The organism is Streptomyces sp. NPDC006012 (assembly GCF_042871185.1).
Classification (GTDB): Bacteria; Actinomycetota; Actinomycetes; order Streptomycetales; family Streptomycetaceae; genus Streptomyces.
Genome location: NZ_JBIAIE010000016.1, coordinates 57672 through 115342, shown reverse-complemented (window position 1 = coordinate 115342; position 57671 = coordinate 57672). Strand labels below are relative to the sequence as shown.

30 protein-coding genes and 3 pseudogenes (2 of these 33 cut by a window edge) are annotated in these 57671 nt (G+C 70.7%); 19 read left to right on the top strand and 14 right to left on the bottom strand.

The window, feature by feature from the left end; translation table 11 throughout:
• On the bottom strand, positions 1–270 hold the 5' end (the start) of the coding sequence (locus tag ACFYPJ_RS25335) for a GMC family oxidoreductase (RefSeq protein ID WP_389021407.1). Its footprint begins 1317 nt before the window's first position; 270 of the gene's 1587 nt are visible here — the first part of the coding sequence; the start codon lies at positions 268–270; its stop codon lies beyond the left edge, outside the window.
• A 140-nt stretch (positions 271–410) separates the two neighbouring features.
• Here ACFYPJ_RS25335 and ACFYPJ_RS25330 point away from each other — a divergent pair, with 140 nt between their 5' ends.
• The 5 genes and pseudogenes from ACFYPJ_RS25330 to ACFYPJ_RS25310 all read left to right on the top strand — a co-directional run.
• Positions 411–1190, top strand: a complete 780-nt coding sequence (locus ACFYPJ_RS25330) for a TetR/AcrR family transcriptional regulator (protein ID WP_389021404.1) — start codon at positions 411–413, stop codon at positions 1188–1190.
• Between the two features lie 386 nt (positions 1191–1576).
• Complete coding sequence (locus tag ACFYPJ_RS25325) at positions 1577–1939, top strand: DUF2089 domain-containing protein (RefSeq protein ID WP_389021402.1); 363 nt, start codon at positions 1577–1579, stop codon at positions 1937–1939.
• The gene (locus ACFYPJ_RS25320) at positions 1936–2196 is read left to right on the top strand and encodes a hypothetical protein (RefSeq protein ID WP_389021399.1); all 261 of its coding nucleotides are present in this window, start codon (positions 1936–1938) and stop codon (positions 2194–2196) included. The genes ACFYPJ_RS25325 and ACFYPJ_RS25320 overlap by 4 nt, the downstream gene beginning before the upstream one ends.
• 32 nt (positions 2197–2228) lie before the next feature.
• A complete protein-coding gene (locus ACFYPJ_RS25315) occupies positions 2229–2660 on the top strand; it encodes a hypothetical protein (RefSeq protein WP_389021397.1) in 432 nt (143 codons plus the stop codon).
• A 27-nt stretch (positions 2661–2687) separates the two neighbouring features.
• Positions 2688–3115: pseudogene (locus ACFYPJ_RS25310) on the top strand (ABC transporter permease); the annotation flags it as partial.
• Positions 3116–3347: 232 nt separating this feature from the next.
• Here ACFYPJ_RS25310 and ACFYPJ_RS25305 read toward each other — a convergent pair.
• Complete coding sequence (locus tag ACFYPJ_RS25305; protein ID WP_389021395.1) at positions 3348–4586, bottom strand: erythromycin esterase family protein; 1239 nt, start codon at positions 4584–4586, stop codon at positions 3348–3350.
• A 69-nt stretch (positions 4587–4655) separates the two neighbouring features.
• Between ACFYPJ_RS25305 and ACFYPJ_RS25300 the strand changes: the two genes are divergently transcribed.
• Positions 4656–5483 (top strand): TioE family transcriptional regulator, encoded by an 828-nt coding sequence (locus ACFYPJ_RS25300; RefSeq protein ID WP_389021393.1) that lies wholly within the window; start codon positions 4656–4658, stop codon positions 5481–5483.
• A gap of 267 nt (positions 5484–5750) precedes the next feature.
• Here ACFYPJ_RS25300 and ACFYPJ_RS25295 read toward each other — a convergent pair.
• Positions 5751–5930, bottom strand: a pseudogene (locus ACFYPJ_RS25295) (DUF4158 domain-containing protein); the annotation flags it as partial.
• A gap of 357 nt (positions 5931–6287) precedes the next feature.
• Here ACFYPJ_RS25295 and ACFYPJ_RS25290 point away from each other — a divergent pair.
• Genes ACFYPJ_RS25290 through ACFYPJ_RS25280 form a run of 3 tightly spaced genes read left to right on the top strand, consistent with a single transcriptional unit; the run spans position 6288 to position 9282 of the window.
• Positions 6288–7412: a tyrosine-type recombinase/integrase gene (locus tag ACFYPJ_RS25290; protein ID WP_389021391.1), complete on the top strand. Its 1125-nt coding sequence runs from the start codon at positions 6288–6290 to the stop codon at positions 7410–7412.
• Positions 7409–7744: a helix-turn-helix domain-containing protein gene (locus ACFYPJ_RS25285; RefSeq protein WP_389021389.1), complete on the top strand. Its 336-nt coding sequence runs from the start codon at positions 7409–7411 to the stop codon at positions 7742–7744. Before ACFYPJ_RS25290 ends, ACFYPJ_RS25285 begins: the two co-directional genes overlap by 4 nt.
• Complete coding sequence (locus ACFYPJ_RS25280) at positions 7741–9282, top strand: hypothetical protein (protein ID WP_389021386.1); 1542 nt, start codon at positions 7741–7743, stop codon at positions 9280–9282. Before ACFYPJ_RS25285 ends, ACFYPJ_RS25280 begins: the two co-directional genes overlap by 4 nt.
• A 19-nt stretch (positions 9283–9301) precedes the next feature.
• Here ACFYPJ_RS25280 and ACFYPJ_RS25275 read toward each other — a convergent pair whose 3' ends face one another.
• Positions 9302–9772: an NUDIX hydrolase gene (locus ACFYPJ_RS25275; RefSeq protein ID WP_389021382.1), complete on the bottom strand. Its 471-nt coding sequence runs from the start codon at positions 9770–9772 to the stop codon at positions 9302–9304.
• Positions 9773–10373: 601 nt separating this feature from the next.
• A complete protein-coding gene (locus tag ACFYPJ_RS25270) occupies positions 10374–10649 on the bottom strand; it encodes a helix-turn-helix domain-containing protein (protein WP_389021379.1) in 276 nt (91 codons plus the stop codon).
• Positions 10650–10710: 61 nt separating this feature from the next.
• Between ACFYPJ_RS25270 and map the strand changes: the two genes are divergently transcribed.
• Both map and ACFYPJ_RS25260 read left to right on the top strand, forming a co-directional pair.
• Positions 10711–11478: a type I methionyl aminopeptidase gene (gene map / locus ACFYPJ_RS25265; RefSeq protein ID WP_389021376.1), complete on the top strand. Its 768-nt coding sequence runs from the start codon at positions 10711–10713 to the stop codon at positions 11476–11478.
• Between the two features lie 176 nt (positions 11479–11654).
• A pseudogene (locus tag ACFYPJ_RS25260) lies at positions 11655–12104 on the top strand (SDR family NAD(P)-dependent oxidoreductase); the annotation flags it as partial.
• A 185-nt stretch (positions 12105–12289) separates the two neighbouring features.
• Here ACFYPJ_RS25260 and ACFYPJ_RS25255 read toward each other — a convergent pair.
• The 3 genes from ACFYPJ_RS25255 to ACFYPJ_RS25245 are packed head-to-tail and all read right to left on the bottom strand — an operon-like array spanning position 12290 to position 36791.
• Positions 12290–13342 carry a ricin-type beta-trefoil lectin domain protein gene (locus ACFYPJ_RS25255; RefSeq protein WP_389021373.1) on the bottom strand — a complete coding sequence of 351 codons (1053 nt, stop codon included), beginning with the start codon at positions 13340–13342 and terminating at the stop codon, positions 12290–12292.
• 56 nt (positions 13343–13398) lie between these two features.
• Positions 13399–16095, bottom strand: a complete 2697-nt coding sequence (locus ACFYPJ_RS25250; RefSeq protein WP_389021370.1) for a right-handed parallel beta-helix repeat-containing protein — start codon at positions 16093–16095, stop codon at positions 13399–13401.
• Positions 16092–36791 (bottom strand): hypothetical protein, encoded by a 20700-nt coding sequence (locus ACFYPJ_RS25245; RefSeq protein WP_389021367.1) that lies wholly within the window; start codon positions 36789–36791, stop codon positions 16092–16094. The genes ACFYPJ_RS25250 and ACFYPJ_RS25245 overlap by 4 nt, the downstream gene beginning before the upstream one ends.
• Positions 36792–36975: 184 nt before the next feature.
• On the opposite strand from ACFYPJ_RS25245, the gene ACFYPJ_RS25240 reads away from it, so the two are divergent.
• Entirely contained in the window at positions 36976–37893 is a 918-nt protein-coding gene (locus ACFYPJ_RS25240) for a hypothetical protein (protein WP_389021365.1), read from the top strand.
• Between the two features lie 46 nt (positions 37894–37939).
• Positions 37940–38251: a WXG100 family type VII secretion target gene (locus tag ACFYPJ_RS25235; protein WP_389021362.1), complete on the top strand. Its 312-nt coding sequence runs from the start codon at positions 37940–37942 to the stop codon at positions 38249–38251.
• Positions 38252–38332: 81 nt separating this feature from the next.
• Here the strand turns inward: ACFYPJ_RS25235 and ACFYPJ_RS25230 are convergent, their stop codons facing one another.
• The 4 genes from ACFYPJ_RS25230 to ACFYPJ_RS25215 all read right to left on the bottom strand — a co-directional run bounded on the left by ACFYPJ_RS25230 (position 38333) and on the right by ACFYPJ_RS25215 (position 46627).
• Positions 38333–42955, bottom strand: coding sequence for an FtsK/SpoIIIE domain-containing protein (locus ACFYPJ_RS25230; RefSeq protein ID WP_389021359.1), 4623 nt, complete (start codon positions 42953–42955; stop codon positions 38333–38335).
• Positions 42952–44358, bottom strand: a complete 1407-nt coding sequence (locus tag ACFYPJ_RS25225) for a hypothetical protein (RefSeq protein ID WP_389021356.1) — start codon at positions 44356–44358, stop codon at positions 42952–42954. Before ACFYPJ_RS25225 ends, ACFYPJ_RS25230 begins: the two co-directional genes overlap by 4 nt.
• Before the next feature lie 347 nt (positions 44359–44705).
• A complete protein-coding gene (locus ACFYPJ_RS25220; protein WP_389021353.1) occupies positions 44706–45590 on the bottom strand; it encodes a hypothetical protein in 885 nt (294 codons plus the stop codon).
• Between the two features lie 458 nt (positions 45591–46048).
• The gene (locus tag ACFYPJ_RS25215) at positions 46049–46627 is read right to left on the bottom strand and encodes a TetR/AcrR family transcriptional regulator (RefSeq protein WP_389021350.1); all 579 of its coding nucleotides are present in this window, start codon (positions 46625–46627) and stop codon (positions 46049–46051) included.
• 215 nt (positions 46628–46842) lie between these two features.
• On the opposite strand from ACFYPJ_RS25215, the gene ACFYPJ_RS25210 reads away from it, so the two are divergent.
• From ACFYPJ_RS25210 to ACFYPJ_RS25185, 6 genes are all read left to right on the top strand, one after another.
• Positions 46843–48024, top strand: a complete 1182-nt coding sequence (locus ACFYPJ_RS25210) for an acyl-CoA dehydrogenase family protein (RefSeq protein WP_389021347.1) — start codon at positions 46843–46845, stop codon at positions 48022–48024.
• Positions 48025–48114: 90 nt separating this feature from the next.
• On the top strand, positions 48115–48705 hold the full coding sequence (locus ACFYPJ_RS25205) for a flavin reductase family protein (RefSeq protein ID WP_389021344.1): 591 nt from the start codon (positions 48115–48117) through the stop codon (positions 48703–48705).
• A 353-nt stretch (positions 48706–49058) separates the two neighbouring features.
• Positions 49059–51389 carry an FxSxx-COOH system tetratricopeptide repeat protein gene (fxsT, locus tag ACFYPJ_RS25200; protein ID WP_389021342.1) on the top strand — a complete coding sequence of 777 codons (2331 nt, stop codon included), beginning with the start codon at positions 49059–49061 and terminating at the stop codon, positions 51387–51389.
• A 371-nt stretch (positions 51390–51760) separates the two neighbouring features.
• Positions 51761–52342, top strand: a complete 582-nt coding sequence (locus ACFYPJ_RS25195) for an AAA family ATPase (protein ID WP_389021339.1) — start codon at positions 51761–51763, stop codon at positions 52340–52342.
• Between the two features lie 14 nt (positions 52343–52356).
• Complete coding sequence (locus tag ACFYPJ_RS25190; RefSeq protein WP_389021337.1) at positions 52357–53061, top strand: S8 family serine peptidase; 705 nt, start codon at positions 52357–52359, stop codon at positions 53059–53061.
• Positions 53062–53478: 417 nt separating this feature from the next.
• Complete coding sequence (locus ACFYPJ_RS25185) at positions 53479–56289, top strand: AAA family ATPase (RefSeq protein WP_389021334.1); 2811 nt, start codon at positions 53479–53481, stop codon at positions 56287–56289.
• Between the two features lie 163 nt (positions 56290–56452).
• Here the strand turns inward: ACFYPJ_RS25185 and ACFYPJ_RS25180 are convergent, their stop codons facing one another.
• The gene (locus ACFYPJ_RS25180; protein ID WP_389021332.1) at positions 56453–57196 is read right to left on the bottom strand and encodes a response regulator; all 744 of its coding nucleotides are present in this window, start codon (positions 57194–57196) and stop codon (positions 56453–56455) included.
• On the bottom strand, positions 57193–57671 hold the end of the coding sequence (locus ACFYPJ_RS25175; RefSeq protein WP_389021329.1) for a sensor histidine kinase. It continues 796 nt past the right edge of the window; only the last 479 of its 1275 coding nucleotides appear in the window; its start codon lies beyond the right edge, outside the window; its stop codon occupies positions 57193–57195. Before ACFYPJ_RS25175 ends, ACFYPJ_RS25180 begins: the two co-directional genes overlap by 4 nt.

Below are 57671 nucleotides of genomic sequence, written 5' to 3'. Positions count from 1 at the left end.
GGCGCCCTGGGCGACGGTCGTGTCACCCCAGTTGGCCGGGGTCTCGCTCAAGGTGGGCCAGGCCGGCGGGTTGGGCACGGCCTCCGGCAGGTCCGCCGTGGCAGTGCCCGCCTCCAGGAGCAGTACGCGGACGTCGGCATTCTCACTGAGCCGAGCGGCGAGGACGCAGCCGGCAGAGCCACCCCCGACGACGATGACGTCGTAGACCTGCTGCCCGGCGCCCGCCGGATCCGCGGCGGGCTTTGCACTCGCCGAGTACTGACGGTTCATGGCTGGAACTCCTTGCCTTGAATCAACTCAAGATCGCCTTGAATCACTTTGAATCACCATGGATCACCTTGGATCAGCGATCCGAGAATGAAGATATCACTGATCGTATCAGTGATTCGTAAATCTGATATCGTCGATTCATGACAAGGGAGACCACGCCGGAGCGGACACCACAGGCAGAGCAGGCAGAACAGGTGGAGCGGGCAGCACAGGCAGAGCCGACACTGCGGCAGAAGATCGTCCTGGCCGCCGCCGAACTGCTGGAGGACGGGGGCCTGGAGGCGGTGTCGACGCGCGCCGTCGCGGCTCGCGCGGGCGTCCCGACGCCGTCGATCTTCCGGATCTTCGGGGACAAGGACGGACTGCTGGAAGAGGTGGCGGAGCACGGCTTCCGCCGCTACCTCGCGGTGAAGGCCGAACTGCTCAGCGGCGACGACTCGGTCCAGGTGCTGCGGGACGCCTGGGACCTGCACATCCGCTTCGGGCTCGAACACCCGGCGTACTACGCGCTCGTCTACGGCCAGGTCCGCCCCGGCCACCTTCCGCAGGCCGGACGGCGGGCCGCGGCGGACCTGCACCACATGATCACCCAGGTCGCCGCCGCCGGGCGGCTTCGGATGAGCGTCGAGCGCGCGACCGAGGTCATGCACTCCGCCGGTGTGGGCACGATCCTCACCCTGGTCAGCCACCCCGAGGCCGAACGCGACCCGCGGACCTCCGACGCGGCTCGCGAGATGGTGATCAACGCCCTCACCCTCCCGCCCGCGGCCGACGGCGACGAGCCCCCCGGCGGCACCTTGGCGAGCAGCGCGATGGCACTGCTGGTCGCCCTCGGCCAGGACGACACCGCGCCCCTCAGCCCCGCCGAACGCGCCCTCCTCCTGGAATGGCTCAACAGGCTGGCCGACGCGACGGACTGACCCTCCCGACGACTCGGCCGCTTCCCCGGCGCCACATGGCCGTGACGTGACCGTCGCACTCCCCGCCGACTCGCACACGGGCACGGCCGGCTCCCGGACCCAACTGCTCGGCAAAGGCCACCTCGGCGAGACCCCCCACCACCGGTCAGCCGCCGTACCGACGCTGCCACGCCGGTCGCGTACCTCATGACACGGGCAGACCACGGACGACGGAGGGCGACGAAGGCCGTCAGCCCAGGCCCGCCACTCCAGGCCCGGCAGCCCAGGCCCGGCGACCCAGACCACCAAGGCGAGATTGAGAAAATTAAGCTCCTCGCGTTGCCATCTTAAAAAACTCAAGGTACAAATGAATGGCAGGCGGGTGGTCGACAGCAAGGGAGCCGAAGGTGGACTGGCAGGAACTGACGGACCTGACGCACGGACAGCCGTTCGTGGTCGAACGGGTCCGCCTCGTCGGCAACGGCGTCGCGATCGAGGGGCAGTTCGAGCCGCCGCCGCTGGCCCGGCTCGGCATCGACGACCAGGTCTTCGTCGCCGCCTTCGTACGGTCGCACGGTTCGATCAAGGAGATGGAGCGGACCTTCGGGGTGAGTTACCCGACGATCAAATCCCGGCTGAACCGCATCGCCGAGCAGCTCGACTTCGTCGACACCGACCCGGCACCCACCGGCGCCGACGTCGTCGACCGCCTGCGGCGGGGAGAGATCAGCGCCCAGGAGGCGCTGGCCGAGCTGGAGAGGTCCCGGTGATCCCGCAGCTGGTGACGGTACGCGTGCGCCGTTCCAACGGCCGCCGGCTTCGGCTGTACGTCCCTGTCCTGCTGGTCCTGCTGGTGCTGTCACCACTGCTGCTGCTCGCCGTACTGGCCGGGCTGGTCGCATGTTTCATCACCCGAGTGAGCCCGGTGGGTGCGCTGCGCGGAACCGGGCAGTTGCTGTGGGCGCTGCCCGGCACCCGGTTCGAGATCGAGCAAGGCCGAACGGCCGTACTGGTATGCGTCAGATGAGCAATGACGAGTAAGAGGAGCGAGGAGCAACAGTGAACGAGCAACGCCGCCAGATCCTTCAGCTGCTGGCCGAGGGCAAGATCACCGCGGACGAGGCCGAGCGGCTGATCAACGCCCTCGAACAGCAACAGCCCGAGCCACCACCCGGAGCCGCGCCCCGCTCGAAATCCCGCCCCAAGTACCTGCGTGTGGTGGTGAACGCCACGGACGACTCCGGCGGCGACGGGACGAGCCGGATCAACATCCGGGTCCCGCTGCAACTGCTGCGCGCCGGGGTCCGGCTCACGAGCCTGATCCCTCCGCAGGCGCTCACCAAGGTCAACGCGGAGCTGGACAAGTCAGGGGTGCCGATCGACCTCACCCAGCTCAAGCCGGAGCACCTGGAAGATCTGATCGACCAGCTCGACGAAGTCAACATCGACGTGGACGACCCCGACGCCAAGGTGCGGGTCTTCTGCGAATGACATCGCCCCGACCCCGGACGCCCGCCCGGACGACGGGGTCGGGGCCGCTCCCGGTACCTCGCCTACATCGTCCCCGGCATCCTCATGCTCACCATCGCCTTCGCCGGGATCGGCAGCGCCGTGTCCGTCGCGATGGACATGACCTCGCACTCACCTGGATCGCGGTCGGAATGGGCCTGTCCAGCCCCAACCCCGAGGCAGCCAGCAACAATGCCCTGCCCCTGATGATCCTGCCCCTCCTGTCCAGTGCGTTCGTGCCGGTCGACGCGATGCCGGGCTGGTTCGAGCCGATCGCCGAGTACCAGCCGTTCACCCCCGCCATCGAAACCCTCCGCGGACTGCTCCTCGGCACCCACATCGGCAACAACGGCTGGATTGCCATCGCCTGGTGCATCGGCCTGACCGCCCTCGGCTACACCTGGTCCACGTCGCTGTTCACCCGCGCCCCGAAATAGCCGTAACAGCCGTAACAGCCGTAACAGCAGCAATGGGTGGCCCCCTGCTGAGCGTCGGCGCCACCGGCCGCCGCGAAAACCCCGACCACCCCTTGAAAGCCAACGGCTGATCGGGACAGACACGGAGCCTTTGACGGCCGACGCTCGATGACCGGTCCAGCATCTCCCTGATCCAGGCAGCGACGGTGTCCGCGCGGGCCAGCAGCGGGCCCGCGGGCAAGGGCTCGGGCACTCACCGGGGCTCAGGGAACTCGCGGGATGTCGCGCGCCAGCCCTTCGCAACGTCCTTCACGAACACGATGCCGTCGCTGTCCGCCAGGTGGGCCGGGTCGAGCGGGGCGTAGCCGAACCAGGGGGATACACGGGGTGCGGGCCGGGTGTCGCCGAGGGCGGTGGTCAGCCGTTGGGCGTCGATGACGCAGCGGTCCTCCGGGAGTGCGTACAGGAGTCCTTCGAGTGTGTCCGGGGGCGGGGTGTCCACGCCCTGGTGCCGGAGGGTGCCGAGAGCCGTGGCCACGAAGGCGTACTCCGCGCCGAGTCGGGTGCTCACCAGCGCACCGGCGCTCCACCACGCCACCGGCCCCTCCCACGTCTGCATCGTGCTCCGCTCCCGCTGGAGATGGGCGTTGTGGGCGTGGACGACCGCCGGACCGCGGGCGGCGACGGCGAGGAGGTTGTGGGCCATCATCTGGTCCCGCAGCATGCACAGCCGCGTCATGCGGGCCGGCGAGGGGTCGGCCATCCCGTGGTGGTAGCGCAGCAGCCCGGTGGCGGTACGCCCGTACAGGTGCGCCCGGTCCACGTCGTCCCGTGAGGTCGCCGCGAGCAGGTGGGGCATCTGCCCGTCGAGCAGCGTCACCAGATCGTCGGCGAGCAGCCGCAGTTCCCTGGCCTCGGCCGACCGCCCCACGGACTGGGCCGGGTCCATCATCGCGGCGGGATCGGTCCACCGGTCGTCGGTGTCGAGCAGGCGGTCGAGTGTCTCCGCGGTGCAGGGGAGCAGGTCCGCGTCCACCTGGGCCGAGAGGTAGCCGTGGAGTGCGGTGAGGGACTGCCGGGGGCTCGCGGCGCCGGTGATCTCCAGCGGACCATCGAAACCGGCGAACCGGAGTTGCTCGGACGCGGGCCGGCCCGCGTTGTGGGCGCGCATCCAGCGCACGAGTTCGCGGTTGGCCGCGGAGGTGCCCCAGCCGTGGCTGAATCCGTGCTCCATGACGTCGTCGAGGGTGCCCGTGCCCGAGGTGACGTAGTCGTCCACGACCAGGCCCATCATGCAGTCGCTCTCGATCGCGATCGTGTGGTAGCCGGCTTGCTCGACGAGTTGCCGGAACAGCTCGTTGCGCAGGTCGAGCAGAGTGTCCTCGCCGTGGGCGGGCTCGCCCATGGCGAGCAGGCGTGGCCGGTCCGGGAACAACTCCATGACGGCGGCCGCCTCGACGGCATGGGTGAAGCCCTTGATGTCAGTAGCCATGCCTTAAACGGTATCGTTGAACCTTTGATGGAAACTTCTGCACGATGTCACCGCGATATCGTCGCGGTTATGGGGAAAAACCTTCAAAGCGGTGAGCGACTCAGGCCGGTCGACCTGGCGCGTGGGCACGGTCTGTCGACGCAGGCGATCAGGAACTACGAGGAGGCCGGCATCCTGCCTGCCGCCGCTCGCACGCCGCACGGCTACCGCACCTACACCCCACTGCACGCGGGGGCCCTGAGCGCGTTTCTCGCCCTGGTGCCCGGCCACAGTCACCGGACGGCGACAGCGATCATGCGGGCCGTGAACCAGGGCGCGGTCGACGAGGCGTTCCGCCTCATCGACGAGAGCCACGCCCAACTGCTCGACGACCGGCGGACCCTCCAGGCCGTGGAGAGCGCCCTTCGCGACCTGGAGTCAGCCGCGACACCCGAGCCCGGTGCGGAGTCCAGATCCGGTGCGGGATTCGGATCCGGTGCAGGGTCCAGGTCCGGTGCAGGGTCCGGGGCTGGTGCAGGGTTCGGGTCTGGTGCCGGGTCCGGGTCCGGGCTCGACGGCATGTTCATCGGTCCGCTGGCGGGGGTGCTCGGAATCCGGCCCGCGACACTGCGCAAATGGGAGCAGGCCGGGCTGGTGCGCCCACGCCGCGACCCGCGGACCGGATACCGCGTCTACGACGAGGCCGACGTACGGGACGCCCGGCTGACCCACCAACTCAGGCGGGGCGGCTACCTGCTGGAGCAGATCGCCCCGCTGATCGCCCAGGTGCGGGCGGCCGGTGGGCTGGAGCCGCTGGAGAGCGCGCTGTACGACTGGCGCGGCCGGCTGTCCGCCCGCGGACGAGCAATGCTGACCGGCGCTGCCGAACTGGAGGCTTACCTCCGCGAACGCGGATGAGGCTTCGGCCGTCGGCATCGGGTGTGGAGACTGGTGGGACTCGCGTATTCAGCTGTCGCCAGTTCCCCGCGAGGCTCAGTCACCTGGTGACCGGGGGAGATCTCGCGGGGGCGTGCCGGGCCCGGTCAGCACCGGGTTCGGGCCGCTCGCTTGGCGGTGGCGACGTGGCAGCGGCCGACGTCAGATCCTGACCGGCGCGTCGTAGGCGCAGCGTTCCACGCAACTCCTCGGTGCTGATGTCCTCGTCGAGGATCGTCAGTACCTGCTGCGGTGTGAAGCCGAGGCCAGGGCGAAGCCGAGCTGGTGGTACGTAGAGCGTCGCCGGGCGATCAGATCACGGTCGACGTCGTCCAGGAAGAAGAACCGCTCCAGCTCGGGGCGGGTCGGCTCCTCGGCGAACGTCCCGTACGCCTCGGCCTGCTCATCAGTCAGAAACTCCACCGGCACAAGCGGACCGTAGCCAGCCCCGGCACCCGCCCGGCGATCTTTCCACGAACCCCAGCGAAACCACCGGCCGGCGTGCTAGCCGACCATGATCAATCTCAGCGCCAACCGCTGTACCGATGTTCCGACCGCCGCCAATTGCGTCGGATGCGAACTCACGACAGTCCGCGAATCCTCCAGGGAGCCAAGGGTGATCACGCTGCGGACCTGCGGACTTCAGCGTGGTCTCTGGTGGTGACGATACCCGCGTCTCGGACCTCGTTGCGGTCTACTCAGGCGGCCGACCTGGGACTTCACCGGCGACTCGCATAGGATGCGGTTTTCTCGCATCTGATGCGAGTCACGGAGGGTGGTGGATCGGTGGGGTTCAACGGGTCGATACCGGGGGCGGCGAGGCTGCATCTGGTCGACGGGGTCGCGCTACTGCGGCCGGAAGAGCAGGTCTTCACGGCGATGCTGACCGGGTTCGCCAACCAGCAACTCGCCCGGAATCTGGCCCGGACGACCGTCGAAGGTCGGGAGAACACGGTCAAGGCGTTCGCGGCCTACGTGAACACCTACCCCTGGCTCTGGACGCCGGCGATGGTCGACGAGTGGCTCGGTGACCTGCGTTCACTGCGGGAGCTGAAGCGCTCCACGATCCGCTCGTACTCGGAGGCCATACGGGCGTTCTGCCACTTCATCACCGATCCTCTCTACGAGTGGACTGCCACCTGCGAAGAGCAGTTCGGGACCCACCCCGTGCAGGTGGTGCATGAGTGGAACACCGCGGTGCACGTCCAGGACAACGAGGCGGACGCCAAGAAGCGCGCGTTCACCAAGGCCGAGCTGCACGCCTTCTTCGCCCACTGCGACGACGAGGTCGCTCGCATCAGGGCCTTCGTCCGCAAGGGCTGGCTGCCCGCCTTCCGCGACGCGACGCTGTTCAAGACCGCCTACGCCTTCGGGACGCGCCGCAACGAGACACGGATGCTCGACGTCGCCGACTTCGGCCGCAACCCGCACGGCGGCGAGTACGGCGAGTACGGCCGCTGCCAGGTCCGGTTCGGCAAGGCCAAGAAGGGCTCGCCACCCAAGCGCCGCGGGGTGCTGACCGTGTTCGACTGGACCCCGGACGTCCTGGACGAGTGGTTCTCTGAGGTCCGCCCGCTGTTCGGCACCGACAACAACCCGGCGGCCTGGCCCTCCGAGCGGGGCCTGCGGATCGGTTGTCAGCGGCTCAATTCCCGCTTCGTCGCCTACCGCAAGGCCCTCGGCCTGGACGACGGGCTCGACTTCCACTCCTTCCGCAGGTCCTACGTCACCCACCTGATCGAGGACGGCTGGGACCCGCGCTTCGTCCAGGAGCAAGTCGGCCACGAACACGCCAGCACCACCTCGCTCTACACCTGCGTGTCCTCGGACTTCCGCACCCGCACCCTGCGGCGGCACCTGGACTCCACCATCACCGCCGCCCTCCAGACCCAAACCGGGAGGCAAGCATGAAACGCAAGGTCGGATACACCTGGCGGCTGCGCGAGATCATGGCCCAGCACCAGATCTTCACAGCCACCGAACTGGTGCCGCTGCTGCGCGAACGCGGCATCGACCTGTCCGCCTCCCAGGTCCACCGCCTCGTCTCCGGCACCCCCGAACGCCTGTCGTTGCAGGTCATGGCCGCGCTCTGCGACATCCTGTCCTGCACCCCGGCCGACCTGGTGGCCACCACCGCCGAGAACGCCGGCGTCCGCAAAACCGCCACCGAGGACCTCCCCACCCCGCCTTCGAACGTCGCGAAGCTCCGCCCTCGCGCGGCCCGCATCCTGCCCGACGCATGACCCGCTCCTACGCCACCGACGAACAGTACGAACGCTGGTTCATGGCCGAGTGCTGCCGCTGCGGTCTCCGCAGACACAAGGCCGGCACCTGGCCGGACGGATACGTCTGCCGGACCTGTTCGGACCGCGCCGTTCGGACACGGGGCACCTGCCCCGGATGCGGCGAGGACCGGGCCCTTCCCGGGCTCCGGCCCGGTGACGGGGCCAAGATCTGCACTACCTGTGCCGGCTTCTCCCAGACCTTCGACTGCTCACGCTGCGGTTTCGAGGGCAAGCTCCTGCGCGGTCGGCTCTGCGAACGCTGCACGCTCACCGACCGCCTCACCGTCCTCCTCGACGACGGCACGGGCCGCGTCCGTCCCGCACTGATCCCGCTGCTCGACTTGCTGGTGGCGATGGACAAGCCCGGCAGCGGACTGGCCTGGCTCGACATGCGCCGCGGGCAACTGGGAAACGCCTCGCAGCTGCTTCACCGGCTCGGCCTGGGCGAGATTCCGCTGACCCATGACGCATTCCACGAGCTCCAGCCCTGGCGGGCGGCCTCCCACCTGGAAGAACTCCTCATGGCATGCGGAGTCCTGCCCGCGGTCGACAAGCACCTCTGTTCCTTCCAGCGCTGGCTCCCCGGCCACCTGGCCGACATCGCCGAACCCGAGCACGCCAAGACGATCAGGCTCTTCGCGACCTGGCACGTCCTGCCTGGTCTGCGGACCCGAGCCGAGCGGAGCCACATCACACCCAGCATCCGCCGCTTCGCCGGCGAACAGATCAAGTACGCGACCGCCTTCCTGCAATGGCTCGACGGGCGGAACACCGCCCTCACATCATGCGGCCAGGTCGACATCGACGCCTGGTTCGCCGAGAACACCGAGCACGCCCGCACCCGCCTGAGAGGCTTCCTCAACTGGGCCATGCAGGGCCGTCACTGCCGACGTTCCCTGGCCATCCCCACGATAAAGATCTCCCGCCGGCCCGCACTGAGCGAAGACGAACGACTCGCCGCCCTGGGCAGGCTTCTGACCGACACAGAGATACCGATGCGACTCCGCGTCGCCGGAGTCATCGTTCTCCTCTACGCGCAACCGCTCAGCCGCGTCGTCCGGCTCACCCTCGACGACGTCATCCGCGACGGCGACACCCTGCTGCTACGACTCGGCGAGCCACCCTCGCCCGTTCCCTCGCCGGTCGCCGCCCTGCTGCTGGAACACATCACGAACCGCGACAATATGAACACCGCCACCAACCCGGCGTCCCGCTGGATCTTCCCAGGACGTCGCCCCGGCCAGCCCCTCGGCCCCAACCACCTGTCCTCGCTCCTGAACCAGGTCGGAATCTCGATCGCCGCTGCCCGCGGCGCGGCCATCCGGCAGCAACTCCTCGAACTACCCGCACCCGTCGTCGCCGACGCGCTCGGCTACCACGACAAGACCACCACCCGGCTCCGCAACGAGACCGGCGGAACATGGAGCCGATACGCCCCAGGGGATCACGCAAGGTCACCAGTGGGCTGGGTTCCTCGGAGAGCCGACGACAGTTGAAAAAGGAGGTGACCGCACCTCACACACGATCACACCACGGGCCGTCTGGCACGAGGGCGCCAAGCACGGTCAGCAACTGCGGCGGCTCAACCGGGTCCGGCAGCGAGTCCAGATCCGGCCATGCGATCCAGGCATGCGTCTCCAGGTTGGCCTGCTCGTCGGGGAGCAGACCGGTACGCACCAGGGCTGGTTGCTCGTCGGCAAACTGAGCCACGAAGAAATGCTCCGTCCCGATGTGCCGCTTACCGTTCCACTGCACATCACGGTCGACAAGCACCGACCGGTCAAGGACGGCAGCCGGGTCAAGTCCGGTTTCCTCGGCCAGTTCACGTCGTGCCGTCACCAGCGGCGTCTCGCCGGGCTCGATGCCGCCACCGGGAGGCTCCCAGAGCCATGTCCCGTCGAACGGATCCCGCCAGTGCAGAAGAAGCAGGCGGTGGGCAGCGTCCAGGCAGATGACCCGGGCGGCGGGCCGGTGCGTTGTTTCCACCTCCCTGACGCTATGCGGTGCTCGAAATGTCGATCAAGACCTGTGTTGATCGACATTTCAAACACAGCCTATTAGGGCTACAGAGGGTGATCAGCAGGACGGACCCCAGAGGAACTGGCGACAGTTGAATACGCGAGCCCACCAGTACCGAGGCCGGACTCCGCCAACAACACGGTCAACGACCTGATCACCGCGTTCACCCGGCACGAGCAGCCCCAGTAGGGCGTTCGCCCCGAGGTGTTCGCCGTCGTACGGGCCCCGGGCAGCGACGAACCGGCCAGGACGAGGCGCGGTCTCGGTTCGTCGATGTCCGAGGCCACAGGAACCTGGAGCCGATACGCCGCCGTCGACCACACACGGCCACCAGCAGGCCGTACTTCCCGGGAACTGGCGACAGCCAAAGGCGACAGCCAAGAGAATCAGACAGGAGAGTCCGCCAGCATCACACCTGGGCAGGCACCGGCGCCCCGGAGCACATCTGCGGGTGCACGAGCGGTCGGCGGAACGCGCTGGACAGGTCCCGTGGGCAGGTCGGTGTCCGGACACCGACCTGCCCGCGCCGGTCGGCATGCGCCCGGCGGCACGCGGCGGTGGCCCCTTCTCAGGCCGAGAGCGCGGGTTCCTGCCAGTCCGGGTCGTGCGCGCACGCGGCTGCCAACTCGTCCAAAGAAACGCCCAGCGCCGCGGCCAGGGCCGCGATGGTGAAGAACGACGGAGTCGGGGCCCTACCTGTTTCGATCTTGCGCAGGGTCTCGGCGGAAACCCCTGCCACGGCGGCCACCTCCGCCATGCTCCGACCGCCGCGTGCCTGACGTAGCAGTGAGCCGAATCGCTCGCCACGTTCCCGTTCCCATGGAGTCAAAGGAGTCCTCACCATGTCTGTGATACTAATACCGGTATAAGTATTGGATCCAATGTGAGGCGAGGAGCCACAGCACATGGTGGAGATCAAGACCGATGCCGAGATGGACGCGATGCGGGAAGCCGGGCGTGTGGTGGCCCGCTCCCTGGCCGCGGCCCAGGAAGCCGCCGGCGTAGGGGTGTCTCTGCAGGAACTCGACGAGGCGGCCCGTACGGTGCTGGCGGAGGCGGGGGCCGGCTCCCCCTTCCTCGGGTACCGGCCGTCCTTCGCCTCGGTCCCCTTCCCCGCCGTGATGTGCACCTCCGTCAACGACGCCGTGAGCCACGGGATCCCCACCGACTACCGGCTGCGCGACGGCGACCTGGTGAGCGTCGACTGCGGCGCCCTGCTTGACGGCTGGGCCGGTGACGCCGCCATCACCTTCACCGTCGGGACTCCGCGCCCCGCGGACCTCGACCTGATCGACGCCACCCGACAGGCCCTCGACGCCGGCATCGCCGCCGCCCAGGCCGGCAGCCGTCTTGGCGACATCTCCCACGCCATCGACACCGTCGCCCGCAAGGCGGGCTGCGGCATGCCCGCCGACTTCGGCGGCCACGGCATCGGCCGCCAGATGCACGAAGACCCCCACGTCCCCAACCGTGGACGCCCCGGCCGCGGTTTCCCCCTCCGCCACGGCCTGGTCCTCGCCATCGAACCCATGCTCATGGCCGGCGGGAAGAACACCTACTACACCGACACCGACGGCTGGACCCTGCGCACCGCCGACGGCAGTCAGGCCGCCCACTTCGAGCACACCGTCGCCATCACCGACCAGGGCCCCCGCATCCTGACCCTGCTCTGACCCCGTCCGGACCCCGTCCTGGCCCCGCGGCGAGTGATCACCACGGCTCGTCGGCTTCTTCGTCGTGATCGGGGCGCCGCTGTCGGCGTCGGTGGGTCTGTCCCGCGCAAGTTCGGCCTCACCGGACAATCTCACTGGCCCCGGCCGGTCGCACACCCCGTCCCTGCGCACACTTGATCGACACCAACCTGGTCGGCACCATCCGGGTCGTCGACGCCTTCACCCCACACCTGATCGGACGCGGCGCGGGCACCTTCATCACGGTCACCTCAGGCATCGCCTTCCTGCCGTTCCCGCCCATGCCCAGCTACGCCGCCTCGAAGGCCGCGGTGCACGCCTACTCCGAGGCACTGCGCGCGCAGCTCGACGGCACGGGTGTGGGCGTCGTCGAACTCGTCCCGCCCGCCGTCGCCACGGCAGGGCAGGAGAAGGTGAACCCGCACGCGCTGCCGCTCGACGGCTTTGCCACCGAGGTCACACAGTTGCTCGCGCAGGACCCCGCCCCCGACGAGATCCTGGTCCAGCAGGTCCTCATGCACCGCTGGGCCGAGCGCGACGGCACCTACGACGACCTCGTCGCCCGGCGCTCCAAGGCCCTGGCCATGCTCCCCGGCCGCCAAGGCTGACGTACCCGCCGACGGGACGGCCTGAGTGCGGGAGCGGTATCAGCCCGGGGCGAGGGCGGGAGCCGTACCGACTCGGGCGAGGGCGGGCACGCTGACCGCTCGACATCGGACTTCACGTGCGGACCAGACGGCTCCGCCCGCCGAAGCCGGTGTAGAACGCTTCGGCGGGCGGAGTGTGCGGTGCGTCAGGCGTTGCGCCACTTCTGGTTCGAGGTGCCGGTGCATTCCCACAGCTGCAGGTCGGTACCCGCGGCGGTGTTCTTGTCCTTGGCGTCCACGCACAGGTCAGGGGCCATGTCGACCAGGTCGTAGGAACCCTTCAGCGTGAACCTCTGGTTCTCGGCGCGCGACGAGGAGCACTTCGCGAGCTTCACCAGCGCGCCGTTGTACGGGTTGGACACGTCCAGGCACATGGTGCCGCCGAAGTTGCGGGCGGTCCCGTCGGACGGGAACGTCCAGCCCTGCGACGGGTCACCGCTGTTGCAGTCGGCGAGCACCAGCTGAGTACCGGCCGCCCGCGAACCGCCCTGGGTGGCCAGGCAGCGGTTGGCGGCGAAGTTCAGGACGAGTCCGCCGGTGAAACCGGGTGACGTGCCCGTCGACTTCGGCGGCGGCGCGGAGTGCTGGGTGCCGCCGCCCGTCGTACCGCTGCCGGTGCCGGTGCCGGTACCGGTGCCGGTACCCGGCACGGTGGACTTGCCGTCCGCGCCGGAGCCCCCGGACGCGGACTGCGGTGGCGGCGCGGACTGTCCGGGCAGTCCCGACAGGACGTCCTGTGCGGACGGCCCGCCCTTCTTCCCCGGGGCGTCGGGCTTGGGCGTGCCGGACGGCGCGTGCGAGGCGGGTCCGGAGGCCGTGGACGAGCCGTGCCCCGACGGGGTGGACGCCACGTCGGTGCTCCGGACCGTGGCCGCGGCCTTCGCGGTGTCGTCGCCGCCGAGCTGCGAGACGCCCGCTGCCACACCGACGCCCACGACCGCGAGGCCGGTCACACCGGCCACCGCGATCGCCACTCGGCGACCGGGCTTGAGCAGGCGGAAACCGGAGAAGTAGTGGTGGCGGGAGAAATCGGCCGCGAAGGACTTGCCGGCCTTCGCGGAGGGATCGGCGGAGAGCCGGGTCAGCGGTATGTCGTCCCCGGCCGGGTTCTCACCGGCGGAGGGCAGGGGCTCCTCGTCGGTCTCGGGCGACGGCGGCCGCGTGGGCTCGGACCCGCCGAGGGGGGAGGGTGTCGTCATGTATAAGTCACTCCGGTTGCCTGGAGTCGTGGGTGGACAGGGACAGGGCCTGCGTGTCAGGGCCATTCGGGAAGGTCCTGCGGGCGCAGAGTGATCAGGTCCGTCTCGTCGGGAGCCGTCATCTCCGCCACCCGGTACGCCTGGCGTTCGGTCATGGACTGGAAGGTCTGGCGGGCGGTACGGCCGTTGCCGAACCGCTCGCCGCGGGGTGTCGCCTCGAAGTACGCGGTGAGCGCCTCGCGGGCGGAGTCCGTCAGCCGGTACTGGTGGTTCTCGGCGTGGTGCTCGACGATGTTCACCAGTTCCGGGGTGTCGTAGTCCTCGAACAGCAGGGTGCGGCTGAAGCGGGAGGCCAGGCCCGGGTTGGAGTCGATGAAATGCTCCATCTCGTCGGGGTAGCCGGCCACGATCACCACGACCGAGTCACGGTGGTCCTCCATCAGCTTCACCAGGGTGGCGATGGCCTCGTGGCCGAAGTCGTTGGAGCCGGCGGCCGGGGTCAGCGAGTACGCCTCGTCGATGAACAGCACGCCGCCCATCGCCTCCTCGAAGATCCGCTGGGTCTTCGGCCCGGTGTGCCCGACGTACTCGCCGACCAGGGAGGACCGGTCCGCCTCAACGAGATGTCCGCGGTTGAGCAGACCGACCGCGGCGAGGATGCGGCCGTAGAGCCGGGCCACCGTCGTCTTGCCGGTGCCGGGGTTGCCCGCGAAGACCAGGTGCCGGCTGAGCGGCGGCGCGGCGAGGCCCGCCTCCTCGCGGCGCCGGACCATCTGCATGAGCTTCACCAGCGACGAGACGTCGTGTTTGACCCGCTCCAGGCCGACGAGCAGGCCCAGTTCCGCGAGCAGGTCCTCCAGGCTCTCCTCGGGCACCTCCGCCTCGCCGTCGTCGCCGGATGCGGTGTCGCCGCTCGACGCGGTGGCTTCCGTGCTCTGCAGGGTCGCCACCGCGGTCTTCGCGGTGGCCGGGGCGGCGGGTGGGGCCGCGGCCGTGCCCGGGGCCGGCCACACCGCGTTCTTGACGCCGCGTGCGGCGCAGCCCGCCACCTCGGGCTGGGCGCCCTCGTCCAGGCTGAGGTCCTCGCCGGTGTCGGTCACCAGCAGGTTGCGCAGCACGGGCCGGGCCTCGCCGCCGACGTGGACGGCCGGATATCCGGTGGCCGACAGGACGCAGTCCTCGTAGCGGCCCTTGCCGCCCTCGTCGACGAACAGGCCGTTCTTCCCGGTGTCGGTCACGGTGGTGCGCACCACCGTGGGGGCGCCGTCACGGGCCACCACCAGCCCGGAGCCCGCGGTGCCGGACACCGTGCAGTCGTGCAGGGCGGGCGTCGCTTTCTCGGCGACGACGACACCGGCCGTGCCCGCGCCGCTGACCCGGCAGCCGGTGAACTTCGCGGTGGTCTCGGGGCCGCAGGTGATTCCGGCGCGCTCGACGTCGATGACCCGGGTGTCCTGGACCTTGACCTCGCCCAGCGCATTGACGGTGACGCCGTTGCGGCTGTGCCGTACGGTCATGCCGTCGATCGTGGCCGCCGCGTACCCGTCCAGATGCAGACCTGACAGTCCGCAGCCGGTCAGCCGGCAGTCCTCCAGCGTCAGCCGGCCGCGTTCGGCGACACCGATGCCGTGCTCCGGGGTGTCCTCCACCCGCAGGGCGGTGAGTTCGGCCTTGGCCTCGCCGCCGACGTGGACGGCGCTGAAGGCCGATTCCCGCACGGTGCCGCCGGTGACGCGGACCTCGGCCCGCTCGCCGACCATGATGCCGTTGCCCTCCGCGCCGCGCACCGTGGTGTCGGCGACGACGGCCCGGGCGGAGCCGCGCACCACCACGCCGGAGGCGCGCGGGTCGTTGATCCGGCAGTCGACCAGTTCCAGCCGGGCGCTGCCGTCGGCGGAGATCCCGGCCGCGCCGCTGTCCCGCACGGAGCACATCGTCACCAGGACGTCCCCGGTGCCCGCGGCGAGGATTCCGGCCGCTCCGGCTCCGGTCACCTCGCCACCGGTGATGCGCACGCCGCCGGTCTCGTCGTCCTCGGCGCGCGGGGCGGAGCCCAGCACCCGTACAGCCTCGGCGGCGGCGTCCTTGAGCCGGCACTCGTCCAGCGTGACCGCCGCCTGCCCCTCGACGAGGAGTCCGTTGCGTCCCGGGCCGTCGACGGCGCAGCGGCGGATCTCCGCGGTGGCCTCGCCGCGGATCCGGACTCCGGAGCCGGTGACCGAGCGCACCGTCGAGTCCGTGAGGTGCGCGGTCCCGGTGCCGGAGACGACGATGCCGGTGCCCTCGATGTCCGTGACGAGCGTGTCGGTCAGCCACAGTGAACCGCTGGTGTCGGCGTGCACGCCGGCCAGCGCCGCTTGCCGGACCACGCTGCGGGTGACCCGCAGGGAGGCCGACCGCACCACCTCCACCCGGCCGCCCGCGATGTCGCACTCCTGCAGTTCGGTGGTGCCGGCGGTCACCAGCATCAGCGGCCGGGACGGGTCCGCGCCCAGCACGGCGAGGCCGTTCAGCGTCGCGGAGGCGGACAGTTCCAGCGCGGGCACCCCCGAGGTGGCCGGCGTCAGGCGTACGGTGCCGGGTCCCTCCTCGGCGACGAGCGTCACCGTCCGGTCGATCAGCAGGCGCTCGGGATAGTCGCCGGGGGCGATCCGGATCTCGTCGTGGTTGTCCGCCGTCCGCACCGCGTCGGCGATGGTGCGGAACGCGCCGCGGCGCGCGTTCGGCCGTACGTGATGGATGGCGGGACTCACCTGTCGCTTCCCTCCGTGGGTGTGCGGTGTGCCCTGGGCTCGATGAACCCGGGGTTGGTCAGGTACTGGCCGACCGGACGGCCCCCGTCCAGGCGCTGCGCGCCGCGGATGTACCGGCTGTCCACCCCGCCGGGGTAGAGCACCTCCGCACGCTCGGGGTGCGGACCGGCCAGGTCGAGGGTCGTGTCGACGTCGACACCGCCGGGCGCGGCGATGTCGTACCGCCAGCCGTACCGGCCCAGCAGGCCGTCGGCCGCGGACGCGTCGGCCGCGGCCTGCTCGCGCAGCCAGCCGATCTTCCGGGTGGCGGTGACCCAGGCGCTGTCGGGGGTGTCCCGTGTGCTCACATGTGTCGCCACGTGGACCAGTGTGTCGCCCGTGGGCCGCAGACCGTCGGCGAACACGGCTTCGGGGTGCTCCGCTCCCGCCGGGCCGAAGACGTACAGGTCCTCGCCGTCGTCGGCACGCCAGTGCAGCCCGTCGCTCCACGACGTGCTCTGGAGCGCGCTCTGGATGTGCTCCCCCGCCTCGACCGCGATGCGCGGGGCCGGCACGGCGCCGAGTGCCGGGGATGTCGCGGGCAGTGTCAGCGGGGTGACCGTCACCGGCTCGGTCTCACCCGGCAGATACCAGTGCCAGGAGCCCAGACCGCCGTCCGGGCCGGGCGGCACGAAGACGCCCCGGAGGCCGAGCGCGCCGTTCTCGATGACGTACGCGGAGGTGTGCGGGGTGTCCCCGTTGTGGCCCCACAGCGTCCACCGCTCGGTACGGGCGAGCGGCTCGGGGTGCTGGTGCCGGACGGTCTCGAACGCCTCGGCGGGGTTCGGGTGTGCCGGTCCGGACGGTGGCGCGGACACTCCGGCGACGCCGGGCGCTGCCGCCCCGGACGACTCCGGCGTCCTCCCCAACACGGTTCTCTCCTCGGCGGTGGCAGGTGTTTCGGTCGCGACCATACCTTGCGCAGGTGTCGGTTCTGTGCTTGAGGTGTGTGCCGAGACCGCTACGACCGGTTCCGGTTCACCGGTGTGTGCCACCAGCAGTGTGTCATCCCGTCCGGGCGCCGCCGGGGCCAGGGCGGTCCGGGAGTGCGGGGCGGGCACGACGGCAGGGGTCGGCCGGACCGCGCCGGGTTCGAGTATCTCGACGGTGAACTCAAGTCCCTTCGCCTTGGCCACCTGTTCGAGCTGGTGCTTCTGCTCGTACGCCGGCGTACCGCCTTCCCTGACCAGCACGACCCGGTCCACGTCCGCCCAGCGGACTCCGCCGTGGAGCTGGGCCTCGAAGAACCCGATGAGTTTGTGCTCCAGCTCCCCGGCGTCCCGCAGAAGCCGCAGCTCCTTGTCGTACTGGAAGTCGGTCGCCTCGGCGAAGGCAAGCCGGACCAGTTGATCGGGACCGTGGTTCAGCAGCGGCAGCATGTTGCCCGTCCCGGTGATGCTACGGGCGCCCTGGCGTCCCGGGGAGAAGCTGTCCCAGGGAGTGAACGTGGCCCGCTGCATCAGGTCGTGCTTGAGGTGGAAGACGGCCTTTCCGTACCCTGCCAGGCCGCGCGGCCGGAGCTGCGAGGTGAGCGCGGCGTAGTTCGGCAGGTCCGCGCGGTCCGCTGGGGTCGGTGCGAAGGACCGGTCCCAGGCGTCGAGACCGGGCTCGGGCCGGTAGATCCCGGAGGCGTGCGTGGTCCGCTTGACGCTCGCGGGGTAGCCCATGGTCTCCTCGGCGGCGCCGCGTCGCTCGAAGTAGTCCCGGTAGCCGGGGACGACCTCCCACACGTTGCGCAGCAGCCGCTCGTCCCTGGCCATCGAGTCGAGCAGGGTCCCGTCGCCCACCTGTGCGCCGAGGTCCACGTTGACCGTCAGGGAGAGGTCCTCCCGCAGGTGCCGCTGCACCCGCTGGATGTACTGGTCGACGTTGCGCTCGTCGAACGGATAGGTCCTGGCCCAGCGCCAGTCGCCCTTGCCCCGGAGCAGGTTGGCGGTCAGCTTCTCCTGGTCCGCCGCCAGCGTGCGCAGCGCCCGGCGTTCGGCCAGGACGACCGCCGCGAGCTGTGCGGGCTCCAGCTTCTCCAGCACCTTCCGTTCTTCCAGGATGTGGAACAGCCGGACGTCCTCCTCGAAGGACTTCATCTGCCGCTGCAGCATCTTCTTCAGCTGGGGCGTGTCCTCGGCGGCCGTCAGCGCCTTCTCCAACAGGTTCTGCTGAACGGCGATGTCGCCCTCGTACGCTTCCTTGCCGGCGGCCGGGTCCGCGGGCCGGCCATGGGCGGCCGAGGGGTCTCTCACCCAGTGCACCACGGTCAGGTCCGGGCCGCTGGGGACCAGTGCGTAGGTCTCCCCGTCATCGGTGTCGATGATCACATGGCTGGCCGAGGGGACGTGGTCCACGGAGACCACGACGCCCTCGGGAGCGGCCGGCACGGCACGCGCGGAGCCGCTGCCCGGGCCGCTCTGCGACGGCCGTGACCAGTGCGGGGCGCCGCCGCCGAGTCCGGGCATGGGTCCCTCGCGTCTGACCGCGAACGGAAGCGGCCTGCCGTGCGTCACCTCGGTCCAGTGGGCCTCGGCCAGGGTCTCGGCGGCTCTCGCCGCTTCGAGCTGCTCCTCGGCGTGGGTGAGGCGGGTGCGGTCGGCGTCGTCGACGCCGCCGACACCCACGGTGTGCCGATCGTCCATCAGGCTCCGGACCCGCTCGGCTTCTGCCCGCAGTCGCCGCGCCTCGGTGAGCGCCGCGCCCGCCTCCGTCGCCTCGTGTTCGTCCACCGTGGGCTCGGCACGCCCCTTGCCCTTGTCGACGCGAGGTGCGTCGGCTGGGTTGTGGACGTCGGCGGTGTGGGGGTCGGCGTGCGCGGACGAGTCCGCGTGCACGGAGGCGTCCCCGTGACCGGACGTCCCCACGTGCGCGGAGGTGTCCCCGTGACCGGACGTCCCCACGTGCGCGGAGGTGTCCCCGTGGACAGACGTCGTTACGTGCATGGAGGCGTCCCCGTGCACGGTGTCCGTCGGGTGGCCGGTAGCCAGGGTGATGGGCTCGTGGTCTCCAGCCCCCGGCCGGGTGAAGACATGGCCCTGCCTGACCACGACACGTTCGGTGATCTCCGACGAGGGCACCGAGAAGCCGGCCAGGACGACGCCCGAGACCTCGGTGTCCGTGCCGCCGTGGTGGAACGTGAAGGTGAACTTGACGTGGCCGTCGAAGTGTTCGAGCGGGGTCGGGATCTTGGCGTTGCTGAAGGTACGGCCCCCGGTGACCTGGTCGGTGCGGGTCCGGCGGCGGAAGCCGCCGCCGAACGTGAACGCCGCCCCCAGCTTGTTCTCCAGCGTGCCGGCGACCCCGCCGAGCTGACCCAGCAGGAAGAACTGCCGAGAGTGCAGCCCGCGCCGGGTGAACACGCGGTACTTCTCGCCGGCCAGGGCCACTTCGGCCTTGGGCTCGGGGCGCGCGTGCGAAAGACCGACGATCTCCGCCTTGGCCGACACCCACGCCTCGCTGCCGTTCACCCGGAAGGACTCGCCCTTCAGCTCGCCACCGCGAGTCAGCTTCGGCAGCTCGGCCATCAGGCGGTCCTTGGTGAACTCGCCCATGACCAGTTCACTCCGCGGCTTTCCGGCGCGTGTGGCGTCCCTCCAGGCGCCGCCGAACGCCTTGCCGCCCCCGCTGTCGAGCAGGCCGCGCAGCGAGTGGACGTCGGGCAGGTCACGGACGAGGTGCCCGCCCGACATGCCATCGGTCAGCAGCGACTCCGGCGGCTTGGGCAGCTCGGTCTCCGGGAGCTGCCGGCCCGGGCGCTTGGGAGGCTGCGGCCGTCCGTAGCCCGGTTCAGGGGCCTTGAAGACCGCCTCCGCGGCGCCGGGTACCTTGACCGCGTCGGCGCTCGGCAGCACGGCCTGGAAGCCGATCTCGGCCCCGCCGACGCTGCGCACCCGCACGCCGAAGCTCCGCTTGGTCATGGCGGAGAAGGCGAGCGGTCCGCGGCCGGTGCGCTTGGCGCCGACCGCGTTCCGGATGCGCACGCTGTGGTCCGCGAGCGCCCGGTCGAACTCGGCCTTCGCCGCGTCGTACTCGGTCTGCAGGGAATCGTTCTCGCTCCGTGGACGGCTGACCGGGTCGCCCACGCGGGCCTCGTCACCGGCGCCGCCGCCCGGCAGGTCCCGGGTCGCAACGACGGTGCCGGACGTCTCGTGCGCATCGGCCGGCCGGCCGGTCCCCTGGGCATCGAGCTTCTGCCGGAGGTCGGCGACCTTCTCGCGCAGTGCCTTGAACTGGGCCTGCTCGCCGATGGCCTCCTTCGGCACGCGGGTGTCGACCCCGTGCCCGAAGGGCCGCCAGTGGTCGCGGACCTCGAAGTGCAGCCGAGCCACACCGTCGAAGACGCTGCCGGGGACCTTGGTCTTGGTCCCGGCTGCGGAGCGGATGCCGGAGGAGGAGTCGGCAAGGTGCTCGGCCTGGGTGGTGTGGGCCACGGTGGCACCGCCGAAGACCTCGGCCGGTGAGGCGGCGATCGGGTCGGAGGTACCGACGACGGTCACGTTGATGCCGTCGGAGGTGATCTGCGGCCCGTGCGCGCCGGTCTCCGTGCGTCCGCCGCCCGCGATGTCGACCGTGGCCGAATTGAACTCGGTCGCCCTGGTGTTGGCGGTGTGGGTCATCTCCTTCACGCTCGCGCTGATGGTCAGCTGACGGCCGTTGACCCGGACCACCCAGGGCTGGCCGGACATCATCGACTTCAGCCGGCGCTGGAACTCGGACGCGGGCAGGCGTTCCATGAGCTTCGCCCGCGCCGTCTTCCAGTCGGCGGCGGAGCCGAACACCTTCGGTCCGTGCGCGTCCAGCTGGCGCAGGACGTCCTCCACCAGGCCGGTGGCGGGAGCGCCGTCGGCCCCGGCCACGCCGGGTGTCCGGTCCACGCGCACCGGGCGGGCGTCGAGCACGACGTCCTCGGCGCCGAGGCGCAGCGACTCGGCGATGCGGTCGGGCACCCGGTAGTACTGGTCGGGCTGGTGGGCCGCCCCGGTCGCGGGGTCGGCGGGCAGGTCACGGACCGGGAAGGCGAACTGTCCGTCGTTGGTGACGGTGAACGTCCGCTCGCTGCCGAAGCCCGGCAGCGCGTCGGAGACCTTGACCTGGACGGTGTAGGTCACTTGGCCCTTGAACAGGGCGGCCGGTTCGACGCTCTTGTTCTTGGAGACGACCCCGCCGCGGACGTCGACGCTGTGGCCGCCGACGGACTCCTTGTGGTGCACGTGGCCGAGGGTGAACGAGACGTGCGGGGTCTTGAACCCGGCCCGCTCCCACAGGGTGCGCCGCACATGTGTGTCCTTCTGGAGGGCGGCGGCGGTGGCGGACTCCGTGCCCAGTTCGAACTCGAATTTGTCCTCGACCCGCAGGTACTCGGTCATCTTGGCGTCGGCCGCGGTGATGTGGATGTCCGCGGTCACCGGACCGGCACGGAAGGTGCCGCCCCAGGTGTCGCCGCCGGTGAGTCCGGCGGTCCTGGGCTGCAGTGCGATCGAGTCGAAGAACTGGCCCACCTCGGCCTCGACCTGGTCCCAGCGTTCCCCGAACGTGCCGGAGAGCTGCTGCTTCAGCTCCTTGACCACGCCGTCGCCGGGCAGGTCGACCACGATGTCGCCGTTGCCGATCCGTCCGGATTCGGTCACCCGCAGCGGGGGCCGGACGGTCAGGTCGGGCCGCGCGGCGTTCACGGTGGGCGCCGGCACGGGCTGCGTGGTCGCGGCGTCGGCCGTCGCGGGACGGACCGCAGGGCCGTCGCCGATGCTGTGCGGGGCGTCCGCGGCGGGGGCCGGACGGCGGAAGACCTGCGTGCCCGCCTCCGTGACCTCGTACCGCTCGGCGTGACTCTTCGGGATGGCGACGACGAAGCGGACGTCGGTGCTGCTGCCGTGCGCCACCTCCCCGGCGCCTCCGACGTGGGCGTCGACGCCGGCCGTGGCGATGTACACCGCCATCGGCTCGGGGTACTTGGCGCCGGCCACGCTGCTGTGGCCGGCGGACACCCCGCTGCCGGTGCGGTACCGGTGCGCGATGCCGCCGCCGGGGGCGTGCACGGCGAGTGTGAAGTCGCTGGCGAGTTCCGGCTGGACGCCGCTCTGCGCCAACTGACCGTGGCTGACGGTCGATCCCAGCCGGCCGCCCAGTTCGTCCGCGACGTCGCTGAGCAGGTTGATCTCGGCGGCGTCCAGGGTCCGCACGAACTCCAGCGACTCCAGCCGCCCGTTCAGGGTGAACTGGGCGTTGGAGCGCAACGGCATGGGCAGCGGGGTGCTGCGGATGGTGGTGCCCCGGGTGATCTGGGGCAGCGTGGCCGCGAGCTGCTCACGGGTGGTCATGTCGTGCGCGGTCGGACGTACGCCGGCCCAGTCGCGGCCGAAGTAGTCGCGGCCGATGCCGTCCACGAGATCGCCGAGCCGGGGCAACTGCGGTGCGTCCAGGGCGCGTTCCTCGCCTGTGAGGACGTCGATGACGACCGTGCGGGACGGCAGCCCGTCGTCCCAGACCGTGGCCGGGGGCTGCCAGGCGTGGTCGCCCTCATGCAGAGGGGGGGCCTCGGTCCGGCGCGGTCCCTGGGGCCGGGTGGCGGCGGAGAAGGCACCGGGTTCGGAGACCGGACGCGCGTCCGCCGCCTCCACCAGGACCTGGAAGCCGACCTGGGTCCGTCCGCCGCGCGCCGGGGGGACCGGCCCTCCGGTCGTGTCCGGTGCAGCCCCGTGCGGGGCCGGGGCCGCCGGGTCCACGCCGTCGGGGGCTGCCGCCGGCGTGGAGCCCCGACCGCTGACGGAGGGGGTGTCGTGGGGGCCGCCCGTGGCGGACGGTGCGCCGTGGGCCGTCGTCGATGCACCCGGCACAGCAGGCTTCGCGGCGCCGAGGGGATCGGCGCGGTGGACGAAGGAGAGCGTGGCGACGCCGTCGAAGACGGCGCCGGGGACCTTCATCTTGACCGCCGTGCCGGTACGGACGGACTCCTGGCCGATCAGGGCGCCTTCGCGGTCGAACTCGGCGTGGCCGACACCGGTGACGGTGGTCGGTCCGGCGTGCAGGTCGGCGCTCTGCACGTTCATCGTCGCCCGGACGCCGTGCTCGGAACTCTTCGTATGGGTGTAGACGCGGGTGACGTCCGAGCCGGTGTTGAACTCGGTCTTGTCGGTGTTGCGCAGGTGCTTCATCGATGAGACCTCGGCGGTGACCAGCAGGCTTCCCGCGTCCGAGCCCAGGTCGATCTCCAGCGCCTCGCCGGCCGTCATGCCCTTGAGCCGGTATTGCAGGGAGTCCAGGGAGCCGAGGCGGTCGAGGACCAGTTCCCGGACCTTGGGCCAGCCCTCGCCGAAGGCCCGCTTGCCGTAGGACTCCAGGGAGCGGGGGTCGTCGAGGCTGCCGAGCAGGGCCTTGTGCAGGGTGCCGGAGACCCGTTCGCCGTCGGCGTTCACGAGGAACAGGTCACGGACGGTGTCCATGCCACCCAGCGCGAGGGTCTGCTCGATGCGTGCCGGCGGCAGGTAGTGCTGCATCGCGGACGGCGGACGGACGTCGGCCTCGGCGGTGGCCACGGGCACCTTCGTCGACACCTCGACCCGGCCGGCGCCTCCGCCGTCGCCGCTGCCCAGGGGCAGGCGCTTGCCGAACGTGCCGCTGACGGCGGAGAAGTCGAACTCAAGCCGGACCTCGACGTCGAGCTTCAGCGCCGTCTCGGAGGTCTTGGTACGGCTGAACAGCCTGCCGCTGGAGACCATGCGGTGCGATTCGGAGCGGGACCAGTTCGATGACAGGATTCCGGTCAGGTCGGTGTATGCGGCGGCCTTGCCCTTCACGAGCACACCGGCGGTGACGGCGGAACGCGCCTCGCGCTGGAATCCGTCGCGGACCAGGGACTCGCTGCCGTCCTCGAACTCAAGGCTCTTGAAGGCACCCTCGGTCTCCGCCTTCGTCACCTTGGCCCGGACCGTGATGTCACCGCTGAAACCGGCCACGTCCATGGTGAGGGTGCGGGATTCGCCGCGGGTCATCGCCGACAGCGACGGCCAGACCTCCCTGCTGAGCTGTGCCTGCAGGTCGGCACGGAGGGTGTCGCGCTGCGCCTGGGTGAGGACATCGTCGAAGTGCGCGACGAGGTCCCGTGTGACGGTGCCGGCGGCCTCCTGGGACGGCAGCACTCGGTCGGCTCCGCCGATCTGTCCGCCCGCCGTCATGCGGACGGGAACCTGCGGCGACCCCTCGGCGACCGGTTGCGGCGAGGGAGGGGTGCCCGGTGCCTTGCCTCCGGCCCCGGACGGCTGCGGGCTCGCGGCGGTGAGCGGGTCCGGGGCGTCGGGCACCTGCCGGACTGCGTCGCCCGCGTCCCCGGGAGCGCCGGCGGTCTCCGGGGCGAAGACGTGCTGCTGGGGCACGTCGTCCGGTGCGTGATGGGTCGGGGGCGTGTCGAGGCTGCGCGGGATATCGGTCTCCCCCGGGACACCTCGCTCCGGCCCGGACGACTCCGGCGACACCGTGTGGTCCGCCGTGGGTACGTCCGTGTGGCCCGGCGACGGGACGCGGTGGCCGGTTCCCGGTGTCTCGACGGAGTGGGAGTGAGGTGAGGTGAGGTAGTCCAGGATCTGGTGGACGTCGCTCTCTGCGAAGCCCTTGACGTGTTTGTCCTCGACAGGCTTCAGATTCCTGACGTACGGGAGGTCACCGCCCCCGGGCACCCAGCTCGGGTGCTCGAACATGTCGGTGAGATTTTTGACGTCCGCTTTGGCTTCCTCGGGAATCTGCCCCTTGTACTGCGCTTTGTACTTCGCTTCCGTCTGGTTTCGCAGGGCCTTGATCTCAAGGGCGAGCTGGCCGGACCGAGTGGGCGGGTGATCGATGACGATGCGCTCGTAGCCGGGAGCGAGCGCGTGGTCGGCGGTCTGACCGGACCCGCCCACCGCGTGCCACTTGGCCATGCGGTCACCGCCGTTGCTGCCGACTTCCTCCAGATAGCGAACCTGGTGACCGGACAGCGCCATCGCTTCGAGATTGCCGCTGCGGAAACCGAGATGCCTGAGACGACCGCCGCTCGCCCGGTTCAGGTACTCGAACAGCCGCATCTGGCCGATGCGGCTCCCGCCGCCCCATGTGTCGAGTCCCTTGGGCTGCTTCCAGAACCCGGTGAGGTCGTGCACCTCAAGGCCCGAGTCCCGGAACTGCTTCGCCATGACGGGGAACTTGCTCGGACGGCCGGAGTGGGCGGAGGCGTCTCCGGCGAGGATGACGAGGGGGCCCCGCGGACGGTCCGTGGTGCGGTGTTTCAGGCCGTCCAGAATCTGCGCCAAGCCGGTGTGGCTGGTGTCGTGCTCGACATGGATCTCTCCGCGCTTGCCGCTGAACCGGCTCCACAGGACGACGACGTCGCGCTCGGCCACGTCGGGCACGCCCCGACCGGACAGCCAGGAGCCGACCGCCTGCTGCAACTCGTGCGTGAAATGGCCGTCATCGAGCTGCCACGCAGTACGCAGGGTCTCGCGCAGTTCGGAACTGAAGTGCTTTCCGACCGACGCCGTCGCAGCGCCCACCGTGAGAATCAGATGGTTGTCGAAGTCCTTCCGCCGGGGCATCTTGTCGGCATCGACCGTCGGCAGCACATCGGCGTTGATCTCGCGCCAGTGCTCCATCTTCAAGTCCTTGGCCTGCTTGCCCTCCTCCAGATCCCTGACCACTACACGGCTCGAATCAATACCGCTGGCCACATAGAAATCGCGGATGTCCGTGCTGCGGTCACGGAAGTCCTTGGAGTCACGTATCAGCAGCAGGCGCAGCTTGGGGTCGGCATGCAGGGCCGCGGCGACGCCGAACTGGTCGCCGGTGGCGTACCCGTTCTGGACCAGCACCGGCCGCAGCCGCGAGTCGACGGACTTCGAGTGCTGTGCCGCCTTCGCCGCCTTGTCCGCCTGCGCTCCCTGGGTCTCCTTGACCTTGGGGGCCTTGCCCTTCGGCGCCTTGCCACGCGCCTTCTTGCCGCTGTCGCTCTCCTCGGGACGGCCGGTGTGCGCGGACGACAGGTCGTGGTCGTGCGGGACGGTGTCGACGCGGTGGTGTTCGCTCTGGAGGTGGTGGCTCTCTTCGGCAGCCTTGGAACCGGAGAACTCCGCCTTGGAAACCTCGGGCTCGACAGCCTTGGAACCGGAGGACTCCGCTTTGGAGACCCCAGGCTCGGAAACCTTGGAACCGGATACATCGGCGTGGGAAGGCTGCGGCTCGAAAGCCTTCGGCTCGGCGACTTGGCCTGCAGGAGTCTTGGGTGCCGTGGTGTGGACGTCGGCAACGGTGGTGTCGTGAGCCTGCGGGCCTGCACCGCTGTCCGGGCGCAGCGCCCCCGTGTCGTGGGTCACGGGCGAGTCGGTGTGGGCCGACGCGGACGCGGCGCCGTGGGCGCTCGTCGGCTGCGCCGGTGCAGGCAGTTCCGGCCGGGCTCCGTGCGGCAGGAGGACCTGGCCGCCGTGCTCGGTCAGCAGCAGCCCGCCGTTCACCCTCTTGACCAGGCCCTTCCCCTCCAGCGCCTTGGAATGCTTGTCGAAGGCCCTCTTCGTGAGGCCGAAGGTCTGCCCCGACTCGGTCGGTCTGGTGAAATCGCCGTGCTCGACCAGGCCCCGGGCCACCGGCCCCATCTCCTGCGCGGTCTTCTCCCCGAAGATCGTGGAAAGCGCAGTGTGCAGACGGGTGCCCTCGGCCTCGGACAGCGCGGAAACGGAATGCTGGACGGCAGGAGTCTTGGACCCGGACGGCTTGGATACAGCGGTCTTGGAGACCGGAGCCTTGCCAGCGGAGCCCTTGGCAGTGGACCCGCTCTGCCAGTCCGTCAGCTTCGCATCGATCTGATCGAAGAGTTCCTGCCTCTGCTGCAGCAGCTTGCCCGCCAGGTCATGGCGTTCGCCGGTTGACCCTTCCTGGAACTTCTTCGTCAGATCGATCGACTGCTGAGCGTATGACTTCGCGTCCTTCAGGTGGTCCTTGGCCTTGATGTCGTAACCGGTCGTCTTGCTGTTGTCGGCCTGACGCAGCGCATCCGACGCCTTGTCGTGCTGCTTGCCGGCGGCGCGGGCGACAGGGTCGAGGGTGCCGTCGGCGAAGTACCGCCCGTCACCGTGTTCGTTGACGACGTGCAAGGGCTGCGGCATCCCTTGGTGGATCACCGCGTTCATCGGGGTGATGGGCAGCCCGGAGCCGAACTTGGCCTCGGGCCGGAAAAGCTGGGAGACGACCTTGCCCAGTCCGTCCGTGTCGAGCCCGAGGACGTGGGCCGGGAACGCACCGCCGATGCTGTCCACCTCACGGATGACCGACAGGGCAAGGGCCTCCACCACGTGCTCCCCGTGGAACACCTCCTGCTCGAAGGTGACTGTGCGGGTGACACCGTTGTTCTGGGGATAGGCCTGGGTCCACTGGGCCCGCTTGCCGATGTCCGTGAAGCCCTCGTCGTACTGCGCGGTCCGGAAGACCTTCGTAGCGTCTCCCAGTTCCGGCATCGTCTTCTTGTCCAGCGACAGTTCCTGCATCGTCTTGCGGTCCAGCGGATGGAGCTGGTCGTGGAGCGACACCCAGCCGCCCTGGTCTTTGAGCACCTTGGCGTCGAAGACGACGGTGGTCGGTCCGTAACGGCTGTCCATGGCTCCGTCTCCGACCTCCATACGGAAGAAGACGAAGTCGTCGTTGCCCAGATTGCTCGTGTTGTTGGCCGAGCTCTTGCCGGAGGCCAGGTGCTTCACGTTCCGGCGGGCCAGGTCGCCCTGGGACGACATCACACCACTGTTCGCGATGGCGTGGTAGGCCGGTGTGGCATGTTTGATGCGGTACGGAAGGTCCAGCAGCCTTTGCTTCAGAGCGAGGAGGGCCTGCTGTTGCTCGGGCGGCTTTCCTCCGATGAGCTTGTCGATCTCCTGGCGCAGATTCTTGATGTTCTCCTGCGAGAGGTTCTCGACGAACTTCTCCTTCGCCACGATCTCACCGCGCAGCTTCTCCAGCTCAGTCTTCGAGAGATCGTGTGCGGGCGGCTCCTGCTTGGACGTCAGCGTCTCGATGTCGTCGAAGACCGCCTTCCACTGGCCCTCGCTGCCGGGGATCACGGCGTGCCACTGCGTTCCCGTCGGGATGTCGGCGTACGCCTTGCCCGTGCGGAACTCGCGGAGCCACTGCGGGGCACCGCTCCGCAGGCCCTTGACCGCCCGGTAGGTGTTGAAGTCCTTCTCAAGCCGCACCGCCTCGTCCGGTCCGGCCTTCCGGATGGCATCCTGCGCCAACTCGACGAGATGGCCGGCCGCGAGGACCAGAGGTCCGTGTGCGTTGCGCAGGGCGTAGCCGCCCCCCAGCCGCGAGGCATCCGTGATGAACCCGCCGAGCACCCCGTCCAGCCTGCTGACGGACGAGCGCAACCGGTCCACATGACTCTGGACCTCCGCGGATGTCAGCCCGCCGGAGTCCGTCGCCTTGCCCTTCCCCGTCACGGTGTTCTCGGACGTCAGGATCTGTTCCAGCTCCGCGGCCTGGACGCGTATCTGATCGACCTGCTGCTGGACGTCCTGGCCACGCCAGATGACCTGATCCGGGCGGGAGCCGGGGCCGCCGAGCCCGTCACGGGCCCTGATGTCGAGCTCGCGGGCGTGCTGCTGGACGCGGACAGCGTGGTCGAGGTCGGCTTCGGCGGCGAACGTGTCGGTGAGGCGGCTCAGCTCCTGCTGGGAGTGGGTACCGGCAGACACGAGATCGTTCACTGCGCTGTCCAGCGCGTGCCAGGCAGTCGCCTTCTTGGCGTTGGCCGCGTCGAACTCGGCCTCCTTCACCTTCAGCTTGCCCTCGGCTGCGGTCAGGTTTTTTTCCTCCGACTTGACAGCGTTGTTCGCACTGTCGAGTCGCCTCTGCGCCGCCTTGTCCGGCGCAGGGAGGTTGCCGTACTTGTCCTTTTCAGCGGCCAGCTTCTCGTTGGCGGCCTGGAGCTTGGCCTTCGCGTTGTCGCGCGCGGCGGTGGCATCCTCCAGACGCACCTTCGCCGAGGGCACTTGGCCGGCCGTCTTGGTGTGCTCGGTCAGCAGCTTGTCCAGATTGTGCGGCTCGCCCGCGACGTGCGGGGACGGCTGATGCGCACCGGCGACCGCGCGCGGACGCTCCTTCAGACTCTGCTTGTAGACGGCCGACAGGTCCCGGTCCAGACGGCCAGGATCAAGGCCAAGTCTCGCCAGGTCCTGCTTCGCCGAGTCGAGGTCGGCCTGCGCAGCGGACAGATCCTGCCGGAGCTGCAGCTCGTGTGCACTCGGTCCGCTCGACCCGCCCGCGTGCGGCCGCTCGCCTCCCAGCTGCTCCTGAAGCCGGCCGACGTCGTTGCGCGCCTGCGTGAGCTTCCCCCACGCCTCCACACGAGCGTCATGCAACGGATGCTGTGAACCACCGAACAGATCGTCGATCCGCTTCGCGTCCGCATCCTGAAGACGCTGAATCTCACTTGGCGTCAGCCGCCCGGAATCCCCCACGCCCTGGGCAGACACGCTGTCGTCGGCATGCGCACCCGAGGACGAGCCGGAGCCCGAGGCCGGCACGTCCAGCGCGGACGTCTCCGCTCTCGACGGCCGCATCCCATGCGCCGCACCCGACAGAACGTCCAGCTCGAACTCGGCCTGGACCACCAGCAGTTCCACACCGGCGACGCGCTGCGGATTCGGCCCGTCGGCCAGATACCGCTGAGCCTTCGCCGTCAGTTCCTTGAGGACATCCATGCGCTGCGCGGTATTCGGCTGCGGAACGGCCTGATACTTGTGCAGAAGCTGGTCCAGGTCCCGGATGCCCGACAATGAGCGGATACCCGTGGATGTCGACGTCTGCTGCTTGAAGACAGCCGGATTCAACATGTCGGGCCGACGCTCGCCCTTCAGCCCCGCCGATGGTCCGACCCGACCAGCATCATCCGGCGCGGCGGCCTTGGAACCCTGCACCCCGGGCACGTCATGGGCGTCCGCCACGGCCCGCTCCGGCACCTGCCCGCCAACCGCGGACTCGGACACCTTCGGCTCGGAGACAGCGGCCTTCGAAACCACCGACTCCGACACCTTCACCTCAGAGACAGCAGCCTCCGAAACCACCGACTCCGACACCTTCGAGTCGGAAACAGCGGACACAACGGACTCGGACGCCTTCGGCCCCGACACCTCAGACGTCGAGACCTCAGCCCCAGACACCTTCGGCCCGGAAGCCCCGGGATGCGACGCTCCCGGCCCGGAGGGCTTGGGCTCGGACAGCGGTGTATCGGCAACCGGACGCGCCGCACCGGCACCGGGGGTCGTCGTCACATGCACATCGCCGGGCACCGACGACGCACCGGCATGCCCGGCCGCCGCCTCGGCCTGCGAACCGCCCACCGGCACATCGGCGTGACGGCCGGGAGCGGACGCCTTCAGCCCCGTGCCCGCTCCGTCGTTCGCCTTCAGCCCCGTGCCCGCTCCGTCGTTCGTCTTCAGCGCATCGGTCAGCCCGTTGTCCACGGCGGCCGGGACATCGGCCTTGACCGAAGCCTTCGCACCGGCCCCCTTCGCACCGGCCCCCTTCGGCTTGGGCCCCTTCGGTGCGACAGCCTTGACGTCATCCGCAGCCTTGACGTCAACACCCGCCACGTCAGCGGTCTTGATGCCGGCGGTCTTGATACCGGCGGTCTTGACGCCTGCACCCTTGGCGTTCCCGCCCTTCGGCTTGCCGCCCTTGGCCGGCTGGCCTTCCTTGGACCCGGATGCCTCCCCCTTCGCGGACGTGTCGCCGTGGAGTCTCTTGACCTCCGCTTCCCAGTTCTTCTCCAGGTGCGTGACCTCCTTGAGGAAGCCCTCTCGCTTCTTCAGGAGACCGTCGATCAGCTGCTGGCGCTCCGGGGAGCTCCCGGCCTTCCACTCCTTCGTCAGGTCGATGGACTTCTGCACAGACACCTTCGCGTCCTTGAGGTTCTGTGCGACGTTCTTGGTGCTGTTCTCCTGCACACCGTGCTCGGCCGACCGGAACGCGTCGTCCCCCGCATCGAAGTGCTTGCCGGACCACCGCCCGATCGGGTCCATCGTCCCGTCGGGGAAGTACCGGCCGTCGCCATCAGGATCGTGAACATGCAACGGCTCCGGACCAACGCCCGAAACCTTCGACCCACCCGTCGAAAGGTCATCCAATGTCTTCGGCGTGATGGGAAGGCCGGAGCCGAACTTCGCCTCCGGGCGGAACAGCTTCGACACCAGACGGCCAAGATCATCAGCCGACATCTTCAGCACGAGGTCCGCATACTCGGAACCCATGTGGATCACCTCGCGCACCACCGACAGCGCGAGAGCGTCGATCACATCACCGCCATGGAACACCTCCTGCTCGAAGGTGACCGTCCGGGTGAAATCAGACGCCGCACCGTGCGGATACTTGTAGGTCCACTGTGCGTGCTTGCCGACCCCGTTGAAACCCTCGTCGTACTGCGCGGTGCGGAAGACCTTCGTCGTCGATTCGCCCCCCGGCCCCGTCTTTTCCTTCACCTCGACCTTCTGCATCGCGGGACGGTCCAGCGGATGCAACTGGTCATGGAGGGAGACCCAGCCCCCGTGCTCCTTCAGAACATTCGCATCGAACACCAGCGTGGTCGAACCATAGCGGGTGACCATTTTCTCGTCGCCGACGTCCATACGGAAGAAAACGAAATCGTCGTTGCCAAGGCTCGACGTGTTCTTCACCGAGCTCTTCCCGGACGCCAGGAACTTGACATCCCGGCGCGCCAGGTCACCCTGGGATGACATCAGCCCGCTGTTCGCGATCGCATGGTACGCAGGCGTCGCATGCTTGATCCGGTACGGAAGATCCTGCAGATCCGCCAGCAGCCTGCGGAAATCCTGCTCCCGGCCGGGATGCTTCTTCAGCAGGTCCTCAAAATCGGAATTCAGTCTTTCCAGATTCTTCTGCGAAAGTTCACGAACAAAGTTGTTCTGCTCCTCGGGCGTCAACTTGCTCAGATCGCCGAAATGCGCCAAGTCCGTTCTATTGCCGGGCAGTACGGACTTCCACTGGGTTCCCGTCGGAACCTCGCCATATGCCTTGTCCGAACGGAACTTCCGCACCACCTGGGCCAGATCATGGAAGTCGGCAACGGCCTTCTCCATGTTGAAGACATCCGTGACACGCACCACGTCACCCAGCGATGCGTCCTTGAGCACGTGATTCACCCGCTGGGCAAGCTTGCCCGCGGCGAAGGACAACGGACCGTGCTCCGCACGCAGCGCGTAAACGCCACCCGCCCTGGCCGCGTCCTTGATGAAGCCCTTCTCCAGCATCGACCCGAGATGCTCTGCCGACTTTTTCAGATCCAATGCGGCATTCTTGAGTTCCGGGGTCACCTGCACATCGACCGAAGTCGTGCGGCCGGCCTTCGTCACGGGACCGACAAGCAGACCCTCCAAGTCCTTGGACTGCGACAGCACCTTCTCCGCCTGCTGTTGCACATCCTTGCCGGACAGCGACAGCTGATCCCAACGGACCGGACGACCGGAGTCCAGCGCTTCCTTCGTCGCAAGGTGCAGCTCGCCCGCATGCGCCCGCAATTTTTCCGCGACATCCAGGTAACCGGCACCAGCGAACTTCTCCACGTACCGATGCACGTCCCGCTGTGCAAAATCACGAGCAGCGACATGGAGATCCACACCAGCAGCCAGGTCGTCATTGGCCTTCTTCAGGCCATCCCGGACCAGCTGCAAGCCGGTCTGTTCCCTGGTTTTGTCTGCCAGGGCCTTTTCCTCGGCTTCTTTAGCCTTGGTGTAGTCCTTCTCCGCTTTCGCGATCGCACCCTTGTTGGTGCCCTGCTGCGCCTGGTCGAGCTTGTCCTTCAGGGGCTGGAGCTTGGCGGCCTTCGCCGCGTGCGACTTCTCGGCCAGGGACACCTTCGACTCGGCGCTCGGCATGGCCTTCTCAGCGGCTTGAAGCTGCGTCATCAAGTCGTCGAGCTTCGCCGACTCCCCCGGATTCTGCACACCGGCGCCATCCAGACGCGGATGCTCCTTCAGGCTCTGGGCGTGCAGATCCCACAGCTGCCGGTCCATGTCCGTGTAGTCGACGCCCAGCTCGTCGAGCTGGCGTTCCAGCTCGTCGAGGTTGTTCTTCGCCGCGGACAGGTCCTGCTGCAGCTTCAGCTCATGCGCGCTCGGCCCGTTCGATCCCCCGGCATGCGGCTGATCGCCCCGCACCTGCCCTTCCAGCCGGCCCACGTCATAACGCCCCTGCGTGAACTTCCGCCACAATTCCCGGCGATCACCGGTCAGCGGATCGTGCGGACCGCCGAACAGCGCGTCGATGCGTTCCCCGTCCAGCTTCCAGAACCGTTCGATCTCGCCCGGCGAGAACGGCAGGGACTTGCCCACCGCCGCGGGAACGCCGGTGGTGCCGGTCTTCGTACCGACCGCCGTACCGTCGCCGGCGCGTCCGTGTCCGGGCAGGGCCTCGGAATGCGTGACACGCACCGGACCCGCGTCGCCGCCCGCCTTCCCTGCCTGCGCGACCCCGTGCTCGGCGGCAGTGCCGGACATACGACTCGGTCGAGGCCCGGGGATGCCCAGGGCGTCGAGGTGGCCCTCGATGGTCTCGGCGTCCATGCCGAGCCGGGACATCTTGCCCTTGGCGATGTCCAGGGCGACCTCGGCCTGCTGTGCGTCGAGCTTGGCGGCGGCCTGGTCGACGTTCTCGGAGGGCCGGCCGAGCTGCCCGCCCGTGAGGTCGAGTTCCCGCTTGGCGCCGGCGAGCTTGGCGCTCGCCAGCTCGAACTCGTCCCAGGTGGTCAGCCGCTCCTTGCCGATCTTGCCGGCGACGCCGCCGGTGACCGCCTCGTACTTGCTCAGCGGCCCAGGCTTGCCGCCCGCGTTCGGGTGCGGCTTCGGGGCCGGGGCGGGGGTCGGACGCAGGGCGACGTGCCCACCGACCAGGACCGCGCCCGAGCCGTCGTCCAGCGAGCGTTCGGCGCCGGTCAGGTGTGCGTCGGGGCCGGTCTTGACGTGGGTCGTGGGGGCGGCGCCGGCGGTGTCGACGGTGCCTTCCCGTTCGCCGAGCAGGTCGAGGTTCTCGCGGGCCGACACCCCGAGGTGGTCGCCCTGCGCGGTGACCGAGGGGGTCTCGGGTGCTTCGGCCAGCCGCTCCGGGGAGCTCAGACTCTTGGTGCCGCCGGAGAGGTCGTCGAGGTCGCGTGCGGCCTTCTTGATGCCACCGCCGACGGACTCCCCGGCCGTGCTGCCGGTCTTGACACCACCGGTGGACGCGGCGCCCATCGAACCGGTCTTGACGTCGGCGGTGGCCGAAGACGCACCCACCCAACCCGTCTTCACGTCGGCGGTGACCGAAGACGCGCCCACGGAGCCGGTCTTCACGTCAGTGGTGACCGAAGACGCACCCACGGAACCCGTCTTCACGTCAGTGGTGACCGAAGACGCACCCACGGAACCCGTCTTCACGTCAGTGGTGACCGAAGACGCACCCACGGAACCCGTCTTGACCTCGACGGCCGGCGACGAGACCGCCGCGCCCTCCTTGACGTCGGCCCCCGCGCCGGCCTTGACGTCGACCGCCGTCGCCTTGAGGTCCGTCGCCAGGGCATGGGTGCCGAGCGCGCCGGTCTTGACGTCCGCGGTCACGGGCGTCGTGCCCACCGACCCCGCCTTGACGTCGGCCGTGACCGGGGTCGTGGCGGCCGAACCCGTCTTGACGTCCGTCGTGACGTGCCCGGCCGTGGCCGCGGGAGGAGGTGACTGAAGGCCGTGGGCTCCACCGTGGACCGCCATGATGTCGGCCGTGCCGAGGGCTTCGTGCACCTCGGGGGCGACGACGACCTGCTTGCCCTCCCCGTTGGTGAGGCCCGAGCCCCGGTAGTCCACGTGCAGCGTGGTCGGCGTGCCGCTCTCGGCACCGACCTGCATGCTGATGCCGTCATGCGTCATCCGGATGCCGGAGATGTCGCCGTCCACGATGCTGCGCAGTTCGGGGATGCCCAGCGCGTGGAAGTCCTCGACGTGGCCGGTGGCGACCCGCACCGCGGACATGGCGTCGCTGAACGAGTCGGACAGGCCGGAGCCGGAAGGCGTCAGGTCGCCGCGCAGGGCGTGCAGACCGCTGGAGCCGACGTCGGAGAGGCTGTGTCCGCCGGCGAGGTTCGTCCCGCCCAGGTGGGTGGGCAGCGGCTCCAGCAGTCCGGCGGCGGTGCGCTGGAAGCCGGTGGCGTGGTCGAAGGCGGCCATGTGGCCGACGGCGTCCAGACCGCCGGCGATCCCCATCACGTTGCCGACGGAGTCGAAACGGGTGACCCCGTTCAGCGAGTGCAGAGACGTGAGGCTGCTGTTCATGCCGCCGATGTCGGTGCCGAGGCTGATGCCGTGCAGGCCGCCCAGCGAGGAGTCGATCCCGGTGTTGAGGCCGTGGAGCCCGCCGGCGTCGAAGCCCTGCAGACCGCCGTGGCCGAGACCGCTGAAGGAAGCACCGGTCGGCAGCCCGGCGAGGCCGCCGTGTCCGCCGGTCAGCGCACCGACATGCAGGCCGCCGCCGAGGACCGACTGCGGCAGGTGGGCGGTCGGGGTCAGCAGACGGGTGCCGAGGCCCATCTTGAAGGCGCCTTTGAAGCTGACACCGAGTTCGAAGAAGTCCACCGGCAGCACCGCGCCGAGCAGGAAGCGTCCGCCGAAGCTGATGGGATAGACGGCCACCTTGCCGATCGTGCTGCTGATGCCGGCGGTGGCGACCTGGAAGTCGGTACGGAAGGTGTTGGCGAGCAGCTTCAGACCCGCGGCGGTGACCTTGACGCCCTTCATGGCCAGGCTGGCCATTCCGCTCAGTCCGCGCAGGACCAGCCCGGGCAGCGCCGTCACCCCGTTGTAGATGTTCTTGATGGTGACGCCGCTGGTGAGGACGTGGCTCAGGGTACCGCCCAGCTTGCTCACACCTGCGGAGAGCGACTTGGGCAGGTTCTTCAGCGCGTTGAACACGCCCTTGGCCAGTGAGCCGAGGTTGAGGCCCTTGGTGGAGGGGAAGAGAATGCCGACGAAGGAGAGCACCACGTCCAGGAGGCTCGCCTTGCCCTCGGCGAACTCGACGAGTGTGCCGATGAATATGACCATGCCGAGGCCGAAGGCGAGCAGGCCGAGCCAACCACCGAAGATCATGCCCACGATGGCAAGGATGATTTCCAGGATGCCTATGGCCTGGAGGAACAGCTGCCAGCCACTGAGCGGCTGGCGGATCAGGTGCTCGGCTTCCGTGAGCTTGTTCTGGTACGTCCTGACGGCGGCGTTGTACTCGTCCTGGGCAGCATGCACCTGGTTCTTGAGAGCGGCCAGCTGCGGATCTTCCTTCGACAGTCCCTGAGCGGCGTTCAGCGCCTGGTCGGCCTTCGCCTGGGCTTCCTCGACCGCGGTCTTGTAGACCGCGGTCGCGTCCGCCGCAACACCGAAGGACTGGCCGATGGCGTCGATGAACTGCTTGAGGTGCCCGTCGATCTTCTCGCGCAGCGCCTCTGCGGCCTTGCCGACGAAACCGTTGCCCGAGCCCGTCTTGTCGAGGATGCGGTTCAGACCGCTGGTGAGCTCGTTGCCCAGTTCCTCGGTATCGTGCAGGCCTGACTGGAAATTCGCCAGGATGGTCGGATCGCCAGGTGTGGGGTCGCCGTGCATCCCCAGCGCACTCCAGTCCTCCGGCCGCGGCATACGCACTCTCCGTACCAGTCGAACCGCCCCATGACGCAGGGTGTGCGGGGGCGGTTAGTTCACACGTATCAGTCCATCGTAATGTGGATACGGTTGTACCTTCGCAGTGGGCGGGGCACATGCGCCACCAATGCACGCGTCATGTGAAGGCCGGGTGTCGGCCAGGTAACCAAAGGGAGAGGTCATGCCGGACTTCGACGTAGCGATCGACTACGAGTTGCTGAGGCAGTTGGCCGCTGACACGGAAAGACTCAAGGACCAGCTGGGGGATTCCCGGCTGATGGGCCATGCCTTCTACAACAAGGGCGACCTCGGCGGGGCGTACGGCGCCGCCAACTACTTTCTCTTCCAGTGGACGGGTCCTTGGGAGAATGCCCGGAAGCTGCTGGAAAGCCTGGGTGCCACCTACAAGGGCGCGGCCGAGAAGTGGTTCGAGACGGACGCCAGCTACGCCGCCCAGGCGAACGTCCAGGCCGCGGGTTGGTATCACAGCGCGTGGGAGATGAAGAAAGAGGCCTACGACAGCTGGAAGTGGATGACGGAGCAGGAAATGCTCGTCCACGGCTGGGACGAAAACGGCAACCCGTACCTGAAGAAGCAGAAGCTGGCCGACCCCAATGACCCGAACGCCCCGAAGCCTCCGGGCTACGAACCCACCGGCTACGAGTACACCCACGACGGCGACGGCACCGACAAGGTGCACAATTCGACGCAGAATACCTACGACTCCGATGGCAAGCTGAAGGCGACCGACACCACGATCGACGACATGGGCGGTGGCCTGTCGTACCACGAGCACACCGACCACTGGGACGACAACAGCTACACGACGACGGTCACCCACACCGACGGGTCGACGACGGTCATCGAGGTGCACGGCGACGGAAAAGGCAACGGCACCAAAAACGTGACCAACACCGACAAGGACGGCAAGACCGTCGACAAGTCGAGCTACTCCGGTACCGGTCTCAAAGAGGGCCAGGATCCGAAGTGGACGAACAACGACCCCGATGCCACCGACACCGACGGTGACGGCAAGAACGACAAGAACGACTCCGACGGCGCCCAGAACTCGAACACCGGCGCCGGCAGCACGTACTGACACTCCCCCAACCGCCCTCGTCGGCGACAAGATTTGAGGACTTCACATGCCCAGCAACAACGTCCAGCTCCAGTACGGCCAGATCGAATCCGTCGCCACGCGGCTCCAGCACGCCGTGACGACCATCAACCCGCAGCTGATGGACCTGAAGTCGGCGGTGGACACGCTCCTCACCGACGGTCTGTGGCTGCAGCAGACCAGCCCGGCCATGCAGCACGCCTACGAGCAGTTCACCGGCCAGCTGACCCAGATCGTCGCCAAGATCGAGGACTTCGCCAAGCAGTTCCAGGCGATCAAGACCCAGATCGACGACATGGACAACACGATGGCCGCGCAGATCAAGGGCAGCGGCAACTAGCACCGGCTCGCCCGCCGGGGCACACAGAAGGGGCGCCGCGTCGAGCGGCGCCCCTTTCGTGTCCTGCGTCCCCGCCGCGCCTCAGCGCGCGTCGGGGGCCTCGGTCTCCGGCACCAGGACGGTCATCAGGGCCCCCGCGTCGTCGACCGTGAAGGCCCGGCCCGGAACCCGGTTGACCCGGAGCACGTTGTGCGGAAGCCGCACCCCGAGCACGTCGCCCTCACCCATGGTCTGCGGCGACAGCAGCACCCCCTTGCGCGAGCGCCGCACCTGGCCGATCCAGGTGCTGAGCGGCGAGACCAGCGCCTCGGCGGGACCGGCGACGGCCAGGCCGAGGGATCGGTCGCGGCCGGAGGACGCGATGTCCCGCAGCATGTTGTCCACCGGTGACATGGACAGCAGGTCGGCGTCGTCCACCATGACGACGGCGACGCCGCCGACCCTCTCCAGTGCCGCCTTCAGGTCCTGCTCGCTCGGCGTGTCCGAGGGCAGCACGACCGCCTTGCGGTGGCCTTCCAGGCCGCGCAGCGGCGACTCACGGGGGGTGATGGCCACCACGCCGGTCCCGGAGCGCAGCAGGGACGCCGCCAGGGACAGCAGCACGGTGCTGCGGCCGGACCCGGGCGGGCCGACGACCGTGTACGTCGAGGCGACACCGGCGAAGTCCACCCACACGGGAGCCACGTCGTCGCCACCGAGTCCCAGCATCGCGGTCAGTGCGCCGCGCGGTGTCGTGCCGACCCGCTCGTACGCCTCCTTGAAGCTGATCGCCATCGGCAGGGTCTCGACGCGGAACGGCCGCGCCGAGGCCGGCACGCCCAGGTCCCGGGCGGCGGCCTCCTTGCCGATCCGCTGGAGCGCCTCGGCCTGTTCGGGACCGCCGAGACCGCCCGGCAACACGGCGATCTGCAACTCGCTGCCGGTGTCGGTGCGGAAGCCGCGGCCGGCCGGGATCACGGAGGGGATCTGCTCGCGCGGGATGCCGCTCATGGTGTAGTCGCTGACGTCGTTCATCCGCAGCAGCAGCTTGTTGTCGTTCAGCGCCGAGACCCGCCCGGCCAGCAGGGCCCGTTCGGAGGTGGCGATGACATGCACGCCGACCGCCGCGCCCTCCCGCAGCAGCATCGCGACCTGGTTGACCATGCGGCCTTCCTCGATCTCGCCGATCAGCGCGCTCAGCGTGTCCCAGCCGTCGATGAACAGCACGAGGTGCGCCGGGCGCCGGTTGGCGGGCAGCGCCATCCGCAACTCGGTGATGTTGCCGGCCGAGTGCGTGGTCATCAGCTCCTGGCGGCGCACCAGTTCGGCGGTGAGCCGGTTGAGGAGCCGGCCCATGCGTTCCAGGTCGGCCCGCGGCACCACGGCGCCGGTGTGCGGCAGCGCGGAGAGCGCCGCCAGCGCGCCGCCGCCCGCGTCGATCGCGTAGTAATGCAGGTCCGCGCAGGAGTTGGCGCGGGCGAGCGCGCTGGCCATGGTGCGCAGCGTCTGCGACCGGCCCGCGCGCGGCATGCCCAGGACGAACAGGTGCGGGAAGGTGTTCAGGTCGAGGAAGACCGGTGGCTGCGCCTGGAGTCGCGGCAGGTCCTCGCGGGCCCAGGCGGCCGGGACGAGCCGTCCGTCGCCGGTGGGAGCCGTCGGCTCCGGCAGATCGGACAGGGTGAGGCTGTCGGTCAGCGGCGGCAGCCAGGGGCTGGGCTGCGGCTGGTGACCGTATGCCTGCGCCGCCTCCAGGAGCGCGTCGACCAGCGCCATCAGGTCGGTCGGCCCCTCCTCGTCCGCGAGGAAGGCGAACTCGTCCTCGGCGTCCTCGGGGGCCTGCACATGGCGGCCGAGGCCCTGCCAGGACAGCGAGGTCATCCACAGCCCCGTGTCCTCGTCGGAGAATTCGGGCTGCGGCCCGGTCTGCTCGGCCGGCTGCTGACCGGTTCCGTTCGGCGAACCGGCGGCGGGCGCCAGCTCGCCCTGCGGGCGCGGGGCGCCCACGTAGGCGGTCTGGAAGCTCATCGCCGAACGGTGCCCGAGCCGCACGAGGGCGCGACCCGGGGTGGCGGCGGAGATGCTCGCCGCGTCCGGTACGTCCAGCACGTCGGTGCTCTCGTTGGCGTCGGTGACGCGCAACGAGATCCGCAGGTTGGTGTTGGCCCGGATGTCGCTGGTGACCACGCCGGCGGGCCGCTGGGTGGCCAGCACCATGTGCAGGCCGAGGGAACGGCCGCGCTGGGCGATGCCGACCAGGCCGGGGATGAAGTCGGGGATCTCCCGGGCGAGGGTGGCGAACTCGTCGATGACCAGCAGCAGGCGTGGCATCGGCGGCAGGCTCGGGTCGCGACGGCGCAGGGCCCGGTACTCGGGGTGGTCCTTCGCACCCGCCGAGGCGAGCATGTGCTCACGGCGGATCAGTTCGGCCGTCAGCGAGGTCAGCGCGCGCTGGACGAGGTGGCTGTCGAGGTCGGTGACCATGCCCAGGGTGTGCGGCAGCCGCACACAGTCCTTGAAGGCGCTGCCGCCCTTGTAGTCGACCAGCACGAAGGTCAGTTCGTCGGGGCGGTTGACCGCGGCCAGCGAGGCGACGAAGGTCTGCAGCAGTTCGGACTTGCCGGAGCCGGTGGTGCCCGCGATCAGCGCGTGCGGGCCGTCCTTGACCAGGTCGAAGGCGACCGGACGGTCGAAGCCCTGGCCGACCAGCGCGGAGGTGGAGGCCGGGCGGCGGTTCCAGCGCCGGCCCACTTCCTCGGCGGTGGGGGGCTCCAGGTTCAGCAGGTCCAGCAGCGAGACGTTGTCGGGCAGTCCGCCGCCGGCGTCCGGGGTGACGTCGTGCACCGGGGCGATGCCGCGGGCCAGGCGCTCGGCCCACTCGGCGGTGACGTAGTCCGGGCGGATGCCGGCGATGTCGGGCAGCCCGGTGCGGCGCAGCGTCAGCGTGTCCTTGGCGATGGAGACGACCGCGCTGGCCTCTTCGGGGAGCATCCGCTCCTCGCGGTCCAGGCACAGCAGGTGGATGCCGCGCAGCGGGCCCTCCTTGAGGACCTGGACCATGCCGGGGACGTCGCGCAGTTCGCGCGCTCCGTCCAGGACGACCAGGACGTCGGGCTCGCTGAGCAGGGCGCCGCGCAGCGTGGCCTGCTGCGCCTGGTTGCGGTTGCGGATGACGTTGATCAGTTCGGTGACCCGGTTGGCGACGGTCTCGGGGTCGTTGCCGAGCAGGATGACGGGTGCGTTGTCCTGGGAGGCGGACAGCCCGGACCGGGCGTGCGGCAGCCAGCGGGCCCATTCCCACGCGTCGGCGGTCTTGCTGTCGGTGAGGACGCAGATCTTCAGATCGCGCGGGCTGTGCAGCACGGCGGCCTGGGCCACCGCCCAGCGGGCGAGCGCGCGGGAGGGTTCCTCGGGGCCGGCGACGCCGATGACCCGGCTGCCGGCGAGGTCCACGCCGATGGGCATGTCGGGGATCTGCCAGCTGACGTTGCGGTGGTTGTCCTCGCGGGCGCCGTCCTCGATCTGGAGCAGCGACTGCTGCTGGGTGGTGCCGATGCGCAGGACGAGGTTGTCGGGGTCGGACGGGCGGCGTTCCCACAGCCGGGCGCCGGGGCCGACGGCCATCAGTCCGACGACCGCCGGGTCCGGGGCGGAGGCGATCCGCACCCGCCGCTCGTGGTCGACCTTGGCCCGGACGTCCGACTCCAGGGAGGCGCGGCGCAGCCGGTAGTTGGCGACGCCCTCCAGGTACTCCTTGCGGCCGCCGCGCCGTCCGCTGATCCAGTTGCCGATGCCCAGGACCGGGCTGAGCACCATGAACGCCATGTAGAGGAAGGAATGGAAGATCCAGACCATGGCGACGCCCATGAACATCGGCGCGATGATCACCAGGAAGGGGAGGGGCCGGCGCTTGGGGGGTCCGGGCGGGCCGGGCAGCCGGAAGGTCTCCGGCTGGAGCGGGGGGAGCAGCCGCGGCGGCCGGTTGAAGTCCAGGCTGGCCTTCGGCGAGGCGATCACCGCGGCGTCGGCCTGGGTGGGCCGGACCGCGCGCAACAGGTGCTCGCCGACGACGAGTTCACCGTCGAGTTCCCAGAGCGTCCAGCCGCGGGGAAGCTCGTCGGGTTCCTCGCCCTCGGGATCCGGGGCGGGCTCCGGCGGCAGTGCGGCCACGTCCGCGCGGGGACGCGGCGGCGGTGCCTCCGGGAGGGACAGCCGGACCTGTCCGTCGCCCTCGGGCAGCACGGCGACCACCGTGCCGTCCGGACGCACGGTCAGGCGCAGTCCCTGCTCGGGGACGCCCTTGCCCGACAGCCGTACGGAGCTGCCGGCCCGGGGGCCGATCAGGTGGGTGCCGATGCCGAGTTGGTGCACCCGGCCGGCCTTCGGGCCGCCGATCACCTGGATCTCGACCACGGGGGCGGAGCCGGGTTCCCTGGGCGTGGGCATTTCGTCACGGGCGGGGCCGTAGACCGATTCGACGCCGGTCACGGGCCGGCCGAGGCCCAGGGTGCTGCCGTCCCGGATGCCGGAGGCGGCCAGGACGGTGTCGGGGTCGAGCAGCCGGTCGCCCAGGTAGAGCGGGACGTCCGCGTCCTCGGGGTCGGTGCCCCGGTGCGCGGCGAGCAGCTGCGGGGCCAGCCGGCGCACGGGGGTCGCGGCGGCGGCGTTGACGAGTACGTCGCGCTGCTCCTGCCGCTCTGCGTCGACGGTGGTGACGAGGAGCTTCACGACTCGTTCTGCCTTTCGGCTCGGGGGTTGTCGAAGGATGCGGCGTCAGGGGTGCCGGTGGCCTGGACGCCGGTGGACTCCGGTTCGGCGAACAGGTCACGGACGGCCGGAGCCAGGGGTTCCGGCGCTGCTGCGGGAGCCGGGCCGGAGGGCCGCGGGGCCGGGGCCAGGCCGGTACGGGGGGCGCCGGGCGCCGCCGTTCCGGCCTTCGGGGTGGGCCGGACCGGTGCGTGGACGGTGGGCGCGGCAGTCGGGGACGGCCGCGTCCCGGGCACGGCGGGGTCCGGTACGGGGCGGCGCGGGTCGGGGCCGTTGGGCGGCCAGGGGCCCGTGGGTCCGGCCGCCGGCCGGCCGCCGCGCCGCCTGCGCGCCCCGCTCTTGCGTGCGGTGCGGGCCACGGCGGGGCCGAGCGGCCCGGCGTCGGTCTTGATGCCCAGGCCGGGTGTCTCGGTCCGGCCGCGCGAGTCGACCCGGATCTCCCAGCGGTGGGCGGACATCGGGCCGACGACCACGGCGCACAGCAGGCCGGCGGCCGCCAACTCGGACAGCCGCGCCGTCTGCTCGTCGTCCGGGGCCGCGCACACCACGACGACCGGCCGGGTGCGCGCGGGATCCGGTACGGCCAGCGAGTCCAGCAGCGAGTTCAGGTCGGGGCCGTCGAACCCCGGCTGCACACCGCGGGTGACCAGCACCTCCGCCGCCCCGCCGGGCAGGTCGAGATAGGCCGCCACCGCCTTCACGAACGCGCGGGTGGCCCGCTGCTCGCCGTAGGTGTTCAGGATGCGGGGCCCGCGCAGCAGGTCGAGGAGGACCACGCCGTCGGCGTTCAGGCCCAGCGGCACCAGGACCCTGGGCAGGGCGGGCGGTTGCCCCGTCCCGTCCGCGTCGGGTGCGCCGGTGCCGGCCGCGTCGACGGCGGAGGCGTACCGGACCAGCGGGTCGCCGTCGGTCCGCCACGGCTGCCCGGGCGGCGGCACGTCCCGGCCCGCGAGGCGTACGGCGACCTCGCCGGCGTTGCGCCGGGTGGCGGGCCGGACCGTGACCGCGAAACCGAAAGCCTCGGCTGCGGTGGGATGCACCGCGCCGTCGACGCCGTCGAGGGCGTGGTGGGCGAGGTCCCGGGTGCTCTGCGAGACCAGCAGGCGGGTCAGCCGCCGTATGTCCGCGCGAAAGCGCAGGAACTCCCGCACCGGTTCGGAGAAGGCCCGGCGGGTGAGGCGCACCTGGCGGCGGAACCGGCGCCAGGCCCGGCGATAGCCTCCCTGCCTGCGCGCCAGCCGGCGCAGCAACAGCCACACCAGCAACAGGAGTTCGGCGAGCGCCACGATCAGTACGCTCGTGCCCGAGTTCCAGGACAGGGCCATCGTACGGTCGGCTTGCGCCACCGGTATCCAGCCTGCCACCGGGCCCACCTGATGGATGTGCACGAGTACCCCTCGCTCAGTCGCCTACCGGAGAACGACCGGGTCTCGCCACGACCGACGTCCCACAGGCCGTCGAGGATGGTGAACGCGGCACGACGCATGCCGGGGGGCGTCCACCGGCCACGTGGCCGTCCCGGCCGCACAGGTGTGGCAGCGGTCGTCTCGGCGCCGCTGTCACAGCCGAGTGTAAACAGAAACGTGTCCTCCTGGTGCACCGGCCGGCGCCCGCTGCACCATCGTGACACGGCCTTGCCCACACGGATATGTGTGAGTGCGGGGCAACTGTCGGCACCTGTCCCGGGCCGGCCGGGCGGCGCCCGCCGCGGTCACTTCGCCAGCGAGGCGGCGTCCCCCATCACGACCACCGGGTGCAGCGCGGGGTCGAGCGTGCGCAGCAGTTCCTTCATGTGCGCCTTGGCCAGGCTGACACAGGCTTGGGTGGGGCCGCCGTGGTCGACGTGCAGCCAGATGCCGCCGCCCCGGTTCGCGCCCTGCGGGCGGCCCCAGTCGAGCGGGGAGGTGCCCTTGACGTGGTTGTAGTCGATGGCGATGACGTAGTCGAACGACCCGGCGAGGGACTCGCCGTGGAAGCCCGTGCCGGTGATGGAGAATCCGCCGGACCGGTCGTACGGGAGCTTGGCTCCGGGGTCGGCCAGCAGGCCCCCCGCGTCGCTGAGGGTGAACACGCCGATGGGCGAGCGGTAATCGCCGAGGCGGTGGTCGGCCGTCCAGCCCTTGAGGGCGTTGTGCGCGGGCCAGGCCGCGCCGCCCTGCCAGCCGGAATCGGTCCGCCGGTACAGCACCACCTGGGAGCGGGAGGAGTTCCTGTCCTCGCCGGTGACCAGGACGACCTGCCGGGCGTTCGCGGGTATCCGGGCCGCCGTACGGCGGCCGAGACCGGGGAGGTTCGCGGGGGCGACTGACGCGGAGGGCCGTGCGGAAGGCTGCGCGGGGGGCGTGTCGGCCGGCGCCCAGGCGGCGCGGGCGGCCGGCCGGGCGCCCGGGTCGGATTCGGCACCGTTCCCACCGACCACCGCGCAGCCACCCGCGGAGACCACGGTGAGCAGGGCGACGGCGGTGAGCGGCAGCCGCGAGCCGGAGCCCGTGAACGCCGGCCGCGCACCCGGGCCGGTGAACGACGCGAGCATCCGGTCGGTGGCCGAGCGCGCGCGGTGACGGCCGCGGTGCGTGCGTATGTCGGATGAAGCCATGTCTGAGACGCCCCCCACTTCGTGGCCATGGTCGCGGGTGTGCCGTGGCACGCTGCACAGGTGCGCTCCGGCGACGCCACGCTCCGCCGGCCCACGGGTGACGCGTCGTCAGCCGCGGGCACCCAGCGGTTCCCTCCCCCGCCGGGCTGCCCGGCCGAGGACCGCCTTACGTATTCATTGAGAATACAATCAGTTCGCTTACGGGGTACGAAAATGTGACCCTGCACACCGACCAGAGCCGTATCGTCCCCGGTCAGTACGGGGAAGCGCCGCGAACTCACGCCGTACGCCGACGTGTTACGCGGGCCGACGAGGCACCCGTCCGCCCCGCACCCGCTCTCCTCGCCCCGACACGGCGGCCCGCGGGTGGCCTCCGTCACACGCATGCGGTTCCGGGGCGGCCGGCGACGGCGACAGGGCGCGGCCGGGACGGCGGACCGCGCCGTCGGCCGACGGCCTCAGGGGCGCAGCGCCCGCAGGGTCATGTCGCCGTACCTGCGCCACAGCGCAGGGTCGCGCTCGGCGAGCGCGAGCAGCTGCAGGGTCATGCCGCACAGCACCACGCGCAGATCGAGCAGCGTCACGTCGGCGCGGACCAGGCCGGCAGCCTTGGCCTGCGCCATCAGGCCCAGCAGCCGGTCCAGCAAGGGGCCGGCGTACGCCGAACGCCCCTCGGCGAGCACTTCCGACAACAGCCGGTCCCCGGCGAGGGTCTCGAACAGCAGACGCACGTACGCCTCGAACGCGCGCGCCGGATCGGCCTCGGCGAGCGCCGGCTCCGTCACCCGGTCCAGTTCCGCGAGGCGGTGCCGGACGACCGCGTCCACCAGGTCCTCCTTGGCGGGGTAGCTGCGATAGACGGTGGCCTTGCCCACGTCGGCCCGCTCGGCGACCTGCGGCACGGTGCCCTGGAGGCCGAACTCCTCGAAGATCTCCAGTGCCGCCGCGAAGATGCGTTCGTGGTTGCGCCGGGCGTCGGCCCGCTTCAGGGGCGTGTCCTGCCCTGTCGGCCGCGGGCTCGTCTGCACGGGAGTCATCCGTCCATTGTGCCCGCCCCGGCCGTCGCGCGGTCACGGGCCCACAGCGCCGCGTCCGAGGTCCGGAAAGCACCGGTACTGGACCACGCCCGCACCCACCCGGCTAACCGAACCCAAGAGTCCGGTTATAGTGGTCCAGCAAACGGACCCCTGGGTCCGCATAAGCCCGTTCCTCTGCTCGGACCCACGTCCACGTCCACGTCCTGGAGACAGCCATGAACAGTCGGCCCACCGACCCGGTCCGCCCCCTGATCGAAGCCGTCCGCGCCGCCGCCCCCGTCCTGCGCCGCGAGGCCGACGAGGCGGAGCGCGACAGCCGGCTCACCCCCGAGGCGACCCGGGCCCTGCGGGAGGCCGGCCTCTTCCGGCTCGGCGTACCCGCGCGGTTCGGCGGCCACGAGATCTCCCCCGCCGCCAGCCTGGACGTCACCTCCGAGGTGGCACTCGCCTGCCCGTCCAGCGGATGGGTCGTGATGGTCTCGTACGTCGCACAGCAGATCGCCGCCTCCTTCGGGGAGCGGGCACGGCAGGACCTGTGGGGCGACGGCGCGGACGTGCCCATGTGCGGGGTGTTCGGCAGCGTGGGTGTCGGTGCCGTCCCGGTGGAGGGCGGACTGCTCGTCTCCGGTTCCTGGTCGTGGGCGTCCGGCTGCCACCAGGCCGAATGGGCGCTGCTCGGCGTTCCGTTGACCGGATCCGAGGGCGCGGAGACGGAACGGGGACTCGCCCTCGTACCCAGGAGCGCCCTCACCGTCGAGCGCACCTGGGACATGGCGGGCATGCGCGGCACCGGCAGCGACACCCTCGTGGCCGACGAGGTGTTCGTCCCGTTCCACCGGCTCAGGCGCTTCGCCGACGTGGTGCAGGGCAACGGGCTGCCGCCGGAACCGCTTTACCGGATCGCGCCGGGATCGATGACGCTGACCTCCATGGGACCCCTGCTCGGCATCGCGCGCGAGGTCTTCCGGCTGACCCTGGAAGCCGTCGAGAGCGGCAAGCCGATGGCGATGTCCCTGCACGCCCGGCTCGCCGACTCCCCCAGCGTGCAGGCCGCACTGGCCGACGCGGCCACGCTGATCGACTCCGCCCACCTCCACCTCGCCCGCTCCGCCGAGTTCATCGGCGCGGCGGCGGCCACGGGCAGCACACCCACCCTCACCGAACGGGCGCGGGTGCGCATGGACATGGGGCACGCCTCCGAATGCCTGCGTACGGCGGTGCAGTCGCTGCTCACGGTGAGCGGGGCGGGCAGTTTTTCCAGTGCGAAGGCCGTCCAGCGGTACTGGCGTGATCTGGAGACCGGTTGCCGGCACCCGACGCTCAACCCCGGTCTCGCCCGCGAGATGTACGGGCGGGCCCTGGTCGGGGACCAGCGGCCGGTCAGTCCGATGGTCTGACGTGCCGACACGAGAACGTTCTGACGTGCCCGTACGGGAACTACGGGAACTACGGGAACTACGGGAACTTCGAGAACAAGGAGGGAAGCCATGACCGGCCCCAGTGCCCCGGCGGTCGCCGACGGCACCGCCCGCGAGGTGCTCGGCCACTTCGCGTCGGGCGTCACCGTCGTCACGGCCGCCGGCCCGGCCGGGCCGCTCGGCCTGACCTGCCAGTCCTTCGTCTCCCTGTCCCTCGATCCGCTGCTCGTCTCCTTCGCCACGGCCAGGTCGTCACGGACCTGGCCGCTGGTCCGCGAGGCCGGCGTCTTCGGCATCAGCGTGCTGGCGCAGGACCAGGCCGAGGTCAGCGCGGCGTTCGCCCGGTCGGGCACCGACAGGTTCCGGGGAGTGGGATGGTCGCCGGGTCCCGGCGGGGCACCGCTGCTGGACGGCGCCTGCGCCTGGCTCTCCTGCGCGCTGTGGCAGGAGTACGACGGCGGCGACCACCACCTGGTCATCGGCCGGGTCACGGCGCTCAGGGCGGACCCCGCACGGCGCCCGCTGATCTTCCACCGGGGCCGTTACCGGGTGTTGGCACCGGACGCGGACGCGGTCATGGACGCGGACGCGGTCATGGACGCGGACGCGGACACGAGCGGCGGGACGGTGCCGAGGGCGTCGTTCGCCCGGGTCCGGTAGGGCCGGGTCCAAGAGCCGTGGGCCCAGTGGCACCGGGCAGGCGGCGTACACCGTGCGGCGCAGCGCCCCGGCAGGTGAACGCCGGCACCAGGGGCGCGGCCCGCCGCCTACCTACTGGACGGGCGCGGCCCGCCCCTGACCGGGCGTCTGCGGCTGAAATGCGGTCCGGGGCGGGTGGGTTGGTGTCATGGTGGTGGTGAATGTCACGGAGTGCGCTGGGGGGAAGCATGCGAGGAAGCGTTCGGTGGGTGGCGGCGGTGCTGGTGACGGCCGCTGCTTTTGCGGTGCCGACCTGGCTGTGCGGGGCGGTGGTTCTTTCGTCTGCGCTTGAGGATTCCGGGGTCCGGTGGGGTGTGGCTGCGGGACTGGGGGCTGCGCTGGCCGCGCTGGCCGCGGCGTGGGGCTACAGCTTCGCCACCGACCGTGACGGTGGGTCGGCGCCGGGTGAGAGGTCCATCGTGGTCGATACCGGCGGCGGCGACGTTCTCGCGCCCTTCCTGACGGGAGACAACTCCCACGTCGTGCAGTTGCCGCCGGGAGAGCTGCGGCCGATGGCCGAAGTGGAGGCCCCGCCGGGACTGGATGACCTGCCGGTACGCCCCGGGACGTTCGTCGGACGCACCCGCGAGCTGGACCGCCTGGATGCCGCGCTCGCGGCGCCGGGCCAGGTGGTGGTGCAGGCCGTGCACGGGCTGGGCGGGATCGGCAAGAGTACCGTGGCCGCCCACTGGGCCGCCACCCGCGCTCGCGGCCATGCCCCGATCCGGTGGATCACCGCCGACAGCTCCACCGGCGTCGAGCAGGGCCTGGCCGGCCTGGCCAGCGCCCTGCAGCCTGCCCTGGCCCACGCCTTGTCAGTGGAACAACTGGCCGAGCGCGCGGTGCAGTGGCTGGCCACCCACACCGGCTGGCTGATCATCCTGGACAACGTCAACGATCCCGCCGACATCGCCCCCCTGATCGCCCGCGCCCCCGGCGGCCGGTTCCTGATCACCAGCCGACTGGCCAACGCATGGACCGACGAGGTCACCCTGATCCGCCTCGACGTCCTCCAGCCGGCCGAGTCCCTGGCCCTGTTCACCCGCATCACCACCGGCCCGCACCCGGGCCGGGACTTGGACGGCGCCGCCGACCTGTGCGACGAACTCGGCCACCTGCCGCTGGCCATCGAGCAGGCCGCCGCATACCTGGCACAGAACCCGTTCGCCACCCCCCGTGGCTACCTGCACCTGCTCGCACAGTCTCCGGCGGACATGTACCGGCAAGGCTCGGTCACCACACCAGCCGAACGCACCATCGCCAGGATCTGGAACATCACCCTGGACCGCATCGCCACCCAGCGGCCGGACGCCGCGGACCTGCTGCGCACCCTGGCCTGGTACGCCCCCGAGAACATCCCCGCCACGCTGGCCGACCTTTTCGCCGACGCGGCAACCTCAACCAGCGCGATCGGGGTGCTGAACGCCTACAACATGATCACCGCCGACGGCGCCGCCCACGCCCTGGCCGTCCACCGCCTCGTCCAGTCCGTCGCCCGCACCCCCGACCCCGACGACCATCACCGCACCCCCGAGCTCATTGATCAAGCCCGCAACCGCGCCACCAACAGGCTGGCCCACATCCTGGACACCACCGGCAGCGATCCCGCCAATTGGCCGACCTGGCGCACCCTGCTCCCCCACATCGACGCCCTCGCCGATCACACCGCGATGAACACCGACACCATCGCCACCGCCTTCGTCCTCAACCAGGCCGGGACCTTCCTCGACGGCCAGGGCCTGTCCGACCGGGCCATCGCATACTTCGAGCGCTCCATCACCTCCGGTGAGCGGGAGGGCGCTCACGTCGCCGTCGTCCTGCTCTGCCGCAAAAACCTCGCCGCTGCCTACCAGTCGGCGGGGAGACTGGACGAGGCCATCGCGCTGCACGAGCAGAACCTCCAGGACGCCGAACAGGCACCGGCCGCCGACGACCTTGACCTCCTGGGCTTCCGTAACGGTCTCGCCGCTGCCTACCAGTCCGCGGGGAGACTGGACGAGGCCATCGCGCTGCACGAGCAGAACCTCCAGGACGCCGAACAGGCACCGGCCGCCGACCGCCCCCGTGACCCCGACCTCTTGACCATCCGGAACAACCTCGCCAACGCCTACCACTCGGCGGGGAGAGTGGACGAGGCCATCGCGCTGCACGAGCGGAACCTCCAGGACGCCGAGCAGACGCTGGACGCCGACGACTCCCGTTTCCTGGCTGTCCGGAACAACCTCGCCGGCGTCTACGTGTTGACGGGTCGGGGTGCCCAGGCCATCCCGCTGCAGGAGCGGGATCTCGAAGTCACCGAGCGGGTGCTGGGCCTTGCCCACCGGGACACCCTGAACACCCGTGACAACCTCGCCTCGACCTACGCGATGACGGGGAATGCGGCCAAGGCCGTCGAGCTGTGCGAGCAGAGCCTCCACCATGCCGAGCAGGAGCACGGCGCCTTCCATTCCCTCACCCTGACCTCCCGCAACAACCTCGTCATGGTCTACGTGGTGATAGAGGATCTGGCCCGGGCCCGCCAGCTGCACGAGCGGAACCTCAGCGACGCCGAGCGGGAGCTGGGCGCTGACCACTCGGTGACGCAGACGATCCGCGTCACTGATGAGGTTCTCGCCCAGCTGGCCGCCGGCCGCAGGCGGAGGTGATGGCTTGTGTCATAAGCAGGGAGGTGACACAGGTGGCCAGCCCTTGGAACGTGATCGCATCCCCGCAGGTCGCCCTGTGACCGTGCAGGCCGGGGAGATGTGGGCCAGGATCTCAGAAACCAGCCGACCGGCAGCACATGTGTGGATGTTCGTCACCGTATGCCCGCCGCGTGACAACCCGCCGGACACCTGCCGGACTCCTCGCCGGGTTCGGCGGCCGGCGAACCCGGCCTGGCCGCCCGGGCGGACACGCACATTTCGTCCTGGCCGACCGGCAGCCCCAGCTGAACACCTGGACTCATACCTGGTACCGGGAGGTGTGAAGGAGCCAAACTACTGCTCATCGACGATCGCCACCACGGGAGGCCCCAGTGGAACGACGTACGGCAGACGGCGCAGCGGACCTCGTGCCCGTGCGGTCTCCCCGGATGGTCGGCCGCGGCACCGAGCTGGAGCGGATCGTGCAGGCGCTGGCCCGCGCTCCCGCGACGGTACTGATCGAGGGCGAGGCGGGCGTGGGCAAGAGCCGCCTGCTCCAGGAGGCACTGCGCGTCCCCGCCGTACGCGCCCGGGGCCCGCTGGTGGCCGCCTGCCCGCCGTTCAAGGAGGCGCTGACCCTGCAACCGGTCGTGGACGCCGTACGCCAGGCCCGGGCGGGGCTGCGGGACCTGGAACTCACCACCCTGGCCGGGGCGTTGCGACCGCTGTTCCCGGAGTGGGCCCACGAGCTGCCGCGGGCCCCGGAGCTCCTCGACGATGCCGGTGCCGCGCGGCACCGGCTGTTCCGGGCGCTGGGACGCCTCGGCGAGGGGAGCCGGGCAGCTGCGGGTGCCGCGGGTGAACGCGGCCACCAGCTCCGCCGTCTCCTGGTGCCTTCGCCCCGGCCCGCGCTTGCCGCATCCTGCTCGTCGAGAGCGACGACGCGTCCTCGGACGCCCTCGCCGACGCGGTGAACACCGCCGTGCGGATGGGAGCCGTGGTCGTCTCCAACAGTTACGGCATCGACGAGTCCTCCGTGACCGACGACCACGCTCCCGCCACCGATCCCGTGCCCTACCGGCAGGAGTCGTACGACCACCCCGGCGTGCCCATCGTGGCGGCGTCGGGCGACCAGGGGTACAAGCTGGACGCGCTGTACCCGGCCAGCCTCAGCACGGTGATAGCCGTCGGCGGTACGACGCTGAAGCCGGACGACGGCGCCCGCGGCTGGACCGAGACGGCCTGGGCGACCAACTACAAGGGCAGCGCGGCGGGCGCCGCCTGCTCGGCCCACATCGCCAAGCCCTCCTGGCAGCACGACAAGGCCTGCCCGAACCGTACGGTCGCCGACGTGTCGGCGGTCGCTGACCCGTTCACCGGTCTCGCGGTCTACGACAGCATCCGCATCCCGAACGGGCCGGAACCGGGCTGGCTCAAGATCGGCGGCACCAGCGCCGCCACCCCGTTGATCGCCTCGATGTACGCCCTGTCCGGACACACCGCCGGCGTCCGTGACGCCTCGGGGCTCTACGCCCACCGCGACCGGCTGCACGACGTGGTCGGCGGCAGCGTCAGCGTGCCGGCCAGCGGTCAGGAATGCCCGCAGAGCAGCTATCTGTGCACGGCCCGCAAGGGATACAACGCACCGACCGGGCTGGGTTCGCCCGACGGTCTGGGCGTCTTCGCTCCCTGACGTACGCGGACGGTCCCGCCGTCCCGTACGTCCAGGCCCGGCCGGGCTGTCCCGGCCGGGCTGTCCCGGCCGGGCTGTCCCGGCCGGGCTGTCCCGGCCGGGCCTGACCCCTGCGTGACCGACCCCTGGGCGGCCGCGACTGTGAACTTTGCCACGATTCAACCCGTTGTTCAGGTGGGCGGGTCCGCGGCCAGGACCTGCCTGCCGGCCCTGCTCCGCTGCCGGCCGGAAGCCGCCTCCCACCGCGCAGCACGCGCGGCTGCGGGTCCGCCGGCTGGCGGTTTCGACCGGTGAAGGACAAGCTGCATGTGAACTGCCTGGTTCCGCGGACACCTGTCCGCTGGGATGGGGACCAGGCAAGAGCGCGCTCCCCTGTATCCGGCGGGACCGTTCGACGTCCCGGAACGGGGGTCACCCATGAACGCTCGGCGCGAGGTCTTCTCCCCCGCGGCCGAGGAGCAGGACCGTCGCACGCCGTCGCCCGTCCCCTCTTTCCCCGGGCGGCCGGCGGCTTCCGCCGGGCTCGTCGGACGCGAGCGTGAGCTGCGGGAACTCCAGGGGTTCCTGCGTACGGCCATGGCGCGGGGCGCGGTCTGCGTCATCCGCGGCGACGCGGGTTCGGGAAAGACGGAACTGCTGGAAACCGCCGTCTGCCAGGCGACCGCCGCCGGTCTGCACGTGCTGCGCTGCACCGGCGACCGGGGCGCCAACCCGCCGGAGTACTCCGGGCTGCTGCAGATCGTCTGGCCGGTCCTGAGAGGTCTGCGCTGGTCACTGGAGGCCGGGCAGTGCCAGATCCTGGAGAGGCTGCTCGTCGACGGCGTCCCCGCACCCGGTGACCGGGGCCGGCTGTCCTTCGCCGTGCTCGGCGCGCTGGAATCGGCCGGCGCCCAGCAGTCCCTGCTGATCGCCGTGGACGACTGGGACGCGCTGGACGGACCCAGCAGGGGCGTGCTCTCCTTCGTCGCGCGGCGGTCCAAGGGCCGTGCGCCGGCTCTCCTGATGACCTCGCGCCCGCACCGTACGCACCTGGCGTCCCTGGCCGGGCTGCCGGAACTTGACCTCGCCCCGCTGACCCCCGCCCAGTCCGCCGCCCTGCTGGCGGCGAAACGGCCGGACCACGACCCGCGGTGCACGCGCGAGCTGCTGGCGACCGCGGCGGGCAACCCGCTCGCGCTCCTCGAACTGCCCGTCCGGATCGAGGACTGCGTGCCCTACGCACCCGCCTCGTCCGACCGGCTGGCCGCCGCGCTGGCCCCCGAGGTCGCACGACTCCCCCCGGCCACGCGTGACCTGCTGCTGGCGGCGGCGCTGCACCCGGCGGGCGACCTGCCCCTGCTGCTGTCGGCCGCGTCCCGGATCACCGGCGCCGAGGCCGGCTTCGCGGTGGTGGAACCGGCGGAGCGCGACGGTCTCGTGACGTTCGACGGCACACGGCTGTGCTTCAGCCACCCCGCCACGGCGGGGGCCGTGGTCCACGGCATCGCCCCGCGGCGCCTGCGCGCCGCGCACGCGGCCCTGGCGGCGGTCCTGGAGCAGGACCAGGTGCAACGGCTGTGGCACCGCTCGCAGGCCGCGGAAGGCGCCGACCCGGACCTGGCCGGCCGGCTCGAAGCCGTGCACCACCATGCGCTGCACCGGAGCGAGCCGGTCATGGGCGTACGTCTGCTGCGACGCGCAGCCGACCTGCACCGCGCGCCCGAGGACCGGGGCCGCTGCGCGCTGCTGGCCGCCCAGCTCGCCCACGACCTCGGCCGGGAGGGGCTGGCCCGGGCGACGGCCCACCATGCGCTGCGCCATCCGCTGGGCCCGCTGGGCACGCTGTGTGCCCAGGCCCTGACCCGCCTGGGCGACGAGGACCGGCCCGACGGGGGGTCGCGGCAGCCGCCCGCGGACCCCGCCGCCTGGCCCGTGCCGGTCGGCGCCGACGAGGAGACGAACGCGCTGGAGCTGGCCCAGCTGACGGCACCCGAGGTTGCGGGCGACGAGGCGCGCGCGGACGCCCTGCTGGCCTTCCTCGACACGTTGCCGGAGCACGCGGACGACCCGCGGTTGCTGCACACCATGGCGATGGTGGGCCCGGTCCGCCGGGCCGCGTACGTCATCGCGCGGCTGTCCTCCCTCCCCGGGCTCGCGCACCTGCTGCAACGGGACGTCGAACGCCTCGCCGAGGCCGCCCTGCTGGCCGGGGACCCGCTGCGGGCGCTGGACCTGTACCGGCGCACGGAGGCTCGCTACCGCTTCCGTGAGCTGGCGGACCAGTTGCCCCGGGTCGTGCTCCGGCAGGGTCTGGCACACCTGATCACGGGCGACTGGGCCCAGGCCGAGCTGTCCTTCCGGCGCTGCGCCGAGCTGGCCGAGGAACACTTCCTGGGGCACCACGCGAGCGCCGCGCACCTCCTCGGGAACGTCCTGGGGGGTCTGCGGACCGGTACGGTGCCCGCGGTCGCCGCCCCGGAGCTGGCGGCCGCCCGGCGCTCGGTGCGCTCGATCGACGAGATCGTCGCGGTGGGCACCGCGTGGGCCCAGGTGGAGAGCGGCGACTTCGCCGCCGGTTTCGCGGCGCTCTCGTCCCTGCTCGCCGATCCGGGGCGCTGCTCCGCGGTCCGGTACGCCCTGGTCCCCTTCGCGGAGGCCGCCGACGCCGTCAACGCGGCCGAGGAGGCACGCGTGACGCTGGCCCGGCTCGAACAGGAGCTCGGCGCGGAGCACACACCGCTCGTCTCGGTCGGGCTCACGGTGGCCCGGGCCGTCCTGGCGGACGACGCGGACGCGGAGTGCCGGTACGCCCGGGCCTTCGCCCTCGACCTGTCGCAGCGGCCGTTCCTGGAGGCGTCCCTGCGGCTGGCCCACGGACGCCTGCTGCGGCGCCGGCACGAGTTCACCGACTCCCGGGTCACCCTGCGCCAGGCCGCGGCCACCTTCACCACGATGGGTGCCGAGGCACGGGTCGCGCGGATCACCGCGGAGCTTCGGGCGTCGGGCGAGCGGGCCGAGCCGACCGCTCCGGGCGCGTCCCCCTCCGCCCGGCCCGAGGACCTGCTCAGCCCCCAGGAACTGCGGATCGCCCAACTCGCCAGCCGGGGGCTCTCGAACCGCCAGATCGGCGCGGAACTCAATCTGTCGCCCCGGACCATCGGGTCCTACCTCTACCGCATCTTCCCGCTGCTGGGTGTGACGGCCCGGGTGCAGCTGGCCGAGGCGCTGAGGGATGTTCCTGGCACCTGACCCGTTGCGTGCCGGACCGTGGCCTGGAGCGGCAGGCGGCGTGTGCGGCATCACGTGTGCGGCGTGGCGCGTGCGGTGTCACGGACGGCGCGTGGAGCGCGGAGTATGACGCATGGCGTGTGTGCGGCGGGCCCGGAGAGCGCATCGACGACGGCCTCGGTGGTCAGCTCGGTGACGCGTCCTGTCCGTCCCGGGCCGTGCAGACACCGTTCTCCCAGGCCCAGGCGGCGATCTCCACCCGGTTGCGGGCGGCGAGCTTGCGCTGCACGCTGCCCAGGTGCGTCTTGACGGTGGACAGGCTGACGTGGAGCAGGGATGTCAGTTCCTCATTGGTGTGACCGCGGGCGACGAGCCGTACGACGTCCAGCTCCCGTGCCGTCAGCGGAAGTCGGCGCACCGGCACCGCGGTGCCCGGCCGCCCGCCCCGGCCCGGCGCCCCTGCCGTGCCGGAGGACGCCGACGCCCCGGCATCCGCCGCCGCGTCCGCCATGTGCCTCAGCAGCCGGACCGTCACCGAGGGCGAGATGAGGGCGTTGTCGGCGGCCACGGCCCGTACCGCCTCGACGAGCAGCGCGGGGGAACCGTCCTTGAGCAGGAAGCCGCAGGCCCCGTTGCGCAGGGCCCGGTACACGTACTCGTCCAGGTCGAAGGTGGTGGAGATGAGCACCCGCAACGGGTCGTCCGCCTCCGGGCCGGCGAGCAGCCGGGTCACCTCCAGGCCGTCGAGGCCCGGCATCCTGATGTCGAGCAGGCACACGTCGGGGCGCAGGCGCCGGGCCTCCCGGACCGCGGTGGTCCCGTCGGCCACCGAGGCGACGATCTCCATGTCGGGCTGTGAGCCGAGGATCATGCCGTAGGCCGAGCGGATCATGTGCTGGTCGTCGGCGATGAGGATACGGATCGTCATGCGTCCAGGGTGACAGGCGCGGGCTCGCCCGTGGGGGCGGGGAGCGGTCCGGGCAACGGGATACGGGCCTCCACGCTCCACCCGACGCCCGGTCGCGCCTGCGCGGTGACGGTCCCGCCGACCATGGCGGCGCGTTCGGACAGCCCGACCAGGCCGTACCCGGAGCGCGCGGCACGCGGGCCGCGGGCCGGGCCGTCGCCCTCGGTCGTGGACCGGGCGGCGGGTCCGGCGGCGTCCGGTCCGTCGTCGGTCACCGACACCTGTACGACCGGGTGGGCGGTGTCGCCGTCCAGCCGCACGTCGACGGTGACCGCCGTCGCCCGGCCCGCGTGCTTGCGCACGTTCGTCAGCGACTCGCGTACGACGTGGTGCACGGTGGTGGCGATGCCGGGCGGCAGGCCGCCGGCGGCGAGGCGCGGATCGAGGGTGAGCGTGGTGGCCGGGCCGGCCGCCGCGAACCGTGCCGTCAGGGCAC

Bases quoted from the DNA above. Each gene is read 5' to 3' on its own strand.
- ACFYPJ_RS25305 (WP_389021395.1), bottom strand. From the start codon at position 4,586: ATGGCTACTGACATCAAGGGCTTCACCCATGCCGTCGAGGCGGCCGCC.
- ACFYPJ_RS25285 (WP_389021389.1), top strand. From the start codon at position 7,409: ATGAAACGCAAGGTCGGATACACCTGGCGGCTGCGCGAGATCATGGCC.
- ACFYPJ_RS25280 (WP_389021386.1), top strand. From the start codon at position 7,741: ATGACCCGCTCCTACGCCACCGACGAACAGTACGAACGCTGGTTCATG.
- ACFYPJ_RS25270 (WP_389021379.1), bottom strand. From the start codon at position 10,649: ATGGTGAGGACTCCTTTGACTCCATGGGAACGGGAACGTGGCGAGCGA.
- ACFYPJ_RS25240 (WP_389021365.1), top strand. From the start codon at position 36,976: ATGCCGGACTTCGACGTAGCGATCGACTACGAGTTGCTGAGGCAGTTG.
- ACFYPJ_RS25245 (WP_389021367.1), bottom strand. From the start codon at position 36,791: ATGCCGCGGCCGGAGGACTGGAGTGCGCTGGGGATGCACGGCGACCCC.
- map (WP_389021376.1), top strand. From the start codon at position 10,711: ATGGTGGAGATCAAGACCGATGCCGAGATGGACGCGATGCGGGAAGCC.
- ACFYPJ_RS25185 (WP_389021334.1), top strand. From the start codon at position 53,479: ATGAACGCTCGGCGCGAGGTCTTCTCCCCCGCGGCCGAGGAGCAGGAC.
- ACFYPJ_RS25215 (WP_389021350.1), bottom strand. From the start codon at position 46,627: ATGACTCCCGTGCAGACGAGCCCGCGGCCGACAGGGCAGGACACGCCC.
- ACFYPJ_RS25210 (WP_389021347.1), top strand. From the start codon at position 46,843: ATGAACAGTCGGCCCACCGACCCGGTCCGCCCCCTGATCGAAGCCGTC.
- ACFYPJ_RS25330 (WP_389021404.1), top strand. From the start codon at position 411: ATGACAAGGGAGACCACGCCGGAGCGGACACCACAGGCAGAGCAGGCA.
- ACFYPJ_RS25220 (WP_389021353.1), bottom strand. From the start codon at position 45,590: ATGGCTTCATCCGACATACGCACGCACCGCGGCCGTCACCGCGCGCGC.
- ACFYPJ_RS25205 (WP_389021344.1), top strand. From the start codon at position 48,115: ATGACCGGCCCCAGTGCCCCGGCGGTCGCCGACGGCACCGCCCGCGAG.
- ACFYPJ_RS25235 (WP_389021362.1), top strand. From the start codon at position 37,940: ATGCCCAGCAACAACGTCCAGCTCCAGTACGGCCAGATCGAATCCGTC.
- ACFYPJ_RS25300 (WP_389021393.1), top strand. From the start codon at position 4,656: ATGGGGAAAAACCTTCAAAGCGGTGAGCGACTCAGGCCGGTCGACCTG.
- ACFYPJ_RS25190 (WP_389021337.1), top strand. From the start codon at position 52,357: ATGGGAGCCGTGGTCGTCTCCAACAGTTACGGCATCGACGAGTCCTCC.
- ACFYPJ_RS25255 (WP_389021373.1), bottom strand. From the start codon at position 13,342: ATGACGACACCCTCCCCCCTCGGCGGGTCCGAGCCCACGCGGCCGCCG.
- ACFYPJ_RS25180 (WP_389021332.1), bottom strand. From the start codon at position 57,196: ATGACGATCCGTATCCTCATCGCCGACGACCAGCACATGATCCGCTCG.